The organism is Kitasatospora sp. NPDC059795 (genome assembly GCF_042732175.1).
GTDB lineage: Bacteria > Actinomycetota > Actinomycetes > Streptomycetales > Streptomycetaceae > Kitasatospora.
Map to the genome: position 1 here is coordinate 113,936 of NZ_JBHWID010000004.1, position 55,397 is coordinate 169,332.

The 55,397-nt window shown below is 72.8% G+C and carries 51 protein-coding genes, 1 tRNA gene and 1 pseudogene (2 of these 53 running past the window's edge); 26 read left to right on the top strand and 27 right to left on the bottom strand.

What is annotated here, in order from left to right:
• On the bottom strand, positions 1-246 hold the 5' portion of the coding sequence (locus ACFV4P_RS10075; protein ID WP_380469300.1) for a MarR family winged helix-turn-helix transcriptional regulator. Its footprint begins 228 nt before the window's first position; only the first 246 of its 474 coding nucleotides appear in the window; it begins with the start codon at positions 244-246; its stop codon lies beyond the left edge, outside the window.
• Positions 247-340: 94 nt separating this feature from the next.
• Here ACFV4P_RS10075 and ACFV4P_RS10080 point away from each other — a divergent pair, with 94 nt between their 5' ends.
• On the top strand, positions 341-1,360 hold the full coding sequence (locus ACFV4P_RS10080; protein WP_380469302.1) for an NADP-dependent oxidoreductase: 1,020 nt from the start codon (positions 341-343) through the stop codon (positions 1,358-1,360).
• 296 nt (positions 1,361-1,656) lie between these two features.
• On the top strand, positions 1,657-2,151 hold the full coding sequence (locus ACFV4P_RS10085; protein ID WP_073812206.1) for a DUF3145 domain-containing protein: 495 nt from the start codon (positions 1,657-1,659) through the stop codon (positions 2,149-2,151).
• Positions 2,152-2,229: 78 nt separating this feature from the next.
• Here ACFV4P_RS10085 and fabF read toward each other — a convergent pair whose 3' ends face one another.
• The 5 genes from fabF to ACFV4P_RS10110 all read right to left on the bottom strand — a co-directional run bounded on the left by fabF (position 2,230) and on the right by ACFV4P_RS10110 (position 7,177).
• Positions 2,230-3,498 carry a beta-ketoacyl-ACP synthase II gene (fabF, locus tag ACFV4P_RS10090; RefSeq protein WP_380469304.1) on the bottom strand — a complete coding sequence of 423 codons (1,269 nt, stop codon included), beginning with the start codon at positions 3,496-3,498 and terminating at the stop codon, positions 2,230-2,232.
• Between the two features lie 105 nt (positions 3,499-3,603).
• Positions 3,604-3,846, bottom strand: coding sequence for an acyl carrier protein (locus tag ACFV4P_RS10095; RefSeq protein WP_073812203.1), 243 nt, complete (start codon positions 3,844-3,846; stop codon positions 3,604-3,606).
• Positions 3,847-3,926: 80 nt separating this feature from the next.
• The gene (locus ACFV4P_RS10100) at positions 3,927-4,955 is read right to left on the bottom strand and encodes a beta-ketoacyl-ACP synthase III (RefSeq protein ID WP_380469306.1); all 1,029 of its coding nucleotides are present in this window, start codon (positions 4,953-4,955) and stop codon (positions 3,927-3,929) included.
• Entirely contained in the window at positions 4,952-5,890 is a 939-nt protein-coding gene (locus ACFV4P_RS10105) for an ACP S-malonyltransferase (RefSeq protein WP_073812200.1), read from the bottom strand. Before ACFV4P_RS10105 ends, ACFV4P_RS10100 begins: the two co-directional genes overlap by 4 nt.
• Before the next feature lie 90 nt (positions 5,891-5,980).
• A complete protein-coding gene (locus ACFV4P_RS10110; RefSeq protein ID WP_043913828.1) occupies positions 5,981-7,177 on the bottom strand; it encodes a CdaR family transcriptional regulator in 1,197 nt (398 codons plus the stop codon).
• A 247-nt stretch (positions 7,178-7,424) separates the two neighbouring features.
• Here ACFV4P_RS10110 and ACFV4P_RS10115 point away from each other — a divergent pair, with 247 nt between their 5' ends.
• Entirely contained in the window at positions 7,425-8,249 is an 825-nt protein-coding gene (locus tag ACFV4P_RS10115; RefSeq protein ID WP_380469309.1) for a pirin family protein, read from the top strand.
• Positions 8,250-8,419: 170 nt separating this feature from the next.
• Here the strand turns inward: ACFV4P_RS10115 and ACFV4P_RS10120 are convergent, their stop codons facing one another.
• Positions 8,420-9,244, bottom strand: a complete 825-nt coding sequence (locus ACFV4P_RS10120; protein WP_380469311.1) for a serine hydrolase domain-containing protein — start codon at positions 9,242-9,244, stop codon at positions 8,420-8,422.
• Positions 9,245-9,358: 114 nt separating this feature from the next.
• Between ACFV4P_RS10120 and ACFV4P_RS10125 the strand changes: the two genes are divergently transcribed.
• On the top strand, positions 9,359-9,880 hold the full coding sequence (locus ACFV4P_RS10125) for a MerR family transcriptional regulator (RefSeq protein ID WP_083646873.1): 522 nt from the start codon (positions 9,359-9,361) through the stop codon (positions 9,878-9,880).
• Positions 9,877-10,887: an aldo/keto reductase gene (locus tag ACFV4P_RS10130; RefSeq protein WP_380469313.1), complete on the top strand. Its 1,011-nt coding sequence runs from the start codon at positions 9,877-9,879 to the stop codon at positions 10,885-10,887. Before ACFV4P_RS10125 ends, ACFV4P_RS10130 begins: the two co-directional genes overlap by 4 nt.
• 7 nt (positions 10,888-10,894) lie before the next feature.
• Here the strand turns inward: ACFV4P_RS10130 and ACFV4P_RS10135 are convergent, their stop codons facing one another.
• The 7 genes from ACFV4P_RS10135 to ACFV4P_RS10165 all read right to left on the bottom strand — a co-directional run bounded on the left by ACFV4P_RS10135 (position 10,895) and on the right by ACFV4P_RS10165 (position 17,794).
• Complete coding sequence (locus ACFV4P_RS10135; RefSeq protein WP_380469315.1) at positions 10,895-12,085, bottom strand: alpha/beta hydrolase; 1,191 nt, start codon at positions 12,083-12,085, stop codon at positions 10,895-10,897.
• A gap of 144 nt (positions 12,086-12,229) precedes the next feature.
• Positions 12,230-12,565 (bottom strand): MmcQ/YjbR family DNA-binding protein, encoded by a 336-nt coding sequence (locus ACFV4P_RS10140; RefSeq protein ID WP_380469317.1) that lies wholly within the window; start codon positions 12,563-12,565, stop codon positions 12,230-12,232.
• A 67-nt stretch (positions 12,566-12,632) separates the two neighbouring features.
• On the bottom strand, positions 12,633-13,841 hold the full coding sequence (locus ACFV4P_RS10145) for an acyltransferase (protein WP_380469319.1): 1,209 nt from the start codon (positions 13,839-13,841) through the stop codon (positions 12,633-12,635).
• Positions 13,842-13,873: 32 nt separating this feature from the next.
• Positions 13,874-14,968: an alpha/beta hydrolase gene (locus ACFV4P_RS10150; protein ID WP_380469321.1), complete on the bottom strand. Its 1,095-nt coding sequence runs from the start codon at positions 14,966-14,968 to the stop codon at positions 13,874-13,876.
• 125 nt (positions 14,969-15,093) lie between these two features.
• The gene (locus ACFV4P_RS10155) at positions 15,094-15,768 is read right to left on the bottom strand and encodes a response regulator (protein ID WP_380469323.1); all 675 of its coding nucleotides are present in this window, start codon (positions 15,766-15,768) and stop codon (positions 15,094-15,096) included.
• Positions 15,765-17,039: a sensor histidine kinase gene (locus ACFV4P_RS10160; protein ID WP_380469325.1), complete on the bottom strand. Its 1,275-nt coding sequence runs from the start codon at positions 17,037-17,039 to the stop codon at positions 15,765-15,767. Before ACFV4P_RS10160 ends, ACFV4P_RS10155 begins: the two co-directional genes overlap by 4 nt.
• Positions 17,040-17,128: 89 nt before the next feature.
• Positions 17,129-17,794 (bottom strand): TetR/AcrR family transcriptional regulator, encoded by a 666-nt coding sequence (locus ACFV4P_RS10165; protein ID WP_380469327.1) that lies wholly within the window; start codon positions 17,792-17,794, stop codon positions 17,129-17,131.
• Positions 17,795-17,921: 127 nt separating this feature from the next.
• On the opposite strand from ACFV4P_RS10165, the gene ACFV4P_RS10170 reads away from it, so the two are divergent.
• The gene (locus ACFV4P_RS10170; protein ID WP_380469329.1) at positions 17,922-19,508 is read left to right on the top strand and encodes an MFS transporter; all 1,587 of its coding nucleotides are present in this window, start codon (positions 17,922-17,924) and stop codon (positions 19,506-19,508) included.
• Positions 19,509-19,751: 243 nt separating this feature from the next.
• Here the strand turns inward: ACFV4P_RS10170 and aceE are convergent, their stop codons facing one another.
• On the bottom strand, positions 19,752-22,502 hold the full coding sequence (aceE, locus tag ACFV4P_RS10175; protein ID WP_380469332.1) for a pyruvate dehydrogenase (acetyl-transferring), homodimeric type: 2,751 nt from the start codon (positions 22,500-22,502) through the stop codon (positions 19,752-19,754).
• A 457-nt stretch (positions 22,503-22,959) separates the two neighbouring features.
• On the opposite strand from aceE, the gene ACFV4P_RS10180 reads away from it, so the two are divergent.
• The 5 genes from ACFV4P_RS10180 (at position 22,960) to ACFV4P_RS10200 (ending at position 26,970) form a co-directional block, all read left to right on the top strand.
• Entirely contained in the window at positions 22,960-23,394 is a 435-nt protein-coding gene (locus ACFV4P_RS10180; RefSeq protein WP_380469334.1) for a DUF3052 domain-containing protein, read from the top strand.
• 204 nt (positions 23,395-23,598) lie between these two features.
• The gene (locus ACFV4P_RS10185) at positions 23,599-24,057 is read left to right on the top strand and encodes a peroxiredoxin (RefSeq protein WP_073812177.1); all 459 of its coding nucleotides are present in this window, start codon (positions 23,599-23,601) and stop codon (positions 24,055-24,057) included.
• 127 nt (positions 24,058-24,184) lie between these two features.
• A complete protein-coding gene (locus ACFV4P_RS10190; RefSeq protein ID WP_073812480.1) occupies positions 24,185-24,760 on the top strand; it encodes a TerD family protein in 576 nt (191 codons plus the stop codon).
• 497 nt (positions 24,761-25,257) lie between these two features.
• Positions 25,258-25,833 (top strand): TerD family protein, encoded by a 576-nt coding sequence (locus tag ACFV4P_RS10195; protein WP_073812176.1) that lies wholly within the window; start codon positions 25,258-25,260, stop codon positions 25,831-25,833.
• A 48-nt stretch (positions 25,834-25,881) separates the two neighbouring features.
• Positions 25,882-26,970 carry a DUF475 domain-containing protein gene (locus ACFV4P_RS10200; protein ID WP_380469336.1) on the top strand — a complete coding sequence of 363 codons (1,089 nt, stop codon included), beginning with the start codon at positions 25,882-25,884 and terminating at the stop codon, positions 26,968-26,970.
• 86 nt (positions 26,971-27,056) lie between these two features.
• Here ACFV4P_RS10200 and ACFV4P_RS10205 read toward each other — a convergent pair whose 3' ends face one another.
• On the bottom strand, positions 27,057-28,139 hold the full coding sequence (locus ACFV4P_RS10205; protein WP_380469338.1) for a DUF2637 domain-containing protein: 1,083 nt from the start codon (positions 28,137-28,139) through the stop codon (positions 27,057-27,059).
• Between the two features lie 236 nt (positions 28,140-28,375).
• On the opposite strand from ACFV4P_RS10205, the gene ACFV4P_RS10210 reads away from it, so the two are divergent.
• Positions 28,376-29,119, top strand: coding sequence for a Tellurium resistance (locus ACFV4P_RS10210; protein ID WP_380469340.1), 744 nt, complete (start codon positions 28,376-28,378; stop codon positions 29,117-29,119).
• Positions 29,120-29,147: 28 nt separating this feature from the next.
• On the opposite strand, the gene ACFV4P_RS10215 is transcribed toward ACFV4P_RS10210, so the two are convergent.
• On the bottom strand, positions 29,148-30,191 hold the full coding sequence (locus ACFV4P_RS10215; protein ID WP_380469341.1) for a TerD family protein: 1,044 nt from the start codon (positions 30,189-30,191) through the stop codon (positions 29,148-29,150).
• Between the two features lie 291 nt (positions 30,192-30,482).
• Between ACFV4P_RS10215 and ACFV4P_RS10220 the strand changes: the two genes are divergently transcribed.
• From ACFV4P_RS10220 to ACFV4P_RS10230, 3 genes and pseudogenes are all read left to right on the top strand, one after another.
• Positions 30,483-31,652, top strand: coding sequence for an HpcH/HpaI aldolase/citrate lyase family protein (locus tag ACFV4P_RS10220; protein ID WP_380469343.1), 1,170 nt, complete (start codon positions 30,483-30,485; stop codon positions 31,650-31,652).
• Positions 31,653-31,880: 228 nt separating this feature from the next.
• Positions 31,881-34,415: pseudogene (locus ACFV4P_RS10225) on the top strand (phosphoribosyltransferase).
• A 30-nt stretch (positions 34,416-34,445) separates the two neighbouring features.
• Positions 34,446-35,291, top strand: a complete 846-nt coding sequence (locus tag ACFV4P_RS10230; RefSeq protein ID WP_380469345.1) for an HAD family hydrolase — start codon at positions 34,446-34,448, stop codon at positions 35,289-35,291.
• A 25-nt stretch (positions 35,292-35,316) separates the two neighbouring features.
• Here ACFV4P_RS10230 and ACFV4P_RS10235 read toward each other — a convergent pair whose 3' ends face one another.
• On the bottom strand, positions 35,317-35,538 hold the full coding sequence (locus ACFV4P_RS10235; RefSeq protein WP_380469347.1) for a zinc ribbon domain-containing protein: 222 nt from the start codon (positions 35,536-35,538) through the stop codon (positions 35,317-35,319).
• A gap of 211 nt (positions 35,539-35,749) precedes the next feature.
• The gene (locus ACFV4P_RS10240; RefSeq protein WP_380469349.1) at positions 35,750-37,009 is read right to left on the bottom strand and encodes a hypothetical protein; all 1,260 of its coding nucleotides are present in this window, start codon (positions 37,007-37,009) and stop codon (positions 35,750-35,752) included.
• A 206-nt stretch (positions 37,010-37,215) separates the two neighbouring features.
• On the opposite strand from ACFV4P_RS10240, the gene ACFV4P_RS10245 reads away from it, so the two are divergent.
• Positions 37,216-37,287, top strand: a tRNA-Val gene (locus ACFV4P_RS10245).
• Positions 37,288-37,517: 230 nt separating this feature from the next.
• Here ACFV4P_RS10245 and ACFV4P_RS10250 read toward each other — a convergent pair.
• On the bottom strand, positions 37,518-38,240 hold the full coding sequence (locus ACFV4P_RS10250) for a hypothetical protein (RefSeq protein WP_380469351.1): 723 nt from the start codon (positions 38,238-38,240) through the stop codon (positions 37,518-37,520).
• A gap of 414 nt (positions 38,241-38,654) precedes the next feature.
• On the opposite strand from ACFV4P_RS10250, the gene ACFV4P_RS10255 reads away from it, so the two are divergent.
• Both ACFV4P_RS10255 and ACFV4P_RS10260 read left to right on the top strand, forming a co-directional pair.
• Positions 38,655-39,194, top strand: a complete 540-nt coding sequence (locus ACFV4P_RS10255; protein WP_380469354.1) for a flavoprotein — start codon at positions 38,655-38,657, stop codon at positions 39,192-39,194.
• A complete protein-coding gene (locus ACFV4P_RS10260) occupies positions 39,191-39,508 on the top strand; it encodes a CYTH domain-containing protein (RefSeq protein WP_380469356.1) in 318 nt (105 codons plus the stop codon). Before ACFV4P_RS10255 ends, ACFV4P_RS10260 begins: the two co-directional genes overlap by 4 nt.
• A gap of 8 nt (positions 39,509-39,516) precedes the next feature.
• On the opposite strand, the gene ACFV4P_RS10265 is transcribed toward ACFV4P_RS10260, so the two are convergent.
• Positions 39,517-40,863 carry an acyltransferase gene (locus ACFV4P_RS10265; RefSeq protein ID WP_380469359.1) on the bottom strand — a complete coding sequence of 449 codons (1,347 nt, stop codon included), beginning with the start codon at positions 40,861-40,863 and terminating at the stop codon, positions 39,517-39,519.
• A gap of 339 nt (positions 40,864-41,202) precedes the next feature.
• Here ACFV4P_RS10265 and ACFV4P_RS10270 point away from each other — a divergent pair, with 339 nt between their 5' ends.
• Positions 41,203-42,768, top strand: a complete 1,566-nt coding sequence (locus ACFV4P_RS10270) for an APC family permease (RefSeq protein WP_380469361.1) — start codon at positions 41,203-41,205, stop codon at positions 42,766-42,768.
• Between the two features lie 164 nt (positions 42,769-42,932).
• On the opposite strand, the gene ACFV4P_RS10275 is transcribed toward ACFV4P_RS10270, so the two are convergent.
• Positions 42,933-43,583, bottom strand: coding sequence for an NAD(P)-dependent oxidoreductase (locus ACFV4P_RS10275; RefSeq protein WP_380469363.1), 651 nt, complete (start codon positions 43,581-43,583; stop codon positions 42,933-42,935).
• Between the two features lie 299 nt (positions 43,584-43,882).
• Here ACFV4P_RS10275 and ACFV4P_RS10280 point away from each other — a divergent pair, with 299 nt between their 5' ends.
• Positions 43,883-44,698: a serine protease gene (locus ACFV4P_RS10280; RefSeq protein WP_073812148.1), complete on the top strand. Its 816-nt coding sequence runs from the start codon at positions 43,883-43,885 to the stop codon at positions 44,696-44,698.
• 71 nt (positions 44,699-44,769) lie between these two features.
• Here the strand turns inward: ACFV4P_RS10280 and ACFV4P_RS10285 are convergent, their stop codons facing one another.
• The gene (locus ACFV4P_RS10285; RefSeq protein WP_380469366.1) at positions 44,770-46,230 is read right to left on the bottom strand and encodes an aldehyde dehydrogenase family protein; all 1,461 of its coding nucleotides are present in this window, start codon (positions 46,228-46,230) and stop codon (positions 44,770-44,772) included.
• Between the two features lie 67 nt (positions 46,231-46,297).
• On the opposite strand from ACFV4P_RS10285, the gene ACFV4P_RS10290 reads away from it, so the two are divergent.
• The 4 genes from ACFV4P_RS10290 (at position 46,298) to ACFV4P_RS10305 (ending at position 49,882) form a co-directional block, all read left to right on the top strand.
• Positions 46,298-46,927, top strand: a complete 630-nt coding sequence (locus ACFV4P_RS10290) for a TetR/AcrR family transcriptional regulator (RefSeq protein ID WP_380469368.1) — start codon at positions 46,298-46,300, stop codon at positions 46,925-46,927.
• Between the two features lie 76 nt (positions 46,928-47,003).
• Positions 47,004-47,600 carry a TetR/AcrR family transcriptional regulator gene (locus tag ACFV4P_RS10295; protein ID WP_380469371.1) on the top strand — a complete coding sequence of 199 codons (597 nt, stop codon included), beginning with the start codon at positions 47,004-47,006 and terminating at the stop codon, positions 47,598-47,600.
• Positions 47,600-49,231 carry an isovaleryl-CoA dehydrogenase gene (locus ACFV4P_RS10300; RefSeq protein ID WP_380469373.1) on the top strand — a complete coding sequence of 544 codons (1,632 nt, stop codon included), beginning with the start codon at positions 47,600-47,602 and terminating at the stop codon, positions 49,229-49,231. The genes ACFV4P_RS10295 and ACFV4P_RS10300 overlap by 1 nt, the downstream gene beginning before the upstream one ends.
• A gap of 165 nt (positions 49,232-49,396) precedes the next feature.
• Positions 49,397-49,882: a hypothetical protein gene (locus ACFV4P_RS10305; RefSeq protein ID WP_073812140.1), complete on the top strand. Its 486-nt coding sequence runs from the start codon at positions 49,397-49,399 to the stop codon at positions 49,880-49,882.
• Here the strand turns inward: ACFV4P_RS10305 and ACFV4P_RS10310 are convergent.
• Positions 49,851-50,087, bottom strand: coding sequence for a DUF2277 family protein (locus ACFV4P_RS10310; RefSeq protein WP_380469377.1), 237 nt, complete (start codon positions 50,085-50,087; stop codon positions 49,851-49,853). The two genes, ACFV4P_RS10305 and ACFV4P_RS10310, sit on opposite strands and share 32 nt — an antisense overlap.
• Positions 50,088-50,136: 49 nt before the next feature.
• Complete coding sequence (locus tag ACFV4P_RS10315) at positions 50,137-51,117, bottom strand: Lrp/AsnC family transcriptional regulator (RefSeq protein ID WP_380469379.1); 981 nt, start codon at positions 51,115-51,117, stop codon at positions 50,137-50,139.
• 93 nt (positions 51,118-51,210) lie between these two features.
• Between ACFV4P_RS10315 and ACFV4P_RS10320 the strand changes: the two genes are divergently transcribed.
• Positions 51,211-51,996 (top strand): inositol monophosphatase family protein, encoded by a 786-nt coding sequence (locus tag ACFV4P_RS10320; protein WP_380469382.1) that lies wholly within the window; start codon positions 51,211-51,213, stop codon positions 51,994-51,996.
• A gap of 101 nt (positions 51,997-52,097) precedes the next feature.
• Here ACFV4P_RS10320 and ACFV4P_RS10325 read toward each other — a convergent pair whose 3' ends face one another.
• Positions 52,098-52,757 carry a 4'-phosphopantetheinyl transferase family protein gene (locus ACFV4P_RS10325; RefSeq protein WP_380469385.1) on the bottom strand — a complete coding sequence of 220 codons (660 nt, stop codon included), beginning with the start codon at positions 52,755-52,757 and terminating at the stop codon, positions 52,098-52,100.
• Positions 52,758-52,954: 197 nt separating this feature from the next.
• On the opposite strand from ACFV4P_RS10325, the gene ACFV4P_RS10330 reads away from it, so the two are divergent.
• Entirely contained in the window at positions 52,955-54,283 is a 1,329-nt protein-coding gene (locus ACFV4P_RS10330) for a choice-of-anchor A family protein (protein WP_380469387.1), read from the top strand.
• Positions 54,284-54,376: 93 nt separating this feature from the next.
• On the opposite strand, the gene kynU is transcribed toward ACFV4P_RS10330, so the two are convergent.
• Positions 54,377-55,397, bottom strand: the 3' portion of a protein-coding gene (kynU, locus tag ACFV4P_RS10335) for a kynureninase (protein WP_380469389.1). 227 nt of this gene lie beyond the right edge of the window; the window shows 1,021 of its 1,248 coding nt (coding positions 228-1,248); its start codon lies beyond the right edge, outside the window; the stop codon is at positions 54,377-54,379.

The following is a 55,397-nucleotide window of genomic DNA, read 5'->3' on the forward strand; positions in this document are numbered from 1 at the left end:
GGTGACGTTGGACGGCTCGCAGGAGAGGGTCTGTGCGATGTGCCGCATCGGCATCGGCCCGCGCCGCAGCAGGGCCAGCACCTTGGCCTGCGCGCCGGTCAGCGAGCGGGCGGCGGCGGCCTCCTCGTACTCGCGGTGGAACAGTCCGACCAGGCGTGCCATGAGGTCGACGACCTCCACGGTGATCGGGTCGGCGGTCGGGACGGGTGCCTGCTCCATGACCTGCTCCTTCCGCTCCTGCTCCATGGCCCCGAGTCTAGCTGAACAGTTGACAACATGAACCTTTCATCCGCAGGATTACTTGAGTCACTGAATGTTTCAGGTTGAGGAGGATTGTGTGATGACAGAGCAGGGCCTTCCCGCCACCGGCCGTGAGTGGCACCTGGCCGCCCGTCCGCAGGGCTGGCCCGACCCCGCCGACTTCGCCCTGGTCGAGGCCCCGGTCCGGCAGCCCGGTCCGGGTGAGATCACCGTGCGCAACGCCTACCTGTCCGTGGACCCGTACATGCGCGGCAGGATGAACGATGTGCCGTCGTACGTCCCGCCGTTCGCGCTCGGGGCCGCGATGGACGGCGGCGCGGTCGGGCACGTGGTCGCCAGCAACGTCGAGGGCTTCCGGGTCGGCGACGCCGTGCTGCACGGGCTCGGCTGGCGCGAGTACGCCACCCTGGACGCCGCGCACGCCGTCAAGGTGGACCCGGAACTCGCCCCGCTCTCGGCCTACCTGGGCGTGCTCGGCATGCCGGGCCTGACCGCGTACGCCGGTCTGCTGGAGGTCGCCTCGTTCCGGGCCGGCGACACCGTGTTCGTCTCCGGCGCGGCGGGGGCGGTCGGTTCGCTGGTCGGCCAGATCGCCCGGCTCAAGGGTGCGAAGCGGGTCATCGGCTCGGCCGGCTCGGCGGAGAAGGTCGCCACCCTGGTCGACGACTACGGGTTCGACGCCGCCTTCAACTACAAGGACGGCGCGGTCGCCGAGCTGCTCGCCCCGCTCGCGCCCGACGGCATCGACGTCTACTTCGACAACGTCGGTGGCGAGCACCTGGAGGCCGCGATCGGCGCCCTGCGGGTGCACGGCCGGGCCACGCTGTGCGGCGCCATCGCCCAGTACAACGACGTCGACGCCCCCGCCGGGCCGCGCAACCTGGCGCTGGCCATCGGAAAGCGGCTGCGCCTGCAGGGCATGCTGGTCGGCGACCACAGCGCGCTGCGCGGGCAGTTCCTGGAGGAGGTCGGCGGCTGGCTGCGGGACGGCTCGCTGCGGTACGACGAGACGGTGGTCGAGGGTGTGGAGAACACCGCGGAGGCCTTCATCGGCATGCTGCGCGGCGCCAACATCGGCAAGATGGTCGTGCAGATCTGATCCGACAAGCAGTTGATCTGACTGTGCGTCAATTGGCGCTCCGTCAACACGCCCCCACCGGTAGCGCGATCCGGTGGGGGCGCGCGTTCAGGGCCGTTCGGGGGAGGTGGGCGCTGTGGGGGTAGACCTCCCGGGGGAACCGACTAGCATGGAGGGGAAGCTTGTCCGTTTTGCTCGATTTGATGACCTAATGTCGAATAAGTTGAGCGTCACGGGGTAGCCACTGGTCAGTACCTACCGGCGACGGCGCGAGGCAGCTGGGGAAGGCGACCCTCGTCCACAGCCAGGAGGTCCCGGTGACGACACGTGGTGTGCTCTACATCCACTCCGCGCCACGCGCGCTGTGCCCGCACGTCGAGTGGGCGGTGGCGGGCGTTCTCGGCGTGCGGGTCAACCTCGACTGGATCCGGCAGCCCGCCGCACCCGGCCACTGGCGGTCCGAGCTCTCCTGGCAGGGAGAGGCCGGCACCGCCTCCAAGCTCGCCTCCGCGCTGCGCGGCCGGCAGTTGATGCGCTACGAGGTGACCGGCGAGCCCAGCGCCACGGCCGAGGGTGAGCGGTACTCCTCCACGCCCAGCCTCGGCATCTTCCACGCCGTCACCGGCATCCACGGCGACATCCTGATCCCCGAGGACCGGCTGCGGGCCGTGCTGCTGCGCTCCCGCAGCGAGGGCAGCGACCTGGAGGCGGAGATCGGCCGGCTGCTCGGCAAGCCCTGGGACGACGAGTTGGAGCCGTTCCGGTACGCGGGCGAGGGCGCACCGGTCAGGTGGCTGCACCAGGTGGTGTGACGCGGACGCGACCGGCCCGGCACTCGAAGCGAGTGCCGGGCCGGTCGCGCGGTCGTTCGCGCGTGGCTGTCAGGCGGTTCAGGCGGTGCGGAAGGCCAGCACCACGTTGTGGCCGCCGAAGCCGAAGGAGTTGTTGAGGGCGGCGACGCGGCCCTCGACCGGGAGCTTGCGGGGCTCGTCGCGGACGATGTCGGCGTCGATGTCGTCGTCCAGCTCGACCACGTTGACGGTCGGCGGGGCGATCCGGTGGTACAGGGCCAGGACGGTGGCGACCGTCTCGATGCCGCCGGCGCCGCCGAGCAGGTGGCCGGTCATCGACTTGGTGGCGGAGATCGCCACGTGCTCCAGGTGGTCGCCGAGTTCGCGACGCAGCGCCTTGATCTCCGCGGTGTCACCCTGCGGGGTGGAGGTGGCGTGCGCGTTGACGTGCACCACCTCGGACTTGTCGAGGTCGTTGCGGTCGAACAGGTCGGCGATGGCGCGGGCCACGCCGGCGCCGGTGGGCTCCGGCTGGGCGATGTGGTGGGCGTCCGAGGACAGGCCCTGGCCGACCGCCTCGCAGTACACGCGGGCGCCGCGGGCAGCCGCGTGCTCGGCGGACTCCAGCACGACCACGCCGGCGCCCTCGCCGAGGACGAAGCCGTCACGGGCCTTGTCGTACGGGCGGGAGGCGTGCTCGGGGTCGTCGTTGTTCTTGGACATCGCCATCATGTTGGAGAAGGCGACGAGGGGCAGCGGGTGGACCGCCGCCTCGGTGCCGCCGGCCACCACGATGTCGGCGCGGCCGTTGCGGATCATCTCGATCGCGTAGCCGATCGCCTCGGCACCGGAGGCGCAGGCGGAGACGGGGGTGTGCACGCCGGCCCGGGCGCCGACCTCCAGGCCGACGTTGGCGGCCGGGGAGTTGGGCATCAGCATCGGGACGGTGTGCGGGGAGACCTTGCGGACGCCCTGCTCCTTGAGCACGTCGTACTGGTCGAGCAGGGTGGTGACGCCGCCGATGCCGGAGGCGATGACCGCGCCCAGGCGCTCGGGGACGAGCTCGTTGGAGTCGCCGGTGGCCGGGCCCTCGAAGCCGGCGTCCTTCCAGGCCTCGCGGGCGGCGATCAGCGCGAACTGGGCCGAGCGGTCCAGCTTGCGGGCCAACGGGCGGGGCAGGATCTCGGACGGCTCGACGGCGACCCGGGCGGCGATCCGGACCGGCAGGTCGGCGGCCCACTCCTCGGTGAGCGCGCGGACCCCGGACTTGCCGGCCAGCAGGCCCTCCCAGAAGGTGGCGGCGTCGCCGCCCAGCGGCGTGAAGGCGCCGATACCCGTGACGACCACGGTGCGATGTTCAGCAGTCACTGGTTTCTTCTTCTTTCACGTTGAGCGGAGGGCCGGACGGGCCGGGGGGAAAGGGGGACGGTCGGGGCGCGACGGGCGCGCCCCGACCGGCAGCCTGACGACTGGTCAGACGTTGGCGACGATGAAGTTCACCGCGTCGCCGACGGTCTTCAGGTTCTTGACCTCGTCGTCCGGGATCTTCGCGCCGAAGCGCTCCTCGGCGGCGACGACGACCTCGACCATGGACAGCGAGTCGACGTCCAGGTCGTCGGTGAAGGACTTGTCGAGCTCGACGTCCTCGACCGGAATGCCGGCGATCTCGTTCACGATCTCGGCGAGACCTTCGAGAACCTCGGTCTGGGTAGCCATATCGGCTGCTCCTCTTCGGTGGTGACGGCGGACGGTCCGGCGGACCGCCGCGGGTTTCATGTGGTGCGGAGAAAAAACGCCTAGGGGAGAGTAACGACTGCTGCGGCGTAGACCAGACCGGCCCCGAAGCCGATGATCAGCGCGAGGTCGCCGCTCTTGGCCTCGCCGCGCTCCAGCATCCGCTCCATGGCGAGCGGAATGGAGGCGGCGGAGGTGTTGCCGGTCTCGACGATGTCGCGCGCCACCGGGACCTCGGCGGGCAGCTTCAGCGTCTTGATCATGGCGTCGATGATGCGCATGTTGGCCTGGTGCGGGATGAACGCGCCGAGCTGGTCGGCGGTGATCCCGGCGGCGTCCAGCGCCTGCTGGGCGACCTTCGCCATGTCGTACACCGCCCAGCGGAAGACCGTCTGGCCCTCCATCCGCAGCGCGGGCCACTTGGTCTCCTCGCCCGCGCCGTTGACGGCGTCGGGCTTGGCGAAGGCGGTGTCCCAGGCCTTGGTCTGCGAGATGACATCGGCCTGCGAGCCGTCCGCGCCCCAGACCACCTTGCCGATGCCGGGCGTGTCGGACGGGCCGACGATCGCGGCGCCCGCGCCGTCGCCGAAGATGAACGCGGTCGAGCGGTCCGACTTGTCGGTCAGGTCGGAGAGCCGCTCCACGCCGATCACCAGCACGTACTCGGCGGAGCCGCCGCGCACCATGCCGTCGGCCAGGCTCAGGCCGTAGCCGAAGCCCGCGCAGGCGGCGGAGATGTCGAACGCGGGGGCGGTGCCGCAGCCGAGCTGCTGGGCGATCTCGGTGGCGATCGCCGGGGTCTGCTTCAGGTGCGAGACGGTGGCGACGATGACGCCGCCGATCTGCTCCGGAGCGATCCCGGACATCGCGACGGCCCGGGTGGCCGCCCGCACCGACATCTCGGCGACGGTCTCCTCCGGACCGGCCCAGCGGCGCTCCGCGATGCCGGACCGGGAGCGGATCCACTCGTCCGAGGAGTCGATCCAGTTCAGCACCTCGGAGTTCGGGATCACCCGGGTCGGGCGGTAGCCGCCGACACCGAGGATGCGCGAGAACTGGGCGCCGGTGGCCGGCTTGATGGTGGCACTCATGCGGACTTCTCCTGGCTGCCGTGCTCGGCCACGAGCTCGCGGGCCCGGTCGAGATCGGCGGGGGACTTCAGGGCCAGCGTGGCGACGCCCTTGACGTTCCGCTTGACCAGGTTGGTGAGGGTTCCGGCGGGGGACAGCTCGATCACGGCGGTCGCGCCCAGCTGCTGCAGGGTCTCCATGCACAGGTCCCAGCGGACCGGGTTGGACACCTGCGCGACCAGACGGGCCAGCACCTCGGCGCCGTCGCCGACCACCTCGCCGTCCTTGTTGGAGACGTACGCGACCGACGGGTTCGCCGTGGTCAGCGTCGGCGCCAGTTTCTCCAGCCGGGCCACGCCCGGGGCCATGTGCTCGGTGTGGAACGCGCCCGCGACCTTCAGCGGGATCAGGCGCGCGCCGGCCGGCGGGTCGGCCTTCAGCGCGGCGAGCTGCTCCAGCGTGCCGGCCGCGACGATCTGGCCGCCGCCGTTGTTGTTCGCCGGGGTGACGCCGTGCTCGGCGAGCTTCGCGGCGACCACCTCCGGGTCACCGCCGAGCACCGCCGTCATGCCGGTCGCGGTGGCCGCGGCGGCCTCCGCCATGCCGAGGCTGCGCTCACGGACGAAGGCCAGTGCGTCCTGCTCGGACAGCACCCCGGCCAGCGCGGCGACGGTGATCTCGCCCACGCTGTGGCCGGCCACCGCGCCGACGGACGCGGACACGCCCTGCGGCAGCAGCGCCTGAGCGGTCACCAGACCGGCGGCCACCAGCAGCGGCTGGGCGACGGCGGTGTCCTTGATCTCCTCCTCGGAGGCCTCGGTTCCGGCGCGCACCAGATCGAGGCCGGCCACCTCCGACCACTGGCGCAGCCGGTCGGCGACGCCGTCCAGTTCGAGCCAGGGGTTGAGGAAGCCGGGAGTCTGGGCACCCTGTCCAGGGGCGACGATAACGAGCACGGTTCAACCCTCTCTCGCCGGACGCCGTGGGGCGGGTAGGCGACGATGACGAAGAAAAGCACGTCGGATTGTGGATTCCCTACAGTTCGATCAGCCCTGATCAGGACCGGAACCGAGACGCCCCAGGGCAAGGGCGATGCGCAGGGTGAATGCCGAACGGACGTCCGACGGAGCATAGCCGGTGACGTCAGTCACACGACGCAGCCGGTAGCGGACGGTGTTCGGGTGGACGAAGAGCATCCGGGCCGCGCCCTCCAGGGACGATGCCTGCTCCAGATAGACACTCAGCGTCTCCAGGAGTGCCGAACCGGCCTCCTCCAGAGGTGTGTAGATCTCCTCCACCAGCTGACGGCGCGCCACTTCGTCGCCCGCCAGCGCGCGTTCCGGCAGCAGGTCGTCGGCGAGCACCGGGCGGGGCGCGTCCGGCCACGCGGCGCACGCCTTCAGGCCCTGCGCCGCCGCGTGCGCCGAGCGTGTCGCCGACAGCAGGTCGCCGACCGTCGGACCGACCACCACCGGGCCCGGCGCGAACTGGCCGATGAGCGCCCGTGCGGCGTGCACGGGCTCCTTGTCGCCGCCGACCACCACCACCAGGCGGCGGCCCAGCACACCCGTCAGCACGTGCAGCTTGGCGTACCGGGCGGCGCGGCGGATGGCCTCCACCACCAGCTCGCTGTCGCCGTCCGGGGCGCTGCCCATCACCACCCGCACCTGGCTCGGCTGGCCCCAGCCCAGCGCCGCCGCCCGGGACAGCACGCCCTCGTCGGCGTCACCGGACAGCAGCGAGTTGACGACCAGCGCCTCCAGCCGGGCGTCCCACGCGCCGCGGGCCTCCGCGGCCTGCGCGTACACCTGGGCGGTGGCGAAGGCGATCTCCCGGGCGTACACGAGCACCGACTCGCGCATGCCCGCCTCGTCGCCGGGCGCGGCCACCTCCTCGATGGCCTCCTCCATCACCTCGATCGTGGTGCGGATCAGTTCCACCGTCTGCCGCAGCGTGATCGCCCGGGTCAACTCCCGGGGCGCGGTCCCGAACACGTCGGTGGAGATCGCCTGCGGCGCCTCCGGATGCCGGTACCACTCGGTGAACGCCGCGATGCCCGCCTGCGCGACCAGGCCGATCCACGACCGGTGCTCCGGCGGCATCCGCCGGTACCAGGCCAGCTGGTCGTCCATCCGGGCGATCGCCGCGGACGCCAGCTTGCCCGCCGACTTCTCCAGCCGCTTGAGCGTCGCCGCCCTCAACTCGGCGCGATCGGCGGCGAGTCGGCGCTCCTCGGCGGTCATCCGGCCGCGACCGGGCACCGCGGCGGCGCGGGCCGGCTGCGCCGCACGTTTCGCGGGCTTCTTCTCCGGGCCCCGGTCGGCGGACCGCTCCGGGGAGGGGGGCTCGCCGGGTGTCCGGTCGGATGCTTTGTCGGGTTTCGCTGAAGCGGATGGCACGGCACTAGCCTGCCTCACGCGGACGGGTGCTCGTGCACACCCCGCGCCGAGAAGGCCGGTGGCACCCGTCACACCGGCTACCGTAATGCCCGTGAGCGTGGATTCCTCGGCCCGGGACGGGCAGCCCTCTGACAGCTCCGAACCCGCGTCCGGGGGCGGACGGAAGGAGCGCGGGCGCGCCGACCTGCGCCGCAGCGCCGAGCGTTACCTGTCGGAACCCGCCGAAGGCATCACCACCCGGCACGCGTTCTCCTTCGCCGGGCACTACGACCCGAAGAACACCTCGTTCGGGTCACTCCTCGCCTGCAACGAGGAGACGCTCGCACCCGCTGCCGGGTACGAGGCGCACCGGCACACCGACACCGAGATCGTCACCTGGGTGACCGGCGGGGCGCTCGCCCACCGCGACGACGCGGGGCACGCGAGCGTGGTGCGGCCCGGGATGGTCCAGGTGCAGTCGGCGGGGGCGGGCATCACGCATACGGAGCGGAACCTCGGCGGGGCGTCCGAGGCTGTGACGTTTCTTCAGATGTGGCTCCAGCCCGACGAGTTCGGGGGTGCGCCCGGGTTCGGGCTGCGGGCCGTGCCGGTGGCGGACGGGCTGACGCTGCTGGCTTCGGGGCGGGAGTCGGACGAGACGCTGCGCCTGCGGCGGGCGGACGCGGCACTGTGGCTGGTCCGGGCCGGGGCGTGGGCCCCGCTGCCGGAGCTGCCGGCTGCGCCGTTCCGCTACGTGCACGTGGTGGCCGGCTCGGTCGGCTACCGGACTGTCCCGGGGCCGCAGGGGGGTGGGCGCTCGGCGGGCGCGGGGGACGCGATTCGGATCACGGGGGACGCGTTCGCGGATCCGACGGCGGGGGAGGACGGGGTGGAGCTGCTGCTCTGGGAGATGCACAGCCCGCTGCGATTCGGGTAGCGGGCGCGAGACCGGGGGCGCGGGGAACTGCGCGACAAGGGCGGGTCACGTCCGCAAGGTCGCGATCACGTGCAGGTCATTGCCCTGCGTCGCGATCTTGCGGACGTGGTGCGTTCCCCTTCGCGCAGTTCCCCGCGCCCCTGTCTGCGCTCTCCCTGGTTTCGCACCCGCTACATCTCGGCGAGGACCGCGTCGCTGAGCCGGGGCCAGGCTTCTGCTGCCCAGGGGCCGAAGTCGCGGTCGGTGAGGGCGAGGCAGGCGAGGCCGGCGGTGGGATCGACCCAGAGGAAGGTGCCGGACTGGCCGAAGTGGCCGAAGGTGGCGGGGGAGTTGGCGGTGCCGGTCCAGTGGGGGGTCTTGTGGCTGCGGATCTCGAAGCCGAGGCCCCAGTCGTTGGGGCGGCGGTGGCCGAAGCCGGGGAGGACGCCGTTGAGGCCGGGGAAGGCGACTTCGCGGGTCGCGGCGTGGAGGGTGCCGGGGTCGAGGAGCTTGGGGGACTGGAGCTCGGCGGCGAAGCGGGCGAGGTCGGCGGCGGTGGAGAGGCCGCCCGCGCCGGCGGGTGCGCGGTGGGCGGTGTTGATGAGGGAGGCGTGCATGCCGAGGGGCTGGAGGACGGCCTCGGCGACGTACTGGGCGAACGGGATGCCGGAGGCGTGTTCCAGGGTGGCGGCGAGGACGTCGAAGCCGGCGTTGGAGTAGAGGCGGCGGTTGCCGGGGGCGGCCATCACGCGGTGCTCGTCGAAGGCGAGGCCGGAGGTGTGGGCCAGCAGGTGGCGGACGGTGGAGCCCTCGGGGCCGGCCGGGTCGTCGAGTTCGAAGACGCCTTCCTCGACGGCGATCAGCGCGGCGTAGGCGCTGATCAGCTTGGTGACGGAGGCGAGCGGGAACAGGTGGTCCTGCGGCCCGTGCGTGCCGAGCAGGGCGCCGTCGCTCCGTACGACCGCCGCCGCGGCGTTCGGTACCGGCCAGTTGTCGATCGTGCGCAAGCTCTGCATGGGGCGCACTCTAAACGACGGGTGCGGAGATCCGGTGTGCCAGGCTTGCTTGGAGTGCGCTCCAACTGAGTAGCGTCGGAGTCGTCGTCGCCGAGACCGGGGGTCAAGTTCCAGATGGCAGCGTCAATCCAGCGTGGTTCTCAACTGTCGCCGTGCGAGCGGGCGTTCGGTGCGCCGCTCGCGGTGCCGGACCGGACGCCGCGGCACGGGATCAGTGAGGTGTCCGCGATCAGCGGGCTGTCGGCGCACACGCTGCGCTGGTACGAGCGGATCGGCCTGCTGGACCCGGTGGACCGCTCGCACGCGGGGCAGCGCCGGTACAGCGACGCGGACCTGGCCCGGCTGGCGTTCCTGACCAAGCTCCGGCTGACCGGGATGCCGGTGGCCGACATGGTCCGGTACATCGAGCTGGTGCGGGACGGGGACGCCACCCGGGCGGCGCGCCGGCAGCTGCTGGTGGACCACCGGGCGGAGGTCCGGCAGCGCCTCGCGGACCTGCATGCCACGCTCGCCGTGATCGATCGGAAGATCGACCTGTACGGCGAGCAGGAGGAGGCGGCCGCGGCCGGTGCGGACGGCGACGAGACGAATGGGACAACGGGGTACCACCCGATCGAGGACAGGAAGAGCGCATGAGCAGCATCGAGACCACTCGGCTCGGCAGCAACGGCCCCGTCGTGGGCGTGCAGGGCCTGGGCTGCATGGGGATGAGCGAGTTCTACGGCCCGACCGACACCGAGGAGGCGCTGGCCACCCTCGGCCGGGCGCTGGAGCTCGGGGTGACCCTGTTCGACACCGCCGACATCTACGGCTCGGGCGCCAACGAGGAGCTGATCGGCCCGTTCGTCCGGGCGCACCGCGACCAGGTGGTGCTGGCCACCAAGTTCGCGATCGAGCGGCGCGCGGACGACCCGTCCTACCGGGGCGTGAACAACGACCCGGCGTACATCCGGCAGGCGGTGGACGCCTCGCTGCGCCGGCTCGGGGTGGACGAGATCGACCTGTACTACATGCACCGGCGCAACCCCGAGGTGCCGCTGGCCGAGTCGGTCGGGGCGATGGCGGAGCTGGTCGCGGCCGGCAAGGTGAAGCACCTGGGCCTGTCCGAGGTGACCGGCCCGGAGCTGCGGGAGGCGTACGCGGTGCACCCGATCGCGGCGCTGCAGTCCGAGTGGTCGCTGTTCTCCCGCGGGCCGGAGCGCAGCGCGGTGCCGGTGGCGGCGGAGCTGGGTGTGGCGCTGGTGCCGTACTCGCCGCTCGGCCGGGGCTTCCTGACCGGGGCGTTCGCCGACGCGGGGAAGCTCGGCGCGGACGACTTCCGGCGCCACCTGCCGCAGTTCACCGGCGAGAACGCGGCCGGGAACGCGGAGCTGGTCGAGCCGATCCGGAAGATCGCCGCGGAGCGCGGGGCGACGGCAGCGCAGGTCGCGCTGGCCTGGGTGCAGCAGCGGGCCGAGGTGCACGGCCTGGCGGTGGTGCCGATCCCGGGCACCCGCAAGCGCAGCCGGCTGGAGGAGAACGCCGCGGCCACCGCGCTGAAGCTGACCGCCGAGGAGCTGGCCGAGCTGGACCTGATCGGCGGCCGGGTGCAGGGCTCCCGCTACGCCGACATGAGCAACACCTCGGACGCCCGCGAGGTCTGACGGTACGTCAGTTCGTCCAGGGCGACGGGTGGGTGACGTCGTCGTAGTGGCCGAGGGCGATCGCGGCGAAGTTGTGCCGGCTGGCGGTGCCCCCGGCCAGGTAGCCGTTGTGGCCGCTGGCGCCCGCCGAGGAGACGGTCGTCGCGCCGAACGCCTGGGTGGTCGGGTCGGAGCCGTGGCCGAGGCCGCCGACCTCCAGGTACGGCACGTTGCCGATCCAGTCGCCCGGGTTGCGGGCCGCCCACACCTGGACGCCGGTGCCGAGCTCGGCGGCCGAGCCGACGCCCATCCCGGGGCTGCCGAACGCCACCAGGTCGATCGGCTGCCCGGCGTGCAGGGTCGGGGCGGCGGTGCCGCACACCACCGAGCCGTACGAGTGGCACAGCAGTGCGGGCGGCGCCTCCGGGTGGCTGGTCTGCCGCAGCCCGCCGAGCAGGCGCTCCAGGCGCGGCGCGGCGGCCTCGGCGAGCCGGGAGGTGGCCGCGTCCGGGCCGAGGCCCTGCGGGGTGACGTAGCCGGTCCAGGCGACCACCGCGGTGCGGGTGCCGGGCGACTGGGCGTGCTCCTCGGCGAGCAGGGCGCGGGCCATGCCGGCGGGGGAGCGCAGCGGCTCGCCGGACTGGTCGAAGTGGCCGAGGTCGGCGTCCGAACCGGGCACCAGGACGGCCACCCGCCGGGCGGCGGCCAGGTCGCCGTACACCTCGGTGACCAGGCCGCGGCCGCGCGGGTCGAACGCGAGGATCTGCCGGCCGGGGGCGAGCAGCGCCTCGGAGTCGTGGGCGCGGGAGACGGCCAGCGCCCGGGCGGTCGGGTCCAGGGCGCGGTCGTCGGCGCGCTGCCGGGCCCGGTCGCGTTCGGCGGCGATCGCCTCCCGGTTGGCCCGGTACCGGACGGCCAGCGGCGCACCGTCCAAGTTGCCGACCACCAGCGGGTATTCGAGGATCAGCCGGTCGATCTCGGCGCCCGTCAGCGAGGCGAAGAAGGCGGCGACGGCGGCCGGGTCGGCGGTGGCGGGATCCGGCAGGGCCTTGCCGAAGGAACCGTCGGCGACCCAGGCGGCGCTGCCGGCCGGCGGGGTGGTGATCGCCAGCTGTTCGCTCACCGCAGTGGCCTGGGCGACCGCGGCCCCGGCGTCCACCAGGGCGGCGCAGCCGGCGAACACGCCGATCAGAATTCGCTTGACCCGCCTGCGGTGCATGGCGTCCACTCCCTCGGGCCGGTACATCGCAGCGGGCCGGGCCCGATGGTGCTACGACTGCCAACTACTAGTCAGCCAGACTAGAGGGCGGCAGACGCGCCGGGCAGGGGCCAAACAGTGTTCCGCGTCACATTCCCTCGGACCCTACCCCTGGTACCCGTCCCGGACCCGCTTCGGCGCGACCGAACGCCAGGCCTCGGCGAGCAGTTCACGCAGCTCCTCCGGCTCCACCCGGGCGAGTCGGACCCGCACCCAGCCGAACCGGCCGGTGTACGGCGCCACCGAGTACACCTCGGGTGCGGCGGCGATCAGTTCGGCCTGCTCGGGCACCGTCGCCTTGACCGAGACCTGCCCGGAATCCGGGTGCCCCATCGCGAAGATCTTCCGACCCACCCGGAAGGTCTGCTGCTCCCAGGTGGTCTCCTGGTGCGCCTGCGGCAGCTCCAGGGCCAGCGCGGTCAGTTCGTCGAAGGTCGCCATGGCGGTCAGGGTAGGTCCCGGCACCGACAGACGGCGGGTGATCGGCCGTCAGACGATTGACGTGGCGTCAGACCGTGCCGAGCGCGTACACCGCGAACAGCGCGGCGCCGGCCGTCGCCGCCGCCCGCCAGGCCCGGGACGGCCACGGGGCGTCGAAACGCCGGGCCCAGCGGCCGATCAGCGCCAGCACCACGGCGAACACCGGCAGCCAGGCCAGCCGGCCCAGCGCCCACAGCCCGGAGTCGGGGGCGGTGGTCAGGCCGGGCACCTCGCCCAGTCGCGAACCGGCCAGCGCGGTCAGGAACATCGCGGTCTGGTGCCAGCAGAAGATCGTCATCGCGCCCAGGTTGACCACCACCACCGGCAGCCACAGCAGCGGCCGGCGCAGCGCCCGGCCCAGCCGGTCCTTCAGCAGCATCGCCGCACCGCCCTGCACCGAGGCCAGCGCCAGCACCAGCAGGGACGGCGGGTGCGAGTTGGTGCGGGCCGCGCCCGGCACGCCGACCATGCTCGCCGGGTAGTGGAAGACCAGCAGCAGCACCGCGAACAGCACCGCACCGCCGACGGCCGTCAGCCACGCCCCGGCCCGGGAGATCCGGCCGTGCGCCCAGTCCACGCCCAGCTGGTAGGCGAACAGCCAGCCCGGCAGCAGGTTCAGCAGGCTCAGCCAGCCCGGCATCGACGCGCCCCACGGGCCGTAGCGCAGCAGGTCCACCGCCGCGACGGCCGCCAGCAGCCCGGCCGAGGCCCACCCCTTCGTCCGCGCGCCGAACGTGACGCAGAGCGGGGTGAGCGCGGTCAGCACCAGGTACATCGCGATGTACCAGAGCGGCTGCACCATCAGCACCGCGCCCGTGCGCACCGTGTCGGCCGGCACCCCGAGCATCCGGAGCACCGGGATCAGCGCCGCCCACACCGCGGCCACCCCCAGCACCGGCCGGGCCAGCCGCAGCACCCGGCCGCGCAGCCACGTCGTGGCGCTCACCCCGCGCTCGGCCGACCGGCGCCAGGAGAGCGCCGACGCCCGGCCGCCGACCAGGAAGAACACCCCCAGCATCTGCAGCAGCCAGCTCAGCGGCGCCATGAACGACAGCGCCGCCAGCGGGCTGGCGTTGTGCAGGACGCCGTCGGAGAGGGTGAATCCGCCGAGCATCCAGTGCCCCAGCGGCACCGAGAGCAGCGCGACGGCGCGCAGCGCGTCCAGCGCGCGGTCGCGGGTGGCGGGGGTCTTCGCGTCGACGGTCGCCGCGGCGCGACGGACGGAAACAGGCAGCATCGGACGTCTCCTTCTTTCTTCGGCGGCGCGGGTCAGGCGGAGGTGGGGGAGCCGGTGGCGGCGAGCGCGGCGAAGGCCGCGAGGGAGGCCGAACCGGGGGCGAAGTAGCCGCTGTGGCCGTGCGAGCCGGCGGACGGCAGGAGGTGGGCGCCGAACGCCTCGGAGGTCGGGTCGGCGCCGTGGCCGAAGCCGAGGACGGAGACGTTCGGGACCTCGGAGATCCAGTCCTCCGGGTTGCGGGCCACCGCCCACACCGGCACCCGCAGTTCGTCCGCCCGCGCCAGGCCCATCCCCGGCGAGCCGAGCACCACCACCCCGGCGACCTGCGCCGGGTCCGGCGCGGACCGGCCGCAGACCACCGAGCCGTAGCTGTGGCAGAACAGCGTCACCGGGCCGGTGGCGGGGGCGAGGCCGGCCACCAGGCGCTCCAGGCGGGGTGCGCCGGCCTCGGCGAGGTCCTCGCGGGCCGCGTCGATGCCGACGCCGACCGGGGTGGTGTAGCCGGTCCAGGCGACCACGGCGACCTTGTCGTCGCTCGCGCTGCGCAGGGCCTCGGCCATGCCGGCGAGGCGGTCGGAGGTCACGAGGTCGGTGTCGGAGCCGGGGACCAGTACGGCGGTGCGGGAGTCGTGGGCCAAGTCGCCGAAGACCTCGGCGAGTTGGCCGCGACCGCGCGGGTCGAAGGCGAGCAGCCGGTGGTCGGCCAGTTCGCGGTAGCGGGCGGCCTTGGCGGCGGCGAGCCTGCGTTCCTCGCGACGGAGGGAGGCGTCGTCGGCGCGGGCCTGCTGGGTCCTGGTCTCCTGGGCGAGGGCCAGGGAGTTGGCCAGGTAGCGGAGCGGGATCGGGGCGCCGTCCAGGTTGCCGACCACCTGGGGGTGGCGGAGGGCGAGGTCGCGCTGCTGGGCGTCGGTCAGCTCGGCGAAGAACGCCGCCACTTCGGCCGGGGAGGCGTTGGCCGGGTCGGGGAGTCCGCGGCCCAGGCCGGTGTCGGCGACCCACTCCGCGGAGCCCGGCGGGGGGCCGGTCAGCGGGGTCTGCGCATCCGCCGACGCCCACGAACCCGCCCCCAGCACGGCCGCCAACACCAACCCGGCAACGGTTGTGCCTCGACGCAGACGCGACAGCATCGCTTCCTCCTTCTCCAGTCCGGTGACGAGGAGGAAGGTAGGAAGGAGGTGGGTGACCGGGCATCAACCTGCGGAGCCAAGAGGGGTGTCATACCGCAGCGGGAGACACCCCCGGTTCGTGCAATTCAGCTGCCGGGCTGGACGAGGCCGCTCTCGTAGGCGAGGACGACGGCCTGGGCGCGGTCGCGGAGGCTGAGTTTGGCGAGGATGCGCCCGATGTGGGTCTTGACGGTCTGTTCGGCGAGGACCAGGTGGGCGGCGATCTCCTGGTTGGAGAGGCCGCGGGCGATGAGTTCGAGGACTTCGGTCTCGCGGGGGGTGAGGCCGTTGAGGCGGAGCCGGGGGTCGCGGCGGGGGGCGGGGCGGTTCTGGGCGAAGTCGGCGATGAGGCGGCGGGTGACGGACGGGGCGAGCAGGGCGTCGCCGGCGGCGACCACGCGGACGGCGGAGATCAGGTCGGCCGGCGGGGCGTCCTTGAGGAGGAAGCCGGAGGCGCCGGCCCGGAGGGCCTCGTAGACGTAGTCGTCGACGTCGAAGGTGGTGAGCATCAGGACGCGCGGGCGGTGGACGACGCCGGGCGGGGGGTCGAGGAGGTGGCGGGCGGCTTCGAGGCCGTCCATCTCGGGCATGCGGACGTCCATCAGCACGACGTCGGGGTGGGTGCGGCGGCTGACGTCGAGTGCCTCGCGGCCGTTCGCGGCGTCGCCGACGACGTCGATGTCGGTCTGGGCGTTGAGCAGGGCGGCGAAGCCGGCGCGGACCATCGCCTGGTCGTCGACGATGAGGACGCGGATGGTCATGCGGTGGTCTCCCCTGGGGTGGCGTCGGTCGCCGTGATCGGCAGGACGGCGGCGACCCGGTAGCCGCCGTCGGCGGTCGGGCCGGTGTCCAGGGTGCCAGCCAGCAGGCGGACGCGCTCGCGCATTCCGGTCAGCCCGTGCCCGGTGGAGGCGGAGGTCTCGACGGCGGGGGCCTTGCCGGGCGCGGGGTCGTTGTCGACGTCCACGGTCAGCGCGCCGTCGGAGGCGGTGACGCGGACCCGGGCGGTCGCGCCGGGGGCGTGCCGGACGACGTTGGCCAGCGCCTCCTGGACGATCCGGTACGCGGACAGGCCGACCGCCTCGGGGACGGGGCCGAGGGCCAGGACCTCGTCGGCGAGGTCGAGTTCGGCGCGCACGCCGGCCTGGGCGACGGTGGAGAGCAGGCCCGGCAGGTCGGCCAGGCCAGGCTGCGGGGCCTTGTCGGCCTCGGTGTCGGCGGCCCGCAGCACCCCGAGCAGGCGGCGCATCTCGGCGAGCGAGCCGCGGGCGGCGGCGGCGATCTGGCCGAACTCGGCGACGGCGGGCTCGGGCAGGCCCTCGATCCGGTACGGGGCGCTGTCGGCCTGGACGGTGATCACCGACATGTGGTGGGCGACCACGTCGTGCAACTCGCGGGCGATCCGGGCGCGTTCCTCCAGCAGCGTGCGCCGGGCGCGTTCGGTCTCGGAGATCTGCTCCTGGGCGGCGAGCAGTCGCTGCGCCTCGCCGCGGCCGCGCAGGCTCCAGCCGAGCAGCATGATCACACCGGAGAGGGCGGTGACCACCACCGAGGTGCCGTCGAAGTACTCGCTGAAGGCCGTCCAGCTGAGGCTGTTGCCGAGGAAGGTGACGGCCCAGACGGCGAGCAGGGTACGGCCGCGCTCCCGGATGGCCAGGAACACCATCAGGAACAGGTAGCAGAGCAGCGTGGGCGCCGGCCACGGCCAGGGCTGGTCGGCGGCCGCGCCGTGGGTGGCGATCGCGCCGATCACCACCGTGGGCGCCATCAGCTGCCAGCCGGTCAGCGGCCGGACCAGCCCGAGTGCCAGCGCCCCGGTCTGGACGAGGGCCAGGGAGGCGGCCAGGCCCCCGTTCACGCCGTAGAACTGCGTCAGCGCGACCACGCCGGTGGGCAGCAGGGAGCCGACCATGGCCAGCACCGCCAGGAAGGGCAGCGCCCGGACCCACGGCCGGCGGGCGTTGTGCAGCGGCGGCCGGTGGTCCGGGACGGGCTCGACGAGGGCGCGGAGGAAGGTCTTCCAGGTGGTCACCGGGCCGAGGGTAGAACGCGGAACGGCCGCTGTCCTCATACTCCGGTCGGGCAGCGGCCCTGATACCGCAGTACTACCCGCGCCGGCGGTCAGCGCCAGGAACCGGCCAACGCCGGTCCTAGCTGGTCGAAATGGCGCTCGATCAGGGCCAGCATGCCGTCCATGCAGTGGCCGTGCTGGTCGGGTTCGGCGGCGTACGACAGGTGCGAGAGCCGCACCACACTGCCGAGCACGGCGGCGAGCAGCCGGGGGCGCAGGTCGAGCGCCGGGTCGAGGCCCTCGCGTTCGGCGAGGATCCGGGCGACCTCGATCTCCTGGTGCAGGGAGTTCCGCAGGTGGGCGGCGAGCAGGGTCGGGGTGGACTCGATCAGCTCGAAGAGCTCCAGTGCGCCCTCGACGGAGCCGCGTTCGGCGACCCGGCCCTCGTCAAGGGTCTGCCACACCTGGCGGACCGCGCCGCGCATCGCCTGTAGCGGGGTCTCCTCGGCGGGCCGGGCCCGCAGCAGGGTCAGGAACGTCTCCTCGGCGTCGGCCAGCACCGCGAGGGCGACCTCCTCCTTGTTGGCGAAGTACCGGAAGAAGGTGCGCTGGGAGACCTCCACCGACGCCGCGATCTCGTCCACCGTGGTCTTCCCGTAGCCCTGTCGCAGGAACAGGCGGTGGGCGGCGTCGACCAAGGCGTCCCGGGTGCGCTGCTTCTTGCGTTCGCGCAGGCCCGCGGGCTGCGGTTCGACGGCGATGGAGGTGCTGGCCATGGCTCAACTTTAGCGCTCTGCCACTTGTCACCAAGTGGCACAAGTCACCATTTGTCGTTTGTCAGCGACTGACATAATGTTCGAGCCGCTCTTCTCGCCACACCACACGAACGGGGAAGTCCGAGTCATGAGCCAGTCCGTCGTCATGGACAAGGAGGCGGCGCCCGCCGCCGGAGGGAAGCTGCGGGGACACCCCTGGCTGACCCTGCTCACCGTCGCCGTCGGCGTCATGATGGTCGCCCTCGACGGCACCGTCGTCGCCATCGCCAACCCGGCGATCCAGACCGACCTGCACGCCAGCCCCGCCGACATCCAGTGGGTCACCTCCGGCTACCTGCTGGCGCTGGCGGTCTTCCTGATCACCGCCGGCAAGATCGGCGACCGGTTCGGCCACAAGTCCACCTTCCTGGTCGGCGCGGTCGGCTTCGCCGCCACCTCCGCCGCGATCGGCTTCGCCGGCTCGATCCAGCAGGTGATCTTCTTCCGGGTGCTGCAGGGCCTGTTCGGCGCGCTGCTCCAGCCCGCCGCGCTCGGCCTGCTGCGCGGCGCCTTCCCCGCCGAGAAGCTCAACATGGCGATCGGCATCTGGGGCGGCGTCATCGGCGCCTCCACCGCGGCCGGCCCGATCGTCGGCGGCCTGCTGGTCGAGCACGTCAACTGGGAGTCGGTGTTCTACATCAACATCCCGGTCGGCATCGTCGCGGTGGTGCTGGGTTTGCTGATCCTCAAGGACGTGCGCTCCGAGAAGTCCGCCAAGTCCTTCGACATCCCCGGCATCGTGCTGCTCTCCGGTGCGATGTTCATGCTGGTCTGGGGCATCATCAAGGCCCCCAGCTGGGGCTGGGCCGACGCTTCGACCCTGATCTTCCTGGGCGGCGCGGTGGTCGCGCTGATCGCCTTCGCGGTCTGGCAGAACTACGCCAAGGAACCGCTCGTCCCGCTGGCGCTGTTCCGTTCGGTGTCGCTGTCGGCGGGCACCCTGCTGATGGTGCTGATGGCGTTCGCGTTCTTCGGCGGCATCTTCTTCGTGACGTTCTACCTCCAGAACGTCCACGGGATGGCGCCGGTGGACGCCGGCGTCCACCTGCTGCCGATGACCGGCATGATGATCGTCGGCGCTCCGGTGGCCGGATTCCTGATCGGCAAGGTCGGCCCGCGCATACCGATCGTCGGCGGCATGGTGCTCACCACCGGCGCGATGCTCGGCATGTCCACCCTGGACATCCACTCCGGCAACGGCGCCATGTCGCTCTGGTTCCTGCTGATGGGCCTCGGCCTCAGCCCCGTCATGGTCGGCGCCACCGAGGTCATCGTCGGCAACGCCCCGATGGAGCTGGCCGGCGTGGCCGGCGGCCTCCAGCAGGCCGCGATGCAGGTCGGCGGCAGCCTCGGCACCGCGGTGCTCGGCGCGGTGATGGCGTCCAAGGTCACCAGCGTGCTGCCGGGCAACTGGGCCGCCACCGGTGTTCCGTTCCCGACCGGTGAGCAGGGCGAACAGCTCAAGCAGGCCGCGCAGTTGGGCATCGCCCCGCCGATGCCGGAGGGCACCCCGGCGCAGATCGCCGACGGGGTCGCGGACGCGGTCCACTCGTCCTTCGTCAGCGGCATGGGCGTGGCCTTCACCGTCGCCTCGATCGTCGCGCTGGCGGCGGCGGGGCTGGGGCTGCTCACGAAGCGCGGCGCGAATGATGCCGGGCCGGCCGTGCACATCTGACGCGACGGCACCACGAGATCCGCCCTAGGAGGGGAGTCCCCGTCCTGGGCGGATCTTTGCGTTGTGCCCTGCCGCCTCGCGCAGTTCCCCGCGCCCCTGTTCAGTGCGGACCTCTCCAACGCGCCCCGCAGGGGCGCGGGGAACTGCGCGAGCAACCACGCGCAAACGCCAAAGATCCGCCCGGGGACAGAACTTCTGTCCTCGGGCGGATCTCTGTGGTGGAGCGGGTGGAGCGGCTAGCGCTTAGGCGTCGCCGCCGGCCGCGCCGGGGTGGGCGGCGGCGACGTCGAGGAGCTGGTAGCGGTCGATCGCGTCCTTCAGCGCCGAGCGGTCGATCTTGCCCTGCTTGGCCAGCTCGGTGAGGGTGGCCAGGACGATCGACTGGGCGTCGATGTGGAAGAAGCGACGGGCCGCGCCGCGGGTGTCGGCGAAGCCGAAGCCGTCGGCGCCCAGGGACTGGTACTGGCCGGGGACCCAGCGGGAGATCTGGTCCGGGACGGCGCGCATCCAGTCGGAGACGGCCACGAACGGACCCTCGGCCCCGGAGAGCTTCGAGGTCACGTACGGGACGCGCTGCGGCTCCTCCGGGTGGAGGAGGTTGAACTCCTCCGCCTCGACGGCGTCGCGGCGCAGCTCGTTCCAGGAGGTGGCCGACCAGACGTCCGCCTTGACGTTCCACTCCTCGGCGAGGATGCGCTGCGCCTCCAGCGCCCACGGCACCGCCACGCCGGAGGCGAGGAGCTGCGCGGGGATCTGGCCGGCGGTGCCGTCGGAGAGCCGGTAGAGGCCCTTGAGGATGCCGTCGACGTCCACGCCCTCCGGCTCGGCCGGCATCTTGATGGGCTCGTTGTAGACGGTCATGTAGTAGAAGACGTCCTCGCCGTGCGGGTGCTCGGCGGAGGAGCCGTACATGCGGCGCAGGCCGTCCTGCATGATGTGGGCGATCTCGTACCCGTAGGCCGGGTCGTAGGCGACCACACCGGGGTTGGTGGAGGCCAGCAGCTGGGAGTGGCCGTCGGCGTGCTGCAGGCCCTCACCGGTGAGAGTGGTGCGGCCGGCGGTGGCGCCGATCACGAAGCCGCGGGCCAGCTGGTCGGCCATCTGCCAGAACTGGTCGCCGGTGCGCTGGAACCCGAACATCGAGTAGAAGACGTAGACCGGGATCAGCGGCTCGCCGTGCGTCGCGTAGGACGAGCCGGCGGCGATCAGCGAGGCGGTGCAGCCGGCCTCGGAGATGCCGTCGTGCAGCATCTGGCCGGACGGGGACTCCTTGTACGCCAGCAGCAGCTCGCGGTCGACCGACTCGTAGGTCTGGCCGAGCGGGTTGTAGATCTTGGCGGACGGGAAGAGCGAGTCCATGCCGAAGGTGCGGTACTCGTCCGGCGCGATCGGCACGAAGCGGTTGCCGATGCCCTTGTCCCGCATCAGGTCCTTGAGCACCCGGACGAACGCCATGGTGGTGGCGATGGTCTGGTTGCCGGAACCCTTCTTGACCGCCTTGTACGCGTCGTCGCCCGGGAGTTCGAGCTTGCGCGGGCGGACCTTGCGGGTGGGCACGTAGCCGCCGAGCTCCTCGCGGCGGTCGTGCATGTACTGGATCTCTTCCGAGTTGCGGCCCGGGTGGTAGTAGGGCGGGTAGCCCTCGTCGAGCTGCTTGTCGGTGATCGGCAGGTGCAGCCGGTCGCGGAAGCGCTTCAGGTCCTCGACCGTCAGCTTCTTCATCTGGTGGGTGGCGTTGCGGCCCTCGAAGTTGGGGCCCAGCGTCCAGCCCTTGACGGTCTGCGCCAGGATGACGGTCGGCTGGCCCGTGTGCTCGCGGGCGGCCTTGAACGCGGCGTACACCTTGCGGTGGTCGTGACCGCCGCGGCCCAGGTGCTGGATCTGGGAGTCCGTCATGCTCTCGACCATGGCGCGCAGGCGCAGGTCGCCGCCGAAGAAGTGCTCGCGGATGTACGAGCCGGACTCGGTGGCGTAGGTCTGGAACTGGCCGTCCGGGGTGGTGTTCAGCTTGTTGACCAGGACGCCGTCGCGGTCCTGGGCCAGCAGCGGGTCCCAGGTGCGGTCCCAGACCAGCTTGATGACGTTCCAGCCGGCGCCGCGGAACTGAGACTCCAGCTCCTGGATGATCTTGCCGTTGCCGCGGACCGGGCCGTCGAGGCGCTGCAGGTTGCAGTTGACCACGAAGGTCAGGTTGTCCAGGCCCTCGCGGGCGGCCAGGGAGAGCTGGCCGAGCGACTCGGGCTCGTCCATCTCGCCGTCGCCGAGGAAGGCGTACACCTGCGAGTCGGAGGTGTCCTTGATGCCGCGGTGCTCCAGGTAGCGGTTCATCCGGGCCTGGTAGATCGCGCCGAGCGGGCCGAGGCCCATCGAGACGGTCGGGAACTCCCAGAAGTCCGGCATCAGCCGCGGGTGCGGGTAGCTGGACAGGCCGAACGGCGCCTTGGACTTCTCCTGGCGGAACGCGTCGAGCTGCTGCTCGGTCAGTCGGTCCAGCAGGAAGGCGCGGGCGTAGATGCCCGGCGAGGCGTGGCCCTGGAAGAAGACCTGGTCGCCGGACTCCCCGTCGCGGTCCTTGCCGCGGAAGAAGTAGTTGAAGCCCACGTCGTACAGCGACGCCGAGGAGGCGAAGGTGGCGATGTGGCCGCCGACGCCGATGCCCGGGCGCTGGGCGCGGGAGACCATGACGGCCGCGTTCCAGCGCGTCGCGTTGAGGATCTTCCGCTCGATCTCCTCGTTGCCGGGGAAGAACGGCTCGTCCTTGGTGGCGATCGTGTTGACGTAGTCCGTGCTGCGCATCTCGGGCACGGCGACACGCTTTTCACGGGCGCGCTCGATCAGCCGCAGCATCAGGTAGCGGGCACGCTCGCGCCCGCGCTCGTCGATGGCAGCGTCAAGCGACTCCAGCCATTCCGCGGTCTCCTCGGGATCGAAGTCCGGGACCTGGCTCGGGAGGCCGCCAATGATGATCGGGTTGCGATCGGATCCGGAAGCCACGCTGTTCCTTCACTGTCGGTCGAAACTGATTTGTCGCGCCGCCTCCATCGTGCTACCGCGTTCGGAGATCCGTCATCTCTACCGATCGGTAACCGTTCCGCCGGTTGGGCGGTACGGTCAGGAGGTGGTCCGACCTGGATCCCGTCCGGTCGATGGCGGCCGGTCGGGATGAGGGCCAACAGGAGACTTTACGCCCGCACACAGGGCTGGCCCGAATGCCGTTCGCATCTCGGGCAGGCGTGCGGCCCGCGCGCGGGTGGGCGACGAAGCATCCTCGTCCGGTACTGATGCGGACATTTCCGTGTGATTGCCCACACGGAGGGCGGCGTGTCGGCCCCCGACACGTCAACCTTTGGGTGGGATCGGGGGTCGGGTACTTGCGCGAACAGCCGCTCCCGTGTGGACTACGGCCACAGCCTCGGCATGGATGCCGAGCCGAATACTGGAGGTTATTCCCGTGAGCGCGACCGCGGACCCCGCGGACAAGTCCAACCCGGCACTTCGTCTGGGCTTCCAAGAGGGCCAGATCATTCAGGAGCTCGGGTACGACGACGACAGTGACCAGGAGCTCCGCGAGGGCATCGAGGACATCACTGGCACCGAACTCGTCGACGAGGACTACGACGACGTCGCCGACGGCGTCCTGCTGTGGCACCGCGACGAGGACGGGGATCTCACCGACGTCCTGGTCGACGCCCTGGAGTACCTCGCGGAGGGCGGCCTGATCTGGCTGCTGACGCCGAAGACCGGCCGTGACGGGCATGTCGAGGCGCACGAGATCGCCGATGCTGCGAAGACCGCCGGTCTGTCGCAGACCAGCTCGGTGGCGATCGCCAAGGAGTGGGCGGGCACCCGCCTGGCCACCCCGAAGGCCTCGAAGACCAAGCGCTGAGCCTCGGACCGTGAGTGACGCGTGGGCCCCGGGCGGGGGAGACTCCGCCCGGGGCCCACGCGCGTTCTGGCCGCCATAGTGTTCGCTGAGGGCTGAACATTGCGTCGATCGGCCCGATGGCTCACCCGAACGGCCGAACAAGGGTTGGCCGGATGGGAGGATTTCCCTGCCCGCACCACCACGTTCCGGCAGGAAGGTCCCTCCATGGCCATCGAGATCGGCGCCCAGGCCCCCGACTTCGAGCTGAAGAACCAGCACGGCGAGTCGGTCAAGCTGTCCGACTTCCGCGGCGAGAAGAACGTCGTCCTGGTCTTCTACCCGTTCGCCTTCACCGGCGTCTGCACCGGCGAGGTCTGCGAGATCCAGAAGGAGCTGCCGCGCCTGCAGAACGACCAGGTGCAGGTGCTCGCCGTCTCCGCCGACTCGCCGTTCTCGCTGCGCGTCTTCGGCGACCAGCAGGGCCTGGAGTACCCGCTGCTGTCGGACTTCTGGCCGCACGGCGAGGTCTCCCGCGCCTACGGCGTCTTCAACGAGGACAAGGGCTGCGCGGTCCGCGGCACCTTCGTGATCGACAAGGAGGGCGCCGTCCGCTGGAGCATCGTCAACGGCCTGCCGGACGCCCGTGACACCCAGGAGTACCTGGCCGCCCTCGGCGCGCTCTGATCGCCTCCCGGCCCGGCGACGCGCCGATTTCCGTCGCGCGCCGGGCCGAGTCGCCGCCCCCGGCCGGGAACCCCGCACTACGATCGGGCCGTTGACGGATCGGGAAACCGACTTCTTGGAGGACCACGTGGGTGTCAGCCTGAGCAAGGGCGGAAATGTCTCGCTCACCAAGGAGGCGCCCGGCCTGACCGCCGTGGTCGTCGGCCTCGGATGGGACGTTCGCACCACCACCGGCACCGACTTCGACCTGGACGCCAGCGCGCTGCTCTGCACCGAGCAGGGCCGGGTGCGCTCCGACGCCGACTTCATCTTCTTCAACAACCTGAAGAGCGCCGACGGCTCGGTCGAGCACACCGGCGACAACCTCACCGGCGAGGGCGAGGGCGACGACGAGCAGATCAAGGTCAACCTGGCCGGCGTCCCGGCCGACGTGGCCAAGATCGTCTTCCCGGTGTCGATCTACGACGCGGAGAACCGGCAGCAGAGCTTCGGCCAGGTCCGCAACGCGTTCATCCGGGTGCTCAACCAGGCCGGCGGCGCGGAGATCGCCCGCTACGACCTGTCGGAGGACGCCTCGACCGAGACCGCGATGGTCTTCGGCGAGCTCTACCGCAACGGCGCCGAGTGGAAGTTCCGCGCCATCGGCCAGGGCTACGCCTCCGGCCTGCGCGGCATCGCCCAGGACTTCGGCGTCAACGTCTGAGACACCGTGCAGGGAAGTGCGGGCCGGATCCGTTCGCGGAGCCGGCCCGTCGCCGTTTCACCACGCCGTGAGGACCTCGCCGACGGACCGGGCCGTGGTCATCCCGTGGCGGAAGCGCTCATGTCGGTGTCGCGCGCGCACCATTCGACCGTGACGGTTCGGCCGGCGGCGGCAGCGTGCCGGGTGGGGTGCGGCCGGTTGCGGTCGAACAGGAATCGGACGCGCGCTTGATAGATTCGGCCGCGATCCGCCCCCGGCCGGGGCGCGTGCGCGGACGGTTTCGGGCCCGCGGGGTGTGGCGGTCGGTCCGGGCGGAGAGCGGAGTTCAGGAAGTTCAGTCGGGTGTGCAGCACTGTACGGCCGTCGGGGAGCGTAGATCTCTTGAGGTGCGTCTCTTCGGGCGCGCCCCGCCGGACCGGCCCTCCCGGGCGGTCCGACGGTCGACGACCACAGCACACCCCGGGAGCCCCGGAGACGGGAGCTGGGAGGAAAGTCCGATGACCGTCACCCTTGCCAAGGGCGGAAACGTCTCGCTGACCAAGGCCGCGCCGAACCTGACCCAGGTTCAGATCGGCCTCGGCTGGGACGCCCGGTCCACCACCGGCGCGCCGTTCGACCTGGACGCCAGTGCACTGCTGTGCTCCGGCGGCCGGGTCCTCGGCGACGAGTACTTCATCTTCTACAACAACCTGCGCAGCCCCGAGGGCTCGGTCGAGCACCAGGGCGACAACCTCACCGGCGACGGTGACGGCGACGACGAGGTGGTCGAGGTCCACCTCGACCTGGTGCCGGTGCAGATCGACAAGGTCGTCTTCGCCGTGTCCATCTACGACGCCGACGCCCGGCTGCAAAGCTTCGGGCAGGTCTCCAACGCGTACATCCGCGTGGTCAACGTGGCCGACGGCAGCGAGATCGCCCGCTACGACCTCACCGAGGACGCGTCCGGCGAGACCGCGATGATCTTCGGCGAGCTGTACCGCTACCAGGGCGAGTGGAAGTTCCGTGCCGTCGGCCAGGGCTACGCGTCCGGTCTGCGCGGCATCGCGCTCGACTTCGGCGTCAACGTTCAGTAAGCAGCCCGGAATCGGTCAATTCCGGCAGCAAGAAAGGTAACCGACCCCGTGTTCCTCCGTACGTTCGGATGGTCCTTCGCCATCACGATCGCCGGCCTGATCGCCGCCGGCCTGATCTGGGGGGCCGAAGGATTCGGCGTCGTCCTGATCCTCTCGATCCTCGAGATCTCCCTGTCCTTCGACAACGCCGTCGTGAACGCCACCGTCCTCAAGCGGATGAACCCGTTCTGGCAGAAGATCTTTCTGACGGTCGGCGTGCTGATCGCGGTCTTCGGCATGCGGCTGGTCTTCCCGCTGCTGGTCGTGGCCCTGACCGCGCACCTCAACCCGTCGACCGTGGTGCAGCTGGCGCTCGACTCCAGCAAGACCCACGAAGGCCACACCTACGCGCAGTACCTGGAGGCCGCCAACCCGGCGATCGCCGCGTTCGGTGGCATCTTCCTGCTGATGATCTTCCTCGACTTCATCCTGGAGGAGAAGGAGTTCAACTGGCTGCGCTGGCTGGAGAAGCCGCTGGAGAAGATCGGCAAGCTGGAAGCCCTCTCCTCGGTCGTCGCGCTGGTCGTGCTCGCGGTCTCGGCCCGGCTGTTCGCCGGCGACCGTGCCGAAACGGTCCTGCTCGCCGGCGTCTGCGGCCTGGCCACCTACCTCGCCGTGAACGGCCTGTCCGGGGTGTTCGAATCCGGCCTGGAGGAGCAGGAGGAGGCCGAGGAGGAGGCCGAGCGCAAGGGCAAGTCGATCGTCCAGGTCGGCGGCAAGGCCGCGTTCTTCCTCTTCCTCTACCTGGAGGTCCTGGACGCGTCCTTCTCCTTCGACGGCGTGGTCGGCGCGTTCGCCATCTCGCAGGACATCTTCCAGATCACCCTGGGCCTCGGCATCGGCGCGATGTACATCCGATCGCTGACCGTCTTCCTGGTCCGCAAGGGCACCCTGGACGACTACGTCTACCTGGAGCACGGCGCGCACTACGCGATCGGCGCGCTGGCGACGATCCTGCTCGTCTCGATCGAGTACCACATCCCGGAGATCGTCACCGGCCTGGTCGGCGTCGCGTTCATCGGCGCCGCGCTGGCCTCCTCGATGGTCCGCAACAAGCGGGAACAGGCACTGGAACTCGCCGGTCCCGGCGAGAGCTAGTACCGGGGCACTGGTCGCGCAGCGACACAAGAGAGCCGCCCACCGGGGAGATTCCCGGTGGGCGGCTCTCGTGTGTGCGGCGGCCGTCAGCCGAGCTGCTGCTCGATCGCGCGGAGCTTGCGCTCCAGCGAGTCCAGCTTCGGCATCGACAGGGTGTCCTCGTCCATCGTCAGGTCGATGCTGGACGAGTACGGGCTGCTGGACGGCGATTCGACGGCGGCGCGGGGGCGACGGCCGGCGTTCAGGGCGGCGGGCTCCAGGGCGGAGGGGCCGACCCGGTCGAGGGAGGATTCCTCGGCGGCTAGGGCAGGCTCCGTAGCGGACGACGGGGAGTCGCCCGCGGCGGTCAGGGCGGGCACCTGGCGGCCGCCCCGGCTACGGCCCAGCACGCCGTTCTGGCGGGAGATCGCCTTCAGCTCGGCGCGCTCACGGCGGTCGGCGCTGCGGGCGCGGATCTTCGCGTCCATCTTGGCCTGGCGCTCCTCGCGCACCTCCTCGACGGCCTCGTCCAGGCTGCGGACGTTCTCCAGCAGCATCAGCGACCAGGCCGCGTAGGTCTCGCGCGGGGCGCGCAGCCAGCGGACCACGCGGATCTGCGGCAGCGGGCGGGGCACCAGGCCCTGCTCGCGCAGCGCCGCCACACGGGTCTGCTTCAGCGCCCGGTCGAACAGCACGGCCGCCGAGATCGACATGCCGGCGAAGAACTGCGGGGCGCCGTCGTGCGAACCGCCGCGCGGGGCGTGCACCCAGTTGAACCAGGCCGAGGCGATGGCGAACAGCCACACCAGCATGCGGGAGCCGAGCGCCGCGTCACCGTGGCTGGCCTCGCGCACCGCGAGCACCGAGCAGAACATGGCCGCGCCGTCCAGGCCGAACGGGACCAGGTACTCCCAGCCGCCGGACAGGTTCAGGTTCTGCTGGCCGAAACCGACCAGGCCGTGGAACGACAGCGCGGCCGCGACGCCGGCGCAGCAGAACAGCAGGACGTACGACGCACCGCCGTAGATGGCCTCCTTGCGGCGGCGGCGCTCCTCGCTGCGCTCCCAGGAGTCGCCGGACTCCTCGGCCTTGTTGTTCTTGAAACGCAGGAAGGCCACCAGGATGGCGGTGAACAGCAGGGCTGCGCCGCCGACCACGGCCCAGACCAGCTGTATGGAGGAGAGGTTCATCGCGGGCAGGGCCTCGGCTTTCCGCAGGGCAGGGGGAAGTAGGAGGTGACGTGACGCACGGGGCAACGCACGGGACACCTGTGCGGAGAGACGATATCGCGTCCGGGGCGCGGGCATCGTACGGGAGTGACGAACCCTCTGCCAGCAGACCCCGTCGGCGGGTTGACGTTGACTCAGCACCCCTCGGGTGGGTATTGGAGAGGCGGAGGACAGAACCGGCGCTGGGGGAGGACACGATGGTCTCGGTGTGGGAGTTCCTGAAAGGGGACCGCAACAACAGCTTCGACACCGGAGGGCAGTTCAAGGTCACACTGACCAAGTCCCAGCCGCAGCACGCCATCACGGGCTCGGCGGCGACCACCGGTTACCTGTACATCAACCTGCACTGGTCGACCCGCAGCGCCGAACGGCCCACCGCGGGCAGCGCGTTGCGCCGCTTCTTCGACCCGCGGATCCTGCGCCCGCTGGCCCCGGCCACGGCCGGCACCGCGCCCGTCGGCGTCGACCTCGACCTGGCGTGCCTGTACGAACTCTCCGACGGCACCCGGGGCGTGGTGCAGCCGCTCGGCCGGCTGTTCGGCGACCTCAACCGGCCGCCGTACATCAAGCTCTCCGGCGACGACGTGTCAGGTGCGCCGTCCGGCGAGACCATGCACATCAACCTGGAGAAGAAGGACCAGTTCAAGCGGCTGCTGGTGTTCGTCTACATCTACGACGACACCCCGGCGTTCGACCGCACGCAGGCCGTGCTCACCATCGTCCCGCAGAGCGGCCCGCGGATCGAGATCAAGCTGGACGAGCGGGCCCCGGCGGCCCGCTCGTGCGCGGTGGTGCTGATCGAGAACGACGGCGACGGCCAGCTGACGATCCGTCGCGAAGTGCGGTACGTGCACGGCTTCCAGTCGGACCTGGACCGGCTGTACGGCTTCGGCATGCAGTGGGAGCGGGGGTACAAGACCCCGGACCAGCCGGGGAGTTAGGGCCTGTCCGGGGCCTGTCCCGGCGGCTTCAGCGGGGCTGGAACTGCGGGCCCTGCGGCGGCAGCGCGAATGGTGCACCCGGCTGCGGGGGCACCGGGGGCTGCGGCGCGGGCTGCTGCTGCACGGGCTGCTGGTGGGCGGGCGGCGCGGGCGGCTGCTGGGGGTAGCCGTAGCCCTGCTGCTGGGGGTGCGGCTGGGGGTAGCCGTAGCCGCCCGCCTGCGGTGGCGGATAGCCGTAGCCCTGCGGTTGCGGTTGCGGTTGCGGGTAGCCGTAGCCGGCGGGCTGCTGCTGCGGGACGGGCGGCTGCGCGGCGTGGTGGACGGTCGGCGGCAGCGCGGGCGGCGGCGGGGCGAGGACCGTGGCGGGCGGGGCCGCGACCGGCTCGGGTGCGACGAACGGCTGGGTGGGCAGCGCCGGGGCGAGCGTCCAGTCGTCCTCGTCCACCGGGAGCGGCGCGGGCGGCTGCGGGGCGGCGGCCGGGCCGGGCAGGCGGGGGTCGGCGGCCAGCGGGGCGCCGCCGTCGCCGGTGGAATCCTCCACCGTGATGCCGAAGTCGGTGGCCAGCGCGATCAGGCCGTTCACGTACCCCTGACCGACGGCGCGGAACTTCCAGCCGCCGGAGCGGCGGTACAGCTCGGCGGCGACCAACGCCGTCACCTGCTCCTGCTCGTCGACGGCGAACTCGGCCAGCGCGGGCGTCCCTTCGGGCGCGCCGACGTCGAACAGCAGCACCCGCAGGCCCGGCACGGCGGGGAACGCGCCGCCCTCGGAGGAGCCGGCCAGCACCACCCGGTCCACCTCGGCGGGCAGTTGTGCCAGGTCGATCTCCACCGCGTCCCGGATCCAGCCGTCCGCGGCCTGCTTGGGCAGGTGGCGGACCAGGCCGGACGGGTGCCGGGGCTGGTTGTAGAACACGAAGTCCAGGTCGTCGCGGACCCTGCCGTCGCCGCCCAGCAGCAGGGCCGAGGCGTCCACGTCCGGGATGCCCGGGGCAGCCGTCCAACGCAGGACGGCGCGGACGGCGTTGGCCGTCAGCGGGATGTTGGCGCCCTTCGCCATCACGTGCGTCATAGCGCACCATCCTGCCGCCTGCCGGGGGCCCGGGACAACGCGGGCGCGGGGATCGGCGAGCCCCGCGCCGCCCCGGACCGCGATGTCGAGGGGCTTGCGCGGATTCGGTGTTCGGAACTCCTGCGCCGGCCGCGTCCGGTCGTACGATGGGCGGCCGGCGGCCCGGTGCTCCCCGTCCACCGCGGCGACCGCGCCCCGGCGAACTATCCGGCGACGCCAACCGTCCATGAGTCGAGGCGTCAGCCGTTGCCGGCCCCGAGCGGGCCCCACAGATCAGAGCGGGAGAGCACTTTGCGCCACTTCGGGCATCTCGCGGACGACGTCCGCAGCCGGCTCTTTCACGAGCAGCCCGTCGCCTTCGACCGGGACAGCGGGACGGACGTCCTGGCCACCGCGCTCGGCGCCACGCTCTACAGCCCCGCCACCCGCCCCACCCTGGCCCGCGACATCCGGCGGCAGGCCGCCCGCGGCGTGGTCTCCATGGTGCTGTGCCTGGAGGACGCCATCGCCGACCACGAGGTCGACGACGCCGAGCACAACCTGGTCGCCCAGCTCACCGAACTCGCCGCGGCGGGGGACGCCGAACTGCCGCTGCTGTTCGTCCGGGTCCGCGCCCCCGAGCAGATCACCGACCTGGCCCGGCGGCTCGGACCCGCGCTGCGGCTGCTCAGCGGCTTCGTGGTGCCCAAGTTCACCGAGGACAGCGGGCGGCCCTTCCTGGAGGCGCTGACCGGCGCCGAGGAGGCCGGCGGGCACCGGCTGTTCGTCATGCCGGTGCTCGAATCGCCCGAACTCGCCCACCTGGAGAGCCGTCGCGAGCAGCTGTTCGGCATCGCCCGGCTGCTCGACAAGCACCGCGCGCGGGTGCTCGCCGTCCGGCTCGGCGTCACCGACCTGTGCTCCGCGTACGGGCTGCGCCGCTCGCCCGACCTGACCGCGTACGACGTGGCGCTGGTGGCCCAGGTGATCGGGGACGTGGTCAACGTGCTCGGCCGGGCCGACGGCACCGGGTTCACCGTCACCGGGCCGGTCTGGGAGTACTTCCCGCTCCAGGAGCGGATGTTCAAGCCGCAGCTGCGCCGCACGCCGTTCGCCGAGGTCACGCCGCCTGCCGACGGGGTCCGGCAGCGGCTGATCGAACACGACCTGGACGGCCTGATCCGGGAGATCGAACTCGACCGGGCCAACGGGCTGCTGGGCAAGACCTGCATCCACCCCAGCCACGTCGCCGCGGTGCACGCGCTGTCCGTGGTCACCCACGAGGAGCTGTGCGACGCCCGGGACATCCTCCAGCAGCACCGCGGCGGCGGCGGGGTGAGCCGCTCCGCGTACACCAACAAGATGAACGAGGCCAAGCCGCACCGGGCGTGGGCCGAGCGGGTGCTGCTGCGGGCCCAGGTGTTCGGCGTCGCGCGGGCCGACGTGTCCTTCGCGGAGCTGCTGTCCGCCTGCGTCTCCTGACGCGCCCGGTTCCGGCCCCGCGTCCACCGATCGGACGATGCGGGCCTCCACCGGACGGTCACCGGATCCTCGCCGATCGGTACGCGAAGCGTCGCCGGTCGGTCGATCCGCGAGGCCCCGCGCTGCCCGTACGCTCGAACCCGGACGCGCAACCGTGCGTCCTCCCAGGTACCACCAGCACCACACGCACCACCCGTACCGCCTGTCGTCGTGATGAGAGGAGCCCCGATGACCGTCGACACCACCGCGCCCGGGCCGGTCGGGGCCGACCCCTGGACCGGCCAGTGGGTCACCGACCGGCTGGGCCTGCGCCTGACCGGCGGGCCCGAACTCACCGCGCTGATCGGCCTCGCGCTGCGCCGCAACCCCAAGCGCGCCCACCTGCTGGTCTCCCAGGTGCTGGGCAAGCACGTCCCGCAGCGGCCCGAGGTGGTGCACGGCGCCGGGCTCGACCTCGGCCGCCGGGTGGCCGCGCTGCTCGGCCCGGCGGAGACGGCGCGGGCCGTGGTGCTCGGTTACGCGGAGACCGCCACCGCGCTCGGCCACAGCGTCGCCGACGGCCTCGACGCGCCCTACCTGCACTCCACCCGCCGCCCCGTGCCGGGCCTCGCCCCGCTCGGCGGCTTCGAGGAGGAGCACTCGCACGCCACCAGCCACCTGCTGCTGCCCGAGGACCCTCGACTCCTCGCCGGGGACGGCCCGCTGGTGCTGGTCGACGACGAGTTCTCCACCGGCACCACGGTGCTCAACACCATCCGCGCCCTGCACGCCGCCCACCCCCGCGAGCGGTACGTGGTGGTCGCCCTGGTCGACCTGCGCACCCCCGCCGACCGGGCCCGCCTGGAGACCGCCGCCGCCGAACTCGGCGCCCGGCTCGACCTGGTGGCCACCGCCGGCGGCGGCGTCCACCTGCCCGAGGGCATCCTGGACAGCGCCCGGGCCCTCATCGACGCCCACCCGGAAGTCCCCCGACCATCCGCCCCGCAGGGCGAGTTGACGCACCTCCGGCTGCCCTGGCCGGAGGGCCTGCCGGACGGCGGCCGGCACGGCTTCACCCCCGCCCACCGCCGCCGCCTCGACGACGCGCTCCCCGCCCTCGGCACCGCCCTCGCCGACGCCGTCGGCCCCCGCCCCCGCCGGGTGCTGGTGCTCGGCTGCGAGGAGCTGATGTACGCGCCACTGCGCCTCGCCGATGCCCTGCAGCGCCAACTCCCGGACGCCGAGGTGCGGTTCTCCACCACCACCCGCTCCCCGGTGTTCGCCCACGACCACCCCGGCTACGCCATCCGCACCCGGCTCGCCTTCACCGCCCACGACGACCCGGCCGGCGACGACTCCACCGAGCGCTACGCCTACAACGTCGCCCCCGGCAGCGACCCGGACCGCCGCTTCGACACCGTCGTCCTGGTCGTCGACGACCCCGCCGACACCCCCGCCCTGCACGAGGGCCCCGACGCCCTGCTGCCCCGCCTGCGCACCGCCACCGACCACGTGGTGCTCGCCGTTCTTCCGTCGTACCGCCCGACGCCACCCGCCTGACGCCCCGCCGACCACCCGCTGCCCGAGCATCGCCCCTGCGTACCCCACCGAAGGCCCGGCATGACCGCACACATCGCCCCCGCCCCGCCCGCCGCCCGCCCGCTGCACGGGCCGGCCTTCTCCAGCTACCCGGCCGCCGACGTCACCTGGCTGCTCAAGGACCTCTCCGACGTCCACCTCGAAGCACCCGTCGAGGAACGCGAGGAGGCCGTGCAGTCCGGCGGCGCGCACTACGCCGAGTCGCTGCCGGTCGAGTACCAGCCCAGCCCCGAGTACCAGCAGCTGTTCCACAGCGCGCTGGCCGCCTCCGCCACCCGGCTGGCCACCGCCGTCGGCGCCGTCGCCGAAACCCTGCTGCGCGAACGCGGGACAGGCCTGGTGCTCGCCTCGCTGGCACGCGCCGGCACGCCCGTCGGCATCCTGATCCGCCGCTGGCTCGCCCACGCCCACGGCCTCGACGTGCCGCACTACACCGTCTCCATCGTCCGCGGCCGCGGCATCGACCAGGTCGCACTGCGCCACCTCGCCGCCCACCACCGCGCCGCCGACGTGGTCTTCGTCGACGGCTGGACGGGCAAGGGCGCGATCACCCGGGAACTCGACGAGGCCCTCGCCGGCACCGGCTTCGACCCCGGCCTCGCCGTCCTCGCCGACCCCGGCGGCTGCGTGCGCACCTACGGCACCCGCGACGACTTCCTGATCCCGTCCGCCTGCCTCAACTCCACCGTCTCCGGCCTGGTCTCCCGCACCGTGCTGCGCGCCGACCTGACCGGGCCGGACGAGTTCCACGGCGCCAAGTACTACCGGCACCTGGCCGACGCCGACGTCTCCACCCGGTTCGTCGACGCCGTCGCCGCCGAGTTCCCGGCCGTCGCCGCCGCCGTCGCCGCCGAGACCGCCCGCCTCGCCGCCGCCGACCGCACGCCCACCTGGGAGGGCTGGGCCGCCGTCGAGCGAATAAGCGCCGAGTACGGCATCGGCAGCGTCAACCTGGTCAAGCCGGGCGTCGGCGAGACCACCCGGGTCCTGCTGCGCCGCGTCCCCTGGCGGATCCTCGCCCGCCGCGGCGCCGGCGCCGACCTCGACCACATCCGGCTGCTCGCCGCCCAGCGCGGCGTCCCCGTCGAGGAGACCGACGACCTGCCGTACAGCTGCGTCGGCCTCATCCACCCGCGCTACACCCGTGGCGCCACCGGCGCGGACGGCACCGCCGTCCACACCTGACCCTGCCCCCGACCGAAGGAGACCCCGCCCGTGCCGCAGTTCCTGGTCGCCAGCGACCTCGACCGCACCCTCGTCTACTCCAACCGCGCGCTCGCCCTGGACGTGCCCGACCGGCTCGCCCCGCGACTGCTCTCGGTGGAGGTGCACGACGGCAAGGCGCTCTCCTTCATGACCGAGAAGGCCGCCGAACTGCTCGCCGAACTCGCCGAGCACACCCCCGTGGTCCCGATCACCACCCGCACCCGCACCCAGTACGAGCGGATCAACCTGCCCGGCCCCACCCCGGGCTGGATCCCCCCGTACGCGGTCTGCTCCAACGGCGGGCACCTGCTGATCGACGGCGTGCCCGACACCGACTGGCAGCGCGAGATCCGCGCCCGGCTGGACGCGGCCAGCGCCCCGCTGCCCGAGATCGTCGAACACCTCGCCATCAGCGCCGACCCCGAGTGGACGCACAAGCGGCGGGTCGCCGACGACCTGTTCGCCTACCTGGTCGTCGAACGCGCCGAACTCCCCGCCGGCTGGATCGACGACCTCACCGCCTGGTGCGCCGAACGCGGCTGGACGGTCTCCCTCCAGGGCCGCAAGGTCTACGCCGTGCCCGCGCCACTGTCCAAGAGCGCCGCGCTCGCCGAGGTCCGCCGCCGCACCGGCGCGGAGACGGTCCTCGCCGCCGGCGACTCGCTGCTCGACGCGGAACTGCTGCTCACCGCCGACCACGGCTGGCGGCCCGGCCACGGCGAACTCGCCGAGACCGGGTGGACCGCCGAGGGCGTCACCGCGCTCACCGAGATCGGCGTCGCGGCGGGCGAGGAGATACTCCGACAGATGCTGACCAGGGTCCGCGCCGGGGAGACGGCGGTGGCGGTCGGCTGACGGGCCTGCCGGCCCCGGGCCGACGTCAGCCGCAGCAGCCACCCCCGCAGCAGCCGCCGCCCCCGCCGCTCGGGGCCGGGGCGGCCGCACCGGACGCGCCGCCGCCCGTCACGGCGACGGTCGACAGCAGCTTCACGGTGTCGGGGTGGCCCTCCGGGCAGACGGCCGGGTCGTTGGCCTGGGCCATCGGGCGGCTGAGTTCGAACGTGGCGCCGCAGGAGCGGCAGCGGAAGTCGTAACGAGGCATGGGCAGCAGCGTACCGAGGAGGGCGGCGCAGCACGGCCTTCCCGGGGCGGTCGGCGCCCCTCGGCCTGCCGTCGGCGGGGGTGCGGGGACAGTGGGTGGCTCGTTCTGCCGGTGGTGGGCCGGTGTGGGCCGGTGTGGGGCGGGGTCGGTGCGCGGCGGTGCGGGGTCGGTGCGGCGGGTGCCGTCGGAGGACAGGCGTCCCGGTGTCCGCTCAGTGGCCGCGGATCATCGTGACCACCTCGGCCGCGGTCTCCCGTACCGCCGCCAGCTCGGTCAGGAACTGCCAGTAGTCGGGGTGCCGGCCGGCCTGCTCCAGCGAGTCGACCGCACGGTCCAGGCGGCCCACCGCCGCGTCCAACGGGCCGGCGTGCCGCGGGTCCGGCGCCTGCCGGCCCGCCATCGCCAGCCGCTGGGCGTCGCGCAGCGCGAACCGGGCCCGATCGATCTCGCGCTGCGGATCGTGCTGCACCTCGTTCAACTGCCGCAGCCGCTCGTTGACGGCCGTCACCGAGCCCTCGGCGGTCTCCAGCAGCGTCCGCACGGTGCTGATCGCCGAGGTGGCGTCCGCCCAGCGCTGGTCGCCCCGGGCCTGCACCGCCTCGGTCAGCCGGGACCGGGCATTGCGCACCGCGTCCGCGGTCTGCGCGGACACCTGCTGGAGGTCCTGCCAGCAGGCCGTCGAGAACCGCCGCCGCAACTCGCTCAGCGCGGGCTCCACCGTCCCGGCCCGGTTCTCCAGCGCGTCGATCCGGGTGCGCAGGGTGCCGACCCGGCGGTCGATCTCACCGGCCCGCTCCGGCAGCCGCGCCGCCTCCTCGCGCAGTGCCTCGGCCCGCCGCACCATGTCCTCCGCACGCTGCAGGGTGGCCGGCACGCCGTGCTGCGAGATGCCCTGGTTCAGCCTGGTCAGCTCCGGCGCGAGCTCGGCCAGCTTGGCCGCCAGGTCGTCCGCCTTCAGGCCCGCGCCGCGCGCCTGCTCCAGCGCGACGGTCGCCGCCAGCAGCGCCTGCTTGGCGCGCTCCACCGCAGGCGCCACCCGGATCAGCTGCGCCTCGGCGTGGTCCACCAGCGGCTGCAGGCGGCTGACGAAATTGCCCAGCTCGGTGCGCTTCGCGTCCAGTTCGCGCTTGGACTGCTCCAGCTGCTGCTTGGCACGGAAGGCCGCCGACGGGTCCAGCTCGGCCGCCTCCAGGTCGACCGCGTCCAACGCCCCCAGGTACGCCACCGTCACCTGGTCGATCCGGGCCACCAGGTCCGCGTACTCCTGCTCCACCCGGCGGGAGGTGGCCGGCTCGCCCGCCGACTTCACCGTCTCCACCGCGAGCAGGGCGTCCCGCTGCGCCGAATCCAGCTCGTAGAACGACTCCTGCGCCGCCTCCCGGGCCGCCCTGGCGTCCGCGCGCGCGCCGTCCCGCCGGCCGCCGCCCCACCAGCCGCCCCGACCCCCGCCACCGCCGCCGGCCACCCTCACCACGCGCTCCCTGCTCCGTCCCGTCCCACCACTGCACCGCCATTCTTCCCGATCACCCACCCCGCCCGGCACCCCCCGACGACACCCCCGCTCCCGGGGCCTGTCCTCGAACCCGCGAGACAGGCCTCAGGGGGCGGCGAACCACTGCCGGGACCAGGTAGTCTGTCCATTCGTCGTGCGACCGGCCCATCGGTCCACTTCGTTGCGGGCGCATAGCTCAGCGGTAGAGCGCCGCCCTTACAAGGCGGATGTCGGCGGTTCGAAACCGTCTGCGCCCACCCTCGCAAGCAGCGTAAACCCGGTAAAGGCCCAGCTCGGAGCGCATGCTCCGGGCCGGGCCTTTCTCGTTGGCGGGCGGTGCGGAGGTGATCACCTCCGGCCCGGCGGGCGCGGCGGCCCGGTGGCTGACACCGTGGCGACTGCGGATGCCGACCTGCCGACGGTGAGCACGAGGTGTCGCGCCCGCACTGGTTGCACGAGCCGTTGAGGCGGGATGTCGGGCGGGCGGCTACCAGCCCTGAGGGGCTGCGGGGATCTTCCCGGGGTTCCAGCGCCGCACTGCCTCTGCCAGGAGGAGCGCCGCCGGTACGGCCGCGACGGGCACGGTCCACCACGGCAGGCCGGCCCAGTAGGCGAGGACCGCGGGCGCGCCGCAGGCGAGCAGGGTGGTGAGGAAGAGCGCCCGGTAGATGGCGGCGCGGCAGGGACGGCCGGTGAAGCGAAGCACGCCCAGGGTGGCGAGCAGGACGGCTGCCAGCGTGGCGTAGGTGCCCAGCGCGGCGGTGAACTGCGGTTCGTCGCGGGGCTCGTCGGAGGCGGCCTGGGAGACGCCGTCCCGCTCCAGGCGCATCACCCGGCCGCGCCACACGGTGCCGTGCACCTGGTCGCCGGACGTCAGGTTCTCCACCACCGGCCCGGGGTTGCCGAACAGCACTTCGCCGTTCCAGAACGGTGTGCCGGTCAGCGTCGCCCGGTACTTGGGGTTCCTGCCGCCGTGGACGGTCGCGTCGGTGACGGTGAACGACACGGTGCGCACGCACTCCTCGACCGCCGCGAGCGGCTCCCCGGTCGGGCAGGCCGCGGCGGCCCGGTAGGAGCGGAGCTCCTGGGCGTCGTCCGGAAGCATGACGCCGAACAGGAACCAGGCGGCCGCCGCCGGGATCAGCGCTGTCGCGGCGAGCAGCGCGCCGCCGACGCGGGTGCGGGTCGAAGGCGTGGGACGGTGGGTCATGACGGTTCTCCCCCCGGTCCGGTGTGCGGGCGGAACGCCGGGTCGCCGTCGGCGGGGCAGGCCGCCCCGTCCCCTTCCGGGGGTCGGACGGCGAGGGGCGCCCGGAACACCGGACGTTTTCGACATTCTCGGAATCTGTCCGAAGCGCGCGGAAGCCCTCGCAGGAGGGGCCGGCGTCGGTGCGAGGAGCGGCGGGTCCGCAGCCGCGGTCGGGCCGGCGGTGTGCCGGCGGACTTCGCTTCGAGTGCCACGCACACCACCCCCGGACCGGCCAGCGGACATGACTGTCCCTTGTTCGCCGACCAGGCTTCCCGGCACTCCTGCCCGAACGGTACCGAAGTCCGACCACGCTTCGCACCCGTAGGCGAGGAGCCGGGATTGCGGTGGTGCCCGGCGGACCGCTTGCATGGCGGGATGGAGAACGGTGGGGCCGGGCGGCCGGTGGTGTACCTGTTCGGGTCGGCGGCGGGGGCGGTGTTCGGGCTGCCGGACGCGGTGCGGGAGGCCCGGGCGCGGGGGTGGGAGGCGGCGGTCGGGCTGACGCCGGCGGCACGGGGGTGGCTGGAGGCGCAGGTGCCGCAGCTGGAGGAGCTGACCGGGTACCCGGTGAAGTCGGCGTACCGGTGGCCGGGCCGGCCCGATGTGCTGCCGCCGCCGGACGCGGTGCTGTTCGCGCCGGTGACGTTCAACTCCTTCAACAGCCTGGCGCTCGGCCTCACCACGTCCTGGGTGGTCGGCTACGCGGCCGAGGCGCTCGGCAAGGGCATCCCGGTGCTGGTGATGCCCTGCGTCAACGAGGCCCTCGCCGCGCACCCGCAGTTCGCCCGTAGCGTGGCCACCCTGCGCGAGGCGGGCGCGCACATCCTGCTCGGCGAGGAGGGGACCGGCGACGGCAGCCGCCCGTTCCCGTGGGACGCCGGGTTGCGGGCGGTGGAGCGGGTGTTGGGGCGATGACGATCGAGGCGGAGCTGAAGGCCCGGGTGCGGGAGCCGGAGCGACTGGTGACGCGGTTGGCCGCGTGGGCGGGGGCTCCGGGGCGGGTGGAGGTGTACCGGGACGTGTACTTCGACCGTCCCGGTGGGGAGTTGTCGGCGGGCGGGGCCGAGCTGCGGGTGCGGACGGTGACGGGGGAGGCCGGGGCGCGGACGGTGCTCACGTACAAGGGGGCGGCCGTCCGCCGCGTGCTGCGCCGGCTCGATGTGGCGGACGCGGACCTGACCGTCGAGCTGTACACGGACGCCGTGACCCGGGCGAGAAGCCGGATCTGACGCGAAGCTCAGAGCAGCTTGCGCGGGCCGACCGGCGGAAGGGGGTCGGAGGGGCGGCGGTGGGGGTGCAGCAGTGCGGACGCGCCGCGCAGCTTCGCGGCGAGGCGGGTGGGGAGGACGAGGGTGTAGAGGAGGCCTTCGCCGCCGGGGCCTTCGACCAGCCAGGAGCTCCAGGGCAGCTGGAGGGTGGCGGCGGGGCTGAAGGCGACCGGGCGGACGCCGGCGAGGGGGAGGTCGGTCAGGCCGAGGCGGCACCAGCTGGAGAGGGTGAGGGTGCGGCGGGCGGGGTCGAAGCCGGCGGGGACGCAGTCGGTGATCCGGTCGTGGCCGATGCGGTCGAGGAAGCGCAGGTTGCTGCGGGTGGCGAGGTGCCGGGTGGCGAACGTGTCGACGGCGGCGCGCAGCTCGGCGGCGTAGCGGCCGGGGGTGGTGCCGGGCCGCCAGGGCAGGCGGATCTCGCCGAGGAGGTTGCCGAGTGCGCCGTCGGGCAGGCCGAGGGGGCGGCGCAGGTTGACCGGCATGGTGAGGGTCTGTTCCCGGTCGTCGGCGCCGTCGAGCTGCCGCAGGACGTGCATCACGTGGGCGCAGAGCGCGTCGTTGGCGGAGAGCGGGCGGCCGGCCTCGGCGGCGAGGGCGGCGCGCAGGCGCTGGACCTCGGCGGGGCCGAACCAGATCTGCACGGTGCGGTTGGCGAGGCCGGCGGCGGCGACGGTGCGGCGGAGTTCGGCGCTCTCGGCGGGGTCGGGGAGCCGGAGGGAGGGGATGCCGCAGTCCTCGGCGGGCAGGTGCGCGTCGAGTTGCCGTTCGCGGTCGGCGGTGGGGGAGAGGGCGGGCGGTTCGGTGCCTTCGGTGCAGGCGGACCAGGTGCGCAGCAGCAGGGCGAAGCTGTGCATGTCGCCGACGGCGTGGTGCCAGGAGAGGCCGAGGACGCCGGTGCCGTCGGCGAGGCGGTTGAGCCGGACGGTGAGCAGCGGCAGGCGTTCGCGGCGGGCGTCGGCGGCGCGGACGTGGTCGACGAGTCCGCCGGCCGGCAGTGCCATCCGGTCGAAGGCCTCGGTGAGGGTGTAGGGGGCGTCGGCGACGGTGAAGGGGACGCCGGAGTCGTCGGTGTCGATGAACAGCTCGCCGTCGTCGGCGGTGCGCAGGCGGCCGGCGAACTCGGGCAGCCGGTCGAGGGCGCGGGCGAGGCCGTCGGCGAGGGCGTCGGCGTCGAGCGGCCGGTGGTGGAAGAGGGCGACGGAGACCGGGAGGTCGGCGAGCAGCAGGTCGCCGACGGAGCAGCGGACCGGCCCGGGCCCCGGGCGGCCGGCGCGGACGGTGCGGATTTCGGTGTCGGACGTCAGCGTGCCGGTCATACCGGTCCCCTCCCTGGATCGACGGGGGAACGATAGGGGCGCGCGGGTGGGGGAAACCAGAGGTGTCCGAACGGTCGTTGACGTGTCGTCCGGCCGGGCGGTTCCCTGATTGCGGGGGTATGTGGCGTTTCTCATACCGATGTCCGAAAGGGGCACAACGGGGTGATGTGCGGTTTTCGTCACCGGGTGAGAGGTCGTTAACAGAGCTGAAATAAAGGCGATTGGCCACAAAGGATCATGTAATCAACGGAAACCAAGCCTACCAGCGCATGAAACGCAGGTGAACGCTAGGCTTCGGCCATGGTGAGCTGCGGAAACAGTGGGAGTTACGGTTCCCGCATGGTTCAGCTCGACAATCGCCCGGGAGCCGGCGCCGACGTCGCCACCGGCTCGGACGCCCCTGGCGGCGTCCGCTCAAAGGGCCTCAACAGCAACTCGGTGGGCCTGCTGGGCAACGCCGTGATCGGCGTGTCCACGGTCGCCCCGGTGTACTGCCTCACGACGACGCTCGGCACCACCGTGGCCGCCGTCGGCCTGCAGATGCCCGCCCTCTTCCTGGCGGGCTTCCTGCCGATGATGCTGGTGGCCTTCGCCTATCGGGAGCTGAACAAGGCGATCCCCGACAGCGGCACCTCCTTCACCTGGACGGTGAAGGCGTTCGGCCCGAAGATCGGCTGGATGTGCGGCTGGGGCCTGGTGATCGCGACGATCATCGTGCTGTCCAACCTCGCGGGCGTCGCCACCGAGTACCTGTACCTGCTGCTCGGCGAGGTCACCCGCAGCGATTCGATCGCCGCGCTCAACGACAACAAGCTGGTGCACGTGGTCACCTGCCTGGCGCTGATCGCGATCGCGACCATGATCAGCTACCGCGGCATGACCGCCACCAAGGGCGTCCAATACGCGCTGGTGGGTCTTCAACTCGCGGTCCTCGGCCTGTTCGGCGTCATGGCGATCACCAAGGCGCTCGGCCACGGCGACACCGGATCGCTGCACTTCTCCTGGAGCTGGCTCAACCCGTTCGCGGCCAGCTCCTTCACTGCGTTCGTGGCCGGCCTGTCGCTGTCGCTGTTCATGTACTGGGGCTGGGACGCCTGTCTGAGCGCCAACGAGGAGACCGGCGGCAGCGACAAGACCCCCGGCCGGGCCGCGATGCTCGCCATGGTGGTGCTGGTCGGCTCCTACCTGTTCACCGCCGTCGCGGTGCAGATGTACGCGGGCGTCGGCACCACCGGCACCGGCCTCGGCAACCCCGCGACCTCGTCCAACGTGCTGGCCGTGCTGGCCGGCCCGGTGATGGGCCCGGTCCTCGGCGTGCTGCTGTTCGTCGCCGTGCTGGCCTCCGCGTCCGCGAGCCTGCAGACCACCTTCATCCCGGTCAGCCGCACCGTGCTGGCGATGAGCGTGTACGAGGCGCTGCCGAGCTCCTTCACCGAGGTCAACGAGCGCTACAAGACCCCGGGCCGGGCGATCATCACGGCCGGTGTCGGTACCGGCGTGTTCTACACCGTGATGACCATGGTCAGCTCGCACGTGCTGGCCGACACCATCGCGGCGCTGACGCTGATGATCTGCTTCTACTACTCGCTGACGGCCTTCGCCTGCGCCTGGTACTTCCGCGGCGACTTCCGAAACTCGGTCCGCGACGCCGTGCTCAAGGTGATCTTCCCGCTGATCGGCGGCCTCACCCTGGCCGCGATCTTCGGCAAGTCGATGGTCGACATGATCGACCCGTCCTACGGCAGCGGCAGCTCGGTGTTCGGCATCGGCAGCGTGTTCGTGGTCGGCGCGGGCCTGCTGGCGCTCGGCCTGGTCGTGATGGCCGTGATGACCCGCCGCAGCCCCGCGTTCTTCCGCGGCGAGGTGCTGACGCGGGAGACTCCGGCGCTGGTCATCCCCGACTGAGCAGGGGAACACCACCAGGGGCGCGGGGAGCTGCGCGACAAGCGCAAGGCCCGTCCGCAAGGTCGCGATCACGTGCAGGTCATTGTCCTGCGCCGCGATCTTGCGGTTGGGTACCTTCCGCTTCGCGCAGTTCCCCGCGCCCCTGACGGCGCTCTCCGTGGCCGTCAGTAGGCGACGGTGAAGCGCTCGCCGAGGTGCTTGGGCTGCTCGATCTCGTCCAGCAGGGCCACGGCGTAGTCCTCGGTGGAGATCCGGCTCTGGCCGTCGGCGCCGATCAGCAGGTCTTCCAGGCTCTCGCGGTAGGCGCCGGTGCGCTCGCCCGGGGCGATGGTGCCCGCCGGGGAGAGGTTGGTCCATCGCAGGTCGGTGACGGTGCGCAGGAAGTCCAGCGCGTCGCCGTGCGCGTGCATGATCTGCAGCAGGAACTCCGGCAGGCCCTCGGCGTCCCAGACCTGCTTGCCGTCGGGGGTGCGCAGCGAGCCCGCGCCGCCCACCGTGATCAGCCGCGGCGCGTCCGCGCCCAGCGTGCGCAGGCCCGCCACCAGCGACTCGAAGGACGGCGCGATCAGCGCCTGGTGGCCCGGCCCGTCGCCGCCGCCGACCGCGCTGACCACCACGTCCGCGCCCTTGGCGTGCTCGGCCACGGACGCCGGGTCCAGCACGTTCCCGACCGCCACCGTCAGCGCCGGGTGGACGACCGTCAGCTTGGCCGGGTCGCGGACCACGGCGGTGACGGTGTGGCCGCGGCGCAGGGCCTCGGCCAGGACGCGGGAGCCGATGGTGCCGGTGGCGCCGTACAGGGTGATGGTGCTCATGGGGGTGTCTCCTCGTTGCCGTTTTCCGTCTGCGGTTCCGACCGTACGGCGGGCCGTCACCGGTCGGCGAGGTGCGCGCCCGACAGTGTGTGGTGAAAAACGGACAGGGGTGCGCCGGCCCGGAGCGGAAGAGGGTGGCGAGGCGGTGCGGACCCGGTTGCGTCCGATCGCGCCGGGAAGCCTTCGCCGGCAAGGGAATTGAGGGCGGATTGGCGGTGCGGTGACTCTTGACAACATGTCATGGGCGCGCCAATTTAGGGGGACCCCAGTGGGACCCCACATCCCTGAGAGGCACCCTCATGAAGAAGCCGCTCATCGGCGCGCTCGGTACCGTCCTGCTCGCCGGTACCGCCCTGGTCACCGCCACCCCCGCGTCCGCCGTCACCGTGAACTTCGCCGGCACGGTCGCGCTCAGCAACTGCTCCGGCTCGCTGATCCGGATGCCAGGCTCCGTGGACACCGACCCCGGACTGATCCTCACCAACGGCCACTGCCTGGAATCCGGCATGCCGGCCGCCGGCCAGGTGATCACCGACAAGGCGTCCACCCGCAGCTTCACGCTGCTCAGCGCCGGCGGCAGCAGCCTCGGCACGGTGCGCGCCAACCGGGTCGTCTACTCGACGATGACTGACACCGACGTCACCATCTACCGGCTGACCAGCACCTACGCGAGCATCAAGAACACCTACGGGATCTCCCCGCTGACCATGGCCACCACCCACCCGGTGGCCGGCAGCGCGATCAAGGTGCCGTCCGGCTACTGGAAGACCATCTACTCCTGCAACGTGGACGGCTTCGCCTACCGGCTCAAGGAGAGCAGCTGGACCTTCAAGGACTCGGTCCGCTACACCTCCGGCTGCAACATCATCGGCGGCACCTCCGGCTCCCCGGTGGTCGACGTCAACAGCGGCCAGGTCGTCGCCGTGAACAACACCATGAACGAGGACGGCCAGACCTGTACGTTGAACAACCCGTGCGAGGTCGACCAGAACGGCGTGGTGACCATCCGCCCCAACATCGGCTACGCCCAGGAGACCTACACCATCCCGAACTGCTTCGCCCCGGGCAACGTGCTCGACCTGACCCGGGCCGGCTGCGTGCTGCCCCGCCCGTAGCCGAGCCCCTCGCGCGCAGCCACCCGCGACCCCTCCGCGGGTGGCTGCGCGCGTTCCGGGCACCGGTCGCGCTACATGAAGCGCCGCAGCAGCCGGGTGCGGGCGGCCGTGAACGGCGGATAGGCGAGCCGCAGGGTGTCCAGCGCCAGCGGCTTGGACAGCACCGCCTTGGTGTGGCTGAACGTCTCCACCGAGAGTCGGCCGTGGTAGCCGCCCTGGCCGCTCTCGCCGACCCCGCCGAACGGCAGCCCGGGGACGGAGAGATGGGCGTTCGGGATGCCGAAGGCCAGTGCGCCCGAGGAGGTCTCGGCGGTCAGCCGGCGCCGGGTCTGCGCGGAGGCGGTGAAGGCGTACAGCGCCAGCGGCTTGTCCCGGGCGGTGATGAACGCGATCGCGGCGTCCAGGTCGGGGACGCGGACGATCGGCAGCACCGGGCCGAAGATCTCCTCGCGCATCACGGGCGACTCGGGGTCGACGTCGGCCAGCACCGTCGGGGCGAGGTAGCGGGTGGCACGGTCGTGCCCGCCGCCGGTGACCGTCCGGCCGTCGGCCAGCAGGGCCGTCAGCCGGTCGAAGTGGCGCTCGTTGACGATCCGCCCGTAGTCCTCGCTCGCGGCCGGGTCGTCTCCGTACATCTCCCGTACGGCGGTGGCGAGTTCGGCCTCCAGTGCGGGCCCGGCGTCGCCGATCGCGAGGACGTAGTCGGGGGCGACGCAGGTCTGGCCCACGTTCATGAACTTGCCCCAGGCGATCCGGCGGGCCGCCGCGGCGAGGTCCGCGCCGGGCTCGACCACCGCCGGGCTCTTGCCGCCCAACTCCAGTGTGACGGGCGTGAGATGGCGGGCGGCGGCGGTCATCACGATCCGGCCGACGGTGCCGTTGCCGGTGTAGAAGACGTGGTCGAAGCGCTGCTCCAGCAGGGCGGTGGTCTCCGGCACGCCGCCCTCGACCACGGCCACGGCCTGCGGGTCCAGGACGCGCGGCAGCCAGTGGGCGAGCGCGGCGGAGGTCGCCGGGGCGAGTTCGCTGGGCTTGACCACCGCGCAGTTGCCGGCGGCGAGCGCACCGACGAGCGGCGCCAGCGCCAGCTGCAGCGGGTAGTTCCACGGGCTGATCACCAGCACCGTCCCCAGCGGCTCGCGCACCGTGCGGGCCCGGGCCGGCGCGAGGGCCAGCGGCACCGGGACGCGGCGCGGGCGCAGCCAGCGGGCGAGGTGGCGCAGGGTGTGATCGATCTCGTTGACGGTGAACCCGATCTCGGTGAGGTACGCCTCGGTCGGGCTCTTGCCGAGATCGGCCTTCAGGGCGGCCGCGAAGACCTCCTCCTGTTCCACCAGCAGGCTCCGCAGGGCGCGGAGTTGGGCCTTGCGCCAGGCGAGCGGCCGTGTCCGGCCGGTGGCGAAGGCGGCGTTCAGGCGGGCGACGGTCGCGGCGGGGTCGGTCGCGGCGGGGTCGGTCGCGGCGGGGTCGGGGGAGGTGGTCGGGGCGGTGGGCGCGGCGGTGGGCGTGGAAACGCCGGAGGAAGCGTTCATGGCGTCGAGGATAAACGAAACGAAGTGATTTCGTTTCGTTTTGGCGGTTCCCCGTAGTCTGGGTGCCATGACCCGCACCGCACCCCCGCAGCCCGCGCCCGGGAACGCGCCGCGCCGGGGCCGCCCCCGCGACGCCGCACGCGACCGGGCCATCCTGGACGCCACCCTGGCCGTCCTCGCCGAGGGCGGCTACGGCGCGCTGACCACCGCCGCGGTGGCGGCCCGCGCGGGCGTCTCCACCGCCACCCTCTACCGGCGGTGGTCCTCCAAGGACGAGCTGGTGATCGCCGCGGCCGCCACCCACGTCGAGGACATCCACGCCCACCCGGACACCGGCTCCCTGGAGGGCGACCTGCGCGTCCTGCTGCGCGACAAGGCCGCCGCGCTCACCGGCGAGGCGGGCCGGCTGATGCAGGCGCTGGTCGGCGAGGCGGCGCAGAACGCCGCCCTGGCGGACGCGCTCACCACGGCCTTCCTGGAGCCGGTGCACCGCCGGGTCGTGGAGGTGGTCCGGCGCGCGGCCGAGCGCGGTGAGATCGCCTCCGTTCCGGACCCGGATCTGGTCGGAGCGGTGGTGGTGGGCCCGCTGATGAGCCGCTTCCTGCTCATGCCGCGCCCGGACCAGGTGGATGCGGCGACGGCGGAGTCCGTCGCCGACCGACTGCTGCCGTTCGCGCTGCGGGCGGTGGGCCGGTAGACGGCAGGAGCAGGGCTCCAGGGTCCCCGGGCGCGGCCTCTTTCTGAAGCAGTGAATCGGTGCTTCAATTCTTGGTATGGCCTATCGACGCACTGCCGCCGTCCAGGCCCGCCTCGACGGTCAGCGGGAGGCCGTCCTGCGGGCCGCCGTCGCTCTGCTCGCGGAGCGGGGGTACGGCGGGTGTTCGATGGCGGCGGTCGCCGACCGGGCGGGGATCGCCACCGGGAGCATGTACCAGCACTTCGACAGCAAGGCCGATCTCGCGGTGACGCTGTTCCGGACGGTCTGCGGGCGGGAGATCGACGCCGTCACCGAGGCTGCCGGGCGGGCCGCCGATCCGGTGGACGGGGTGGCGGCCGTGGTGGAGACCTTCGCCGCGCGGGCGCTGAAGTCGCCCCGGCTGGCGTACGCGCTGCTCGCCGAGCCCGCGGACCGGGTGGTCGAGGCGGAGCGGCTGGTGTTCCGGCGGGCGTTCCGCGACCTGATCGCGGCCCGGATCGACGAGGCCGTCGCCTCCGGTCGACTCCCCGCGCAGCGAGCCGAGTCGACCGCCGCCGGGATCGTCGGAGCGGTCGGTGAGGCGCTGGTCGGCCCGCTCACGGACGGCCGGCCGTCGGAGGCCGTCCTGCCCGAGCTCGTCACCTTCACCCTGCGCGCCCTGGGAGGGCACTGATGGCAAGCACGCACGAGGTCACCAACCAGGTGCCCGACCCGTTCGGCCACGACGTCGCCGAGGACCCCACGCTGCTGGCCGCCCTGGAGCGGGCCGGCGCGGGCTGGGCCGCCGAGGAACTGCACGCGCTCGGGCGGCTGGCCGGCACCGAGCAGGCCGCGGACTGGGCCCGGCTCGCCAACGACAACCCGCCGGTGCTGCGCACCCACGACCGCTACGGGCACCGCATCGACGAGGTCGAATTCCACCCGTACTGGCACGAGTTGATGCGCACCGCGGTCGAGCACGGCCTGCACGCCGCACCGTGGCGGGACGACCGTCCGGGCGCGCACACCGCCCGTGCGGCCAAGTTCTACGTGTGGGGGCAGGTCGAGGCCGGGCACACCTGTCCGATCTCGATGACGTACGCCTCCGTGCCGGCCCTCCGCACCAGCCCCGAACTCGCCGCCGCCTACGAGCCGTTGCTCGCCGCCCGGGAGTACGACTTCGGACTGCGCGAACCGCACGGCAAGCGCGGGCTGATCGCCGGCATGTCGATGACCGAGAAGCAGGGCGGCTCCGACGTCCGCACCAACACCACCCGTGCGGTGCCCGCCGGCGACGGCACGTACCGGCTGACCGGCCACAAGTGGTTCACCTCCGCGCCGATGTCGGACCTGTTCCTGACGCTCGCCCAGGCCCCCGGCGGCCTGTCCTGCTTCGTGCTGCCGCGCGTCCTGCCCGACGGCAGCCGCAACGCGCTGCGGTTGCAGCGGCTCAAGGACAAGCTCGGCAACAAGTCGAACGCCTCGTCCGAGATCGAGTACGAGGACGCGGTGGGCTGGCTGGTCGGCGAGGAGGGCCGCGGGGTGCGGACCATCATCGAGATGGTCAACATGACCCGCCTGGACTGCACCATCGGCGGTGCCTCCGCGATGCGCTACGGCGCGCTGCGGGCCCTGCACCACGCCGGCCACCGGCAGGCGTTCGGCAGGACGCTGGTCGAGCAGCCGCTGATGCGCAACGTGCTGGCCGACCTGGTAGTCGAGTCGGAGGCCGCCACCGCGATCGCCATGCGGCTCGCCGAGTCCACCGACAAGGCGCTGGCCGGTGACGAGCAGGAGGCCCGCTTCCGCCGCCTGGGCCTGGCCGTCGCCAAGTACTGGGTGTGCAAGCGCGGCCCGGGCCACGCGGCCGAGGCGCTGGAGTGCCTGGGCGGCAACGGCTACGTCGAGGAGTCCGGCATGCCGCGGCTCTACCGCGAGGCGCCGCTGGTCTCCATCTGGGAGGGCTCCGGCAACGTCGCCGCCCTCGACGCGCTGCGCGCGATGGCCCGGCAGCCCGAGAGCGTCGCGGCCGTGTTCGCCGAGCTCGACGCCGCGAGCGGACTCGACCGGCACTTCGACACCGCCGTCGCCGACCTCCGCAAGGACCTCGCCGACCCCGAGCACCTCGAGTACCGCACCCGCCGGCTGGTCGAGCGCCTCGCCCTCACGCTCCAGGCGTCCCTGCTGCTGCGCCACGGCGACCCGGCCGTCGCCGAGGCCTTCACCACGACCCGCCTCGGCGGCCGATCCGGCCTGGCCTACGGCACGATGCCCACCGGCCTCGACACGACGGCGATCCTCGCCCGCATCCCCGACCTGCCCTGACCCGGCACCGCCACCCTGCGGGGCCGGGCCTCAACTCGGCCGGCCCGTGCGGGGGTTGGGCGTCCGCCGGGCCCGGCCGCGCACGCGGGGCCGGGGCGCCGGATAAGCGCTGCTAGCGTGGCGGACGATTTCTTTTCCGGTGGTTTTCGAAGGGTTGCGGCGGCGATGGCGAAGTTCCTGCTGAGTCTGCATCTGGTGGTCGCCGTGCTGGCCGTCGGTCCGGTCGCGGTGGCGGTGAGCATGTTCCCGCGGAAGGCGAAGGCCGCGCTGGCGGCCGGGCCGGAGCAGGCGACCGCGCAGGCCTCGGTGCGGCTGCTGCACCGGATCTGCAACATCTACGCGCTGATCGGGATCGCCGTGCCCGTGCTGGGCATCGGCACCGCGCAGGCGATGCACGTGCTGGGCAACGCCTGGCTGATCGCCTCGATGGTGCTGACGGGCATCGCCGCGGCCGTGCTGATGCTGTTCGTCCTGCCCAATCAGCAGGCCACCGTGGACGCGATCGACGCGACCGAGAACCAGGAGGCGGAGACCGCCCGGGCCACCGGCATGCTGAAGATGCTGCCGATGACCGCGGGCCTGTTCAACCTGCTGTGGGTGGTCGTGCTGGTGCTGATGGTCATCCGACCGGGGTCGACGAACGGGGCGTGACGCCCCGCACCTCCAGGCCGGCCAGCAGCTCGGCGGTGGCGGCCGCGACGGCCGCGACCGCCGCGTCGAACGCCTCCCGGTTGTGCGCGGCGGGAGCACGGAACCCGGAGATCTTCCGGACGTACTGGAGCGCCGCCGCGTGCACGTCCTCGGGAGTGGCGTCGGTCGTCATCGGGGGACGGAGAGTCTTGATGCTTCGGCACATGCCTCCAGTCTGCTCCGCCGCACCGACAGCGGAGCCGGTTCGCCGACATTCAGCCGGGAAACTGCCGAAGCCGCACCCCGGCCCGTTTGACGGCCCGCGCCACGATCGCCGTCTCGGCGCGCCGCACCCCCAGCGGGCCCAGCACCTCGGTGTGGAAGCGGTACAGCGCGGCGTGGTCCGGGCAGAACACCGCGGCCATCAGGTTGGTCGGCCCGCCGGTGGCCAGCACCCCGTGCACCTGCGGGTGCCGGGCCAGCGCCTCACCGGCCGCCGCCAGCCGCCCCGGCGGCAGCTCCAGCCACAGGTTGGCGTCCACGGCGGCGCCCAGCAGCCGCGGGTCCACGCTCACGTGGGTGCGCAGCAGGCCGCCCTCCGCGAGCCGGTGCAGCCGCCGCCGGACGGTCGACTCCGGCGCGCCCGAGGCGGCGGCCAGCGCCGCGTGCGAGCGGCGGGCGTCCACCGCCAGCAGGTCGAGCAGCCGGTGGTCGAGCCCGTCCGGCTCCGGCGGCGCACCGGCGGGCGGCGGCGGGGCCAGCAGCGCCTCCTGCTCGGCCGTCAGCGCGCCGCAGCGCCACGCCGAGGCGTCCGCGAACAGGTGCAGCACCGCGTGCGCGGTCGACTCCACCACCGCGTCGGTGGCCGGGAGTTGTCCGTACAGCAGCCGGTCCCGGGCGGCCGCGCCGCCGAGCACCACCGCCGACACCTCCTGCCCGCCCAGCATCACGTCCACGAACGGGACGTCCTCCCGGGCGGCCAGCGCCAGCGCGATCGCGTCCACCCGGCCGCGCAGCACCCGCACCCGCAGCAGCAGCGCGTCGAGGGCCGCCGCCCGGGTGTCCGGCATCCGCACCACCCGGACGGTGCCGGAGCCCAGCAGCCGGCCCAGCCGCCTGGTCACGGTGCGCGCCGACACCCCCAGCACCTGCGCGATGCGGCCGCTCTCGGCCCGCCCGTCCACCTGCAGCGCGTGCACCAGCTGCCGGTCGAGCGGGTCCAGCAGCGTGGCGGGATCCGCCGTGTCCGTGTCCATGCTGTCCGATTCCCGTCGAAACCTGTGCCCGAGACGTCCTGAAGCGTCGGCCCGACGGTACTCCTGGAGCCCACCGCAGCGAAGGAGAATCCCGTGGACGACATCCTGACCGGCACCGAGGCCGCCCTGCGCGAGGTCGGCGCACGGCTGGCGGCCCGGCAGCCGGCCGAACCCGTCGACGCCGCCACCCCCGAGCAGGCCCACGCCGCGTTCGAGGCGATCGACCGGCCCGCCGGCGAGCTGCTGCGCGAACGGCTCACCGCACTGCGCCCCGGGGCCGGTTGGCTGGACGACGAATGGGCGCAGGACGTGCCGCGCGACGGCGAGTGGTGGCTGTGCGACGCCACCGACGGCGCCGTGCAGTACCTGAGCGCGTTGCCGCAGTGGGCGCTCACCGCGACGCTGCTGCGCGACGGGCAGCCCGTGCTGGCCGTGGTGCACGCGCCGCTCGCCGGCACCACCCACACGGCGACCGCCGGCGGCGGCACCCGACTGAACGGCCGCCGCTGCGCACCCCGCCCCCGCACGCTGGCCGCCGCCGTCGCGGCCACCTCCCAACCCCCGCTGATCGCCCGCGACCCGCGCGCCCTGCACGCGGCCGGCGCCTCGCTGACCGCCGTCCTGCCGCACGTCCTCGCGGTCCGCAACCTCGGCCCGACCTCCCTCCAGATCGCCCAGGTCGCCTCCGGCCACCTCGCCCTCTTCTGGCAGTACGGCCCCGACCCCGCCAACCTGCTCCCGGGCGCGCTCCTCGCCGCCGAGGCCGGGGCCGCCGTCACCGACGCCGAGGGCCGACCGTGGACGCCGGCCGCGCCGTCCTTCGTCGCCGCCGCGCCCGGTGTGCACGCCGAACTCCTGGACGTGCTGCGGACGGTGTGAGCGACGGGACGAACTCCCGGGCGCGGTCCGGGCGTTGGACCAGTGGGGGCGAGAGCGACGGCGGTGGCGCTGACGCCCGGCCGGATGCGGTCGTTACGTCCTCACAGCTCGCCCAGGGTCGTCGGGAGGGTGGCCGCCGCGGTGAACAGCACGTGCTCGGTGGTGAGTTCGAGGTAGTGCAGGTCCTCGTGCCGGTGCTGGGCGGGCGGGTCGAGGGGGAGCGCGGAGAGGTCGATCTCGGGCAGCCGGTCGAGGGTGGCCCGGCCGAGCTTGATCAGCGCCTCCTTGCGCACCCACTGGCGCAGGAACGCCCGGGTGGGGTCGGGGTGTCGGCGGACGAGTTCGGCCTCGGCGGGGCTGAGCACGTGGCCGAGCGTCGCCGGGTCGTTGTTGCGCGGGCCGAGGTGCTCGACGTCCACGCCGATCGGGACGGGGCCGGCCGCGGCGGCGATGTTCCCGCCGGTGTGGGAGAGGCTCAGGTGGACGCCCGGGCGGTCGGTGAGCAGCGGCCGGCCGTGCCCGGTGCGCCCGCAGCCGGGGCACTGCTGGCCGAAGGCGACGTCGGCGGGGTCGATGCCGAGATGTGCGGCGGCACAGTACCGGACCAGCAGGTGGGCGGCGACGTAGTCGTCGCGGTCGGCGGGGCGGCGGAAGCGGTCGGCGCGTTCGCGTTCGACGTCGGTGAGCAGCCGCTCGTCGGCGTCGGGCCGGGCGAGGACCTCGGCGGTGGTGGCGAGCAGGGCGAGCGGGTGGTTCGACACGGGTCTCCTTGGGTGGGCGGGCGCCGTCACCTGTGCACCGGCAACTTAGTCCGTTCGAGTGATTCTTCTGCGAGTCGGTCGAGGGGAGGCTGATTATCGCTCTTGTGTGCCCCTTTTCTGGCGGGGGTCGGCTGTCCGTCGACCCACCGTCAACGAAAGGGGTACCCGTGCGACACGGCGCTCGTCCCAGGAGCCGGATGGTCCGGTACGCGGCAGTGGCGGCGCTCGTCGCCGCCCCTCTGGTCACCGTCGCTTCGATCGGTCAGGCCGACCAGCTCGCCCCGCCATTGGGGCCGTGCGTCGGGGACTGTCCGAACCCGTTCCCGATCCCGCCGCACAACGGCCCTGCCGCCGGCACCGACAACACGATCAACGTCTTCGTCGGCGGAAGTTACACGGTGGAGGGCCGGGCCGCCGAGGTCGAGGGGAAGGTCGTCACGGTCAAGGACCTCACCGTGAACAAGGACGGCGGCGGCCTCTTCAACATGGGTGTGGTCGGCGTCGGCTCCCAGGTCGCGCCGCCGCCCGGCACCGACCATGTCACGGTCGGCGGCGCCGTCGACGTCGTCACCAACAACCGGGTGCAGATCGGCGGCGGCGACCCGGCCCGCTGGGGCAACCTGGCCTACGGCACCACCCAGAGCGGCACCCTGGAGTTCTCCGGCCCCGGCGCGGCCCGCCATGACCCGGAGGCGATCGAGCCGTACCTCGGCCTCGGCACCGTCATCAAGGGCGACTCGACCTGCATGGCCGAGCAGACCGCCACCGGCACGCTGAGCGTCGAAGGCAACCTGTACACCTTCACCGGCGACGGCCACAGCATGCGTCAGATCTTCAACGTCGACCGGAACATCGGCAGCGACAGTGCCGCCGCCGACATCGTGTTCGCCGGGATCCCGGCCGGCGCCACGGTGATCGTCAACATGGTCGGACCGGACCCGGTGCTGATCCGAACCAACACCGGCAGCGGCTTCCCCGGCGACCAACTCACCGACATGCAGCCGCTGTTGATGTGGAACTTCCCGGCGTCGACCTCGGCGACGATCTCCGGCGGCGCCCAGTTCCAGGGCTCGATCATGGCGGGCAACTCGGCCGGCACCCTCACGGTGTCCACCCCCGGCGCCAACGGCCGCGTCTACGTGGCCGGCAACCTGGTGCAGACCGGCACCGCCGGGACGGAGATCCACGCCTACCCGTTCAACGGCGACCTGCCGACCTGCGGGCAGAGCCCGTCGCCGTCGCCCTCGCCGTCCCCGTCGCCGAGCGAGAGCCCGTCGCCGTCGCCCTCGCCGAGCCAGTCGGAGAGCCCCGGCCCGTCGCCGTCCGAGACCGAGACCCCCGAGCCGACGGAGGAGCCCACGCACGGCGAGCGCCCCGCGCCCGAGCCGAGCCGCCACAAGCCCACCGGCCCGCTGGCCGAGACCGGCAGCGGCCTGGTCGCCCCGGTGGCCGGCGCCGCCGCGGTGCTGCTGGGCCTCGGTGCGGTCGGCGTGGTGCTGGCGCGCCGCAGCCGCCGCCGCCACTGACGGCACGCCACTGACGGCACGCCACCACTGACGGCGCGCAGCCGCTGAGTCGAACGGCCGGAACTCCCTTGGGAGGACCGGCCGTTCGGTGTGTCAGGTGACGTCGCCGCGGCGGCCGAACCGGTCCTCGCGCCACTCTCCGGAGGCCAGCACCTCGCGCAGCGCCGTCGCCGCGTCGTGCACCTCCGCCCGGGACAGGTACAGCGGGGTGAAGCCGAAGCGCATCAGGTCCGGCGCGCGGAAGTCGCCGATCACGCCGCGGGCGATCAGCGCCTGGACGATCCGGTAGCCCTCCGGGTGCCGCAGCGCCACCTGGCTGCCGCGCCGCGCGTGCTGTTCGGGCGTCGCCGACGCCACGTCCAGATCGGCCGTCAACTCCAGGAAGAGATCGGAGAGTTCGAGGCTCTTGGCGCGGACCGCGGCCGGATCGGCCAGCTCCCACACGTCGAGCGAGGACTCCAGCGCGGCCAGCCCGAGCACCGGCGGCGTCCCGGTGAGGAAGCGGGTGACGCCCTCGGCGGGCCGGTAGCCCGGTTCGAAGTCGAACTGCCGGGCGTGGCCGAACCAGCCGGTCAACGGCTGCCGGGCGTCCGGGTGGTGGCGCTCGGCGGCGTACAGGAACGCGGGCGCGCCCGGCCCGCCGTTCAGGTACTTGTAGCCGCAGCCGACCGCGAAGTCCACGCCCGCCGCGTCCAGTTCGATCGGCAGCGCGCCGGCGGTGTGGCACAGGTCCCAGACGGCGAGTGCCCCGGCGCGGTGGATGCGTTCGGTGACGGCGGCCATGTCGAGCAGCTCGCCGGTGCGGTAGTCCACGTGCGACAGCAGCACCACCGCGGTGTCCGCGTCGAGTACGTCGTCCAGCCGCGCCGCCGAGTCCACCAGCACCGGGCGGGCGCCCGGGTGCAGGCCGGCCAGCCCGTCCGCGATGTACAGGTCGGTGGGGAACGCGTCCCGCTCCGCGACCAGCACGTGCCGCCCGGGCCGCAGCCGCAGCGCCGCGCCGAGCACCTTGAACAGGTTGACGGAGGTGGAGTCGCAGACCACCACCTGTCCGGCGGCCGCGCCCAGCAGGTGCGCGCCGAGCCGGTCGCCGAGCCGGCCGGGCTGGTGGAAC

What these genes read in the sequence shown, in the direction of transcription:
- ACFV4P_RS10080 (WP_380469302.1), top strand. Translation starts at nt 341, where the DNA reads ATGACAGAGCAGGGCCTTCCCGCCACCGGCCGTGAGTGGCACCTGGCC.
- ACFV4P_RS10095 (WP_073812203.1), bottom strand. Translation starts at nt 3,846, where the DNA reads ATGGCTACCCAGACCGAGGTTCTCGAAGGTCTCGCCGAGATCGTGAAC.
- ACFV4P_RS10100 (WP_380469306.1), bottom strand. Translation starts at nt 4,955, where the DNA reads ATGAGTGCCACCATCAAGCCGGCCACCGGCGCCCAGTTCTCGCGCATC.
- ACFV4P_RS10110 (WP_043913828.1), bottom strand. Translation starts at nt 7,177, where the DNA reads ATGACCGCCGAGGAGCGCCGACTCGCCGCCGATCGCGCCGAGTTGAGG.
- ACFV4P_RS10120 (WP_380469311.1), bottom strand. Translation starts at nt 9,244, where the DNA reads ATGCAGAGCTTGCGCACGATCGACAACTGGCCGGTACCGAACGCCGCG.
- ACFV4P_RS10125 (WP_083646873.1), top strand. Translation starts at nt 9,359, where the DNA reads ATGGCAGCGTCAATCCAGCGTGGTTCTCAACTGTCGCCGTGCGAGCGG.
- ACFV4P_RS10130 (WP_380469313.1), top strand. Translation starts at nt 9,877, where the DNA reads ATGAGCAGCATCGAGACCACTCGGCTCGGCAGCAACGGCCCCGTCGTG.
- ACFV4P_RS10135 (WP_380469315.1), bottom strand. Translation starts at nt 12,085, where the DNA reads ATGCACCGCAGGCGGGTCAAGCGAATTCTGATCGGCGTGTTCGCCGGC.
- ACFV4P_RS10140 (WP_380469317.1), bottom strand. Translation starts at nt 12,565, where the DNA reads ATGGCGACCTTCGACGAACTGACCGCGCTGGCCCTGGAGCTGCCGCAG.
- ACFV4P_RS10145 (WP_380469319.1), bottom strand. Translation starts at nt 13,841, where the DNA reads ATGCTGCCTGTTTCCGTCCGTCGCGCCGCGGCGACCGTCGACGCGAAG.
- ACFV4P_RS10150 (WP_380469321.1), bottom strand. Translation starts at nt 14,968, where the DNA reads ATGCTGTCGCGTCTGCGTCGAGGCACAACCGTTGCCGGGTTGGTGTTG.
- ACFV4P_RS10155 (WP_380469323.1), bottom strand. Translation starts at nt 15,768, where the DNA reads ATGACCATCCGCGTCCTCATCGTCGACGACCAGGCGATGGTCCGCGCC.
- ACFV4P_RS10165 (WP_380469327.1), bottom strand. Translation starts at nt 17,794, where the DNA reads ATGGCCAGCACCTCCATCGCCGTCGAACCGCAGCCCGCGGGCCTGCGC.
- ACFV4P_RS10170 (WP_380469329.1), top strand. Translation starts at nt 17,922, where the DNA reads ATGAGCCAGTCCGTCGTCATGGACAAGGAGGCGGCGCCCGCCGCCGGA.
- ACFV4P_RS10185 (WP_073812177.1), top strand. Translation starts at nt 23,599, where the DNA reads ATGGCCATCGAGATCGGCGCCCAGGCCCCCGACTTCGAGCTGAAGAAC.
- ACFV4P_RS10195 (WP_073812176.1), top strand. Translation starts at nt 25,258, where the DNA reads ATGACCGTCACCCTTGCCAAGGGCGGAAACGTCTCGCTGACCAAGGCC.
- ACFV4P_RS10205 (WP_380469338.1), bottom strand. Translation starts at nt 28,139, where the DNA reads ATGAACCTCTCCTCCATACAGCTGGTCTGGGCCGTGGTCGGCGGCGCA.
- ACFV4P_RS10210 (WP_380469340.1), top strand. Translation starts at nt 28,376, where the DNA reads ATGGTCTCGGTGTGGGAGTTCCTGAAAGGGGACCGCAACAACAGCTTC.
- ACFV4P_RS10215 (WP_380469341.1), bottom strand. Translation starts at nt 30,191, where the DNA reads ATGACGCACGTGATGGCGAAGGGCGCCAACATCCCGCTGACGGCCAAC.
- ACFV4P_RS10235 (WP_380469347.1), bottom strand. Translation starts at nt 35,538, where the DNA reads ATGCCTCGTTACGACTTCCGCTGCCGCTCCTGCGGCGCCACGTTCGAA.
- ACFV4P_RS10250 (WP_380469351.1), bottom strand. Translation starts at nt 38,240, where the DNA reads ATGACCCACCGTCCCACGCCTTCGACCCGCACCCGCGTCGGCGGCGCG.
- ACFV4P_RS10255 (WP_380469354.1), top strand. Translation starts at nt 38,655, where the DNA reads ATGGAGAACGGTGGGGCCGGGCGGCCGGTGGTGTACCTGTTCGGGTCG.
- ACFV4P_RS10260 (WP_380469356.1), top strand. Translation starts at nt 39,191, where the DNA reads ATGACGATCGAGGCGGAGCTGAAGGCCCGGGTGCGGGAGCCGGAGCGA.
- ACFV4P_RS10265 (WP_380469359.1), bottom strand. Translation starts at nt 40,863, where the DNA reads ATGACCGGCACGCTGACGTCCGACACCGAAATCCGCACCGTCCGCGCC.
- ACFV4P_RS10270 (WP_380469361.1), top strand. Translation starts at nt 41,203, where the DNA reads ATGGTTCAGCTCGACAATCGCCCGGGAGCCGGCGCCGACGTCGCCACC.
- ACFV4P_RS10275 (WP_380469363.1), bottom strand. Translation starts at nt 43,583, where the DNA reads ATGAGCACCATCACCCTGTACGGCGCCACCGGCACCATCGGCTCCCGC.
- ACFV4P_RS10280 (WP_073812148.1), top strand. Translation starts at nt 43,883, where the DNA reads ATGAAGAAGCCGCTCATCGGCGCGCTCGGTACCGTCCTGCTCGCCGGT.
- ACFV4P_RS10285 (WP_380469366.1), bottom strand. Translation starts at nt 46,230, where the DNA reads ATGAACGCTTCCTCCGGCGTTTCCACGCCCACCGCCGCGCCCACCGCC.
- ACFV4P_RS10290 (WP_380469368.1), top strand. Translation starts at nt 46,298, where the DNA reads ATGACCCGCACCGCACCCCCGCAGCCCGCGCCCGGGAACGCGCCGCGC.
- ACFV4P_RS10295 (WP_380469371.1), top strand. Translation starts at nt 47,004, where the DNA reads ATGGCCTATCGACGCACTGCCGCCGTCCAGGCCCGCCTCGACGGTCAG.
- ACFV4P_RS10300 (WP_380469373.1), top strand. Translation starts at nt 47,600, where the DNA reads ATGGCAAGCACGCACGAGGTCACCAACCAGGTGCCCGACCCGTTCGGC.
- ACFV4P_RS10305 (WP_073812140.1), top strand. Translation starts at nt 49,397, where the DNA reads ATGGCGAAGTTCCTGCTGAGTCTGCATCTGGTGGTCGCCGTGCTGGCC.
- ACFV4P_RS10310 (WP_380469377.1), bottom strand. Translation starts at nt 50,087, where the DNA reads ATGTGCCGAAGCATCAAGACTCTCCGTCCCCCGATGACGACCGACGCC.
- ACFV4P_RS10315 (WP_380469379.1), bottom strand. Translation starts at nt 51,117, where the DNA reads ATGGACACGGACACGGCGGATCCCGCCACGCTGCTGGACCCGCTCGAC.
- ACFV4P_RS10330 (WP_380469387.1), top strand. Translation starts at nt 52,955, where the DNA reads ATGGTCCGGTACGCGGCAGTGGCGGCGCTCGTCGCCGCCCCTCTGGTC.